Consider the following 48459-nt stretch of genomic DNA (forward strand, 5'->3'; position numbering starts at 1 on the left):
AGGCGACTTTGGGCGAGCCTCGCGAGACGTCGGCGAGACCGAGCCCGGAGGCGGGGCCGAGGACAGGACGTCCGAGGCCGGCCTCTTGAGACAGGAGGTCGAATTGGCCGGGAACCCCTCGAAGGGCGAGGGGGAGCCATACGGATCGCTGGCGAGCCCATGTGGAGCCGGCGCCAGCGCTCCGGCATGGGAAATGTTTCGGAAGCATCCAATAAGGTATCAGGGGAGACGAGGCTATGATATTTTTAAGCATTTGTGGTCTTGCGGTCATTTTGATGCTAGGCTATTACCTCTACCGGCAGAGGACCGATCCGGGCCCAAAAATCTTCCCCTATAATGATGTCCTGGCGGCGAGGAAAACCAGCCAGCCAGGGCCTAATCACCAACCCTAATCGAGGAGGAGGCGGGGTCTCCCCGCCGTCCTGTTGCACCAGCGTACGAACGATTCCGTATACGGCGGTTGGCCAAGTGGGTCCGATGTCCTTGAGGACTTTCTTAGAGCCTACGAGAAAGCCTGAGATCTGTTCCCAATTCTCCGGCAGCTGGGCGATGAGCCGCTTCCTTGACCATTTCTAGGAAGTACTGATGCAGGCGAGGGTCAGCGGTCAACTCGGGATGAAAGCTTGAGGCTAAAAGGTGGTCCTGGCGGACCAATACCGCTTGTCCCCGGATGCTGGCCAGCACCTCCACGTTGGGCCCCACCTTTTCTACCCAAGGGGCACGGATGAATACCGCCGGAAAAGGATCCTCGCCCAGGGCGGGAATGGCCAGATCGGCTTCAAAGCTCTCTACTTGCCGGCCAAAGGCGTTGCGCCGAACCCAGATATCCATGAGTCCCAGCCGGGGCTGGTCGCTGCCGATGATGTGGGCAGCCAGCACCACCAGGCCGGCACAGGTGCCATAGATGGGAACTCCTTGTCTACCCAGGCGGCGCAAGGGCTCCAAAAGGTCAAAGTCGGTCATTAGCTTGCCCATGGTGGTGCTTTCCCCGCCGGGAATTACCAGGCCCTGCACCCCAAGAAGCTCTTCGGGCTTGCGCACCTCCCAGGTCTCACAACCTAGAGCATCTAATACCTGCCGGTGTTCCCGGAAGGCTCCCTGCAGGGCCAAGACTCCGATCCGGAGCCCTTGGCTTAGCCCTTGACGCGCCGGGGCTGCCATCACCAACCGCGCTCCTGCAACCTGGTACCCAGGGTAGCTATCTCCAAGCCGGGCATGGCCTCGCCCAGATCCTTGGATACCTCCGCCAAAACCTTAGGATCGCGGAAATGGGTGGTGGCGGCCACGATGGCCTTGGCTCGCGCCGAGGGATTCTTGGATTTGAAGATGCCGGAGCCTACAAAAATGCCGTCGGCGCCTAGCTGCATCATTAGGGCAGCGTCGGCCGGCGTAGCAATGCCCCCAGCAGCAAAGTTCACCACCGGCAGTTTTCCTTCCTGCGCTACCTGGCGAACCAGCTCCAAGGGAGCCCCCATTTCCTTGGCCACATGCGGCAGTTCATCCTCAGGGGTATTGGTCAGCTGCCGGATTTGCTCCTGCATCCGGCGCATGTGCCGGACCGCCTCCACCACGTTGCCGGTACCGGCCTCGCCCTTGGTCCGGATCATGGCCGCCCCTTCGGCGATGCGCCGCAGCGCCTCTCCTAAGTCGCGGGCTCCACAAACAAAGGGAACCTTAAAGGCATGTTTATTGATATGATGTTCCTCATCGGCAGGAGTCAAGACTTCGCTCTCATCCACGTAATCTACGCCTAAGGCTTCTAAAATTTGGGCCTCGACAAAATGGCCAATGCGAGCCTTGGCCATAACCGGGATGCTCACTGCCTCCATGATCTTTAAGATCACGGCGGGGTCCGCCATCCGGGCTACCCCGCCGGCAGCGCGAATGTCGGCGGGAACCCGCTCCAGCGCCATCACCGCGCAAGCTCCAGCCTCCTCGGCAATCCGGGCCTGCTCTGGGGTAGTCACGTCCATGATGACTCCGCCCTTGAGCATCTCCGCTAGGCCTTTTTTGACCGTCCAGGTTCCTTTCTCTTCCACCCCACGTCCCTCCATTTCTGCTGCCAAGAGCCACTTAGCAGTCAAGTAAGCTCTGTTTTTCCCTATTGTAATCCTACTTGGAACCAGCTACAACCCTTAGTCTGGCTTCAGTACCCTAGTGCAGGGCTAGCCGGAGTGGGCCAAGCGACCTCGCTTCCATGCCGCTGGGTGGCCCTCTAGGATTCCGATATGGCCTCGAGTTCCGACTCCGATTCCGGCCCCTCATGAGGACCAGGCTCGGCCGATCCAGGTTCGTCTGGCCCCAGCCCCTGGGTTTCCACCTCTTCTTTGGCTAGAATCTCGGCAATGGCCACCACCGAATCCCCGGCTCCCAGGCGCATGAGGGTAGCTCCTTGGGTGGCCCGGCCGGTCCGGGGTATGTCGTCCACCTTGACCCGGATTATGATGCCCTCCCGGGAGATTATCATTAGCCCCTCCCCGGGACGCACTACTTTAAAGGCCGCCACCTGGCCGCGCTTGAGGCTTCTGGCAATGGTGGCTACTCCCCGGCCCCGGCGGGACTGGCTCCGGTACTCTTCCAAGGGAGTGCGCTTACCAAAGCCCTGCTCAGTTACCACCAGCACCTCCCCGTGGGGTTTGACTACATCCATGCCGATGACCCGATCCTCATCGGCCAGGGTGATGCCCTGTACTCCCTTGGCGGTGCGGCCCATGCTCCGCACTTCCTCCTCGGAAAAGCGGATGGCCATGCCTTTCTGGGTGCAAAGAATGATTTCTTGGGAGCCATCGGTGAGGTGAACCCCCACCAGCTGATCCCCTTCCTCCAGCCCTAGGGCAATAATACCGTCGCGGCGGGAAGTATCAAACTCCACCAGCGGGGTCTTCTTGACCAGGCCGCGGGCGGTAGCCATAAACAGGTACCGGCGGGCAGTAAACTCCCGCACCGGAATAACCGCGGTGACGTATTCCCCGGGCTGGAGGTAGATCAAGTTAATCAGAGCAGTTCCTTTGGCTTGCCGGTTGGCCTCGGGGATCTCGTGAACCCGCAGCCGGTAAGCTCGCCCTTGGTTGGTAAAGAACATTAGGTAGTGATAGGTGGTGGTGACAAAGAGGTGTTCCACGAAGTCCTCCTCCCGGGTGGTAAGGGCAGTTATTCCCTTACCTCCCCGCCGCTGGCTACGGTAGGTGGCGGCCGGAAGCCGCTTGATGTAGCCGCGGCGGGTGATGGTCACCACTACCTCCTCCTCGGGAATGAGGTCTTCCACCTCCAGCGCTTCCACTTCCTGGAGGGTGATGCGAGTACGCCGGGGATCAGCATATTTTTCCTTGATCGCCAGGAGCTCCTCCTTGACCACGTTCATAATTAAGGTATCGCTGGCTAAAAGCTCCTCTAAGCGGGCAATGGTAGCCAAGAGGTCCTGATATTCCTGTTCCAGCTTTTCCCTCTCCATCCCCGCCAGCCGCTGTAAGCGCATATCCAAAATAGCCTGGGCTTGCCGCTCGCTCAGGCCGAACTTCTCCATGAGGGCTTGGCGGGCATCGTCCACCGTCCGGGAACGGCGGATGGTGGCGATCACCTCGTCAATATGATGGAGGGCAATTAGAAGCCCGTCGACGATGTGGGCTCGCTCGCGAGCCTTTTCTAGATCGAAGCGGGTCCGGCGGATGACCACTTGGCGCCGGTGCTCGAGGTAATGCTCCAGCATAGCCTTCAAGGTGAGCACCCGCGGCTGCCCGTCCACCAGGGCTAGGAGAATGATGCCAAAGCTATCCTCCATCTGGGTATGTTTGTAGAGCTTGTTTAGGATTATCCGGGGCTTGGCGTCCCGCTTAAGCTCGATCACCACCCGCATGCCGGTGCGATCGGACTCATCCCGCAAGTCGCTTATCCCTTCCAGGTGCTTTTCGTGCACCAGTTGGGCAATCCGCTCTACCAGCTTGGCCTTGTTAACCTGGTAAGGCAGCTCAGTGATGACGATGGCGGTCTTGCCGCCCGGGAGGTTTTCTAGGTCGGTCTTGGCCCGCACCTTGATGGTCCCCCGACCGCTTTGGTAAGCAGCCCGGATGCCCTCCTGCCCCATGATGATGCCGCCGGTGGGAAAGTCGGGGCCCTTAACGTGCTGCATCAGCTCCCTTACTTCCGCCTCCGGCTGGTCGATTAAGAACACCAAGGCATCGATTACTTCGCCCAGGTTATGAGGGGGAATATTGGTAGCCATACCGACGGCGATGCCGGCGGAACCGTTGACCAGAAGGTTGGGGAACTTAGCCGGCAGCACCACCGGCTCTTCTAAGCTGCCGTCGTAGTTGGGAATAAAATCCACGGTCTTCTTATCGATATCCGCCAGCATTTCCATGGCTAAGGGCGACATCCGGGCTTCGGTGTAGCGCATGGCTGCAGCCGCATCTCCATCCACCGAGCCAAAGTTGCCATGGCCGTCGATCAGGGGGTAGCGGGTGGCGAAATCCTGGGCCAAGCGTACCATGGCATCGTATACGGCTACATCGCCATGGGGGTGGTAACGAGCCAGGACATCGCCCACCACCCGAGCCGATTTTTTGTGGGGCTTGTCTGGCCCCATCCCCGCCTCGTACATGGCGTAGAGGATGCGGCGATGGACGGGTTTTAGGCCATCGCGGACATCGGGCAAGGCCCGGCCTACAATTACGCTCATAGCATAATCAATGTAAGCTTTTTGCATCTCTTCCTCTAAGAAAATGGGGATAACTTTACCCCGCTCGGGTTGGTCCATTAATTAGCCCCCTCAAAACCTATCTACTTTTTTAAATGTCCAGGTTGCGGACTTCCCGGGCATGGGACTGGATAAATTCCCGCCTAGGCGCCACCTGATCGCCCATGAGGATGTTAAAGATGCGGTCAGCTTCCTCGGCATCGCGCATGCTCACCTGGAGGATGGTCCGGGTTTCCGGGTTCATGGTGGTATCCCAAAGCTGCTCTGGGTTCATTTCCCCTAAGCCCTTGTATCGCTGGATGGCCACGCCTTTAGTTCCTATTTCCTGGAGGAGGCGCTCCAGCTCCTCATCGCTATAAAGGTAGCGCTCCTCCTGGCCCCGCTTCACCCGGTATAGAGGCGGCTGGGCAATATACACGTATCCGGCCTCGATCAAGGGGCGCATGTAGCGATAAAAAAAGGTTAAAAGCAAGGTACGGATGTGAGCGCCATCCACATCGGCGTCAGACATTACTACTAGCCGGTGATAGCGGGCCTTAGTGATGTCGAAATCGGATCCGATCCCCGTCCCTACCGCGGTGATCATGGCCCGGATCTCTTCGTTGCTTAAGATTCTTTCCAACCTAGCCTTTTCCACGTTCAAGATCTTGCCTCGGAGCGGCAGGATAGCTTGAAAACGCCGGTCCCGGCCTTGTTTGGCCGATCCCCCAGCCGAATCTCCCTCCACCAGGTAGAGCTCGCAAAGGGCCGGGTCCCGGAGGCTGCAGTCAGCCAACTTGCCGGGCAAAGAAGTTACTTCCAGAGCGCTCTTTCTGCGGGTGAGCTCCCGAGCTCGGCGAGCCGCCTCCCTGGCCCGCTGGGCCGACAAGCACTTCTCGACGATCTTTTTGGCCACCGGAGGGTTTTCCTCTAGGAAGGCCTCGAGGCCGTCCCCCACCACCTGCTCCACCATGCTGCGAACTTCACTGTTGCCCAGTTTAGTTTTAGTCTGGCCTTCAAATTGGGGTTCGGCCACCTTCACGCTCAAGATAGCGGTGAGCCCTTCGCGGATGTCTTCCCCGGCCAAGTTGCTTTCGCCGTTCTTTAAAAGCCCTTGGCGGCGGGCATAATCATTGATGGCCCGGGTGAGGGCGCTTTTAAACCCAGCCTCATGGGTGCCGCCCTCCTCGGTGTTGATGTTATTGGCGTAGGAGCGAAGGATTTCATTGTAGCCATCATGATATTGAAGGGCAGCTTCGATCTCCGTTCCCGGCCGCGAGCCCGAAAGGTAGATAGGCTTGGCATGGAGGGTGTTGCGGTTCTTATTCAAGTACTTGACGAAATCGATGATGCCCCCATCGTGCAGGAAGGTGCTTTCCTCCCCTGTCCGCTCGTCCTTGAAGATGATCTTCACCTTTGGGTTTAAGAAGGAAAGCTCCCGCAGGCGTTCCGCCAAGATGTCGTGATCGAAGACCAACTCCTCAAAAATCTGAGGATCGGGCTTAAAGGTAATCTCGGTGCCCGTACCTTTAGCTTGGCCAATTACCTTTAGGGGTGAGGCCACCTGTCCCCGCTGGTAGCGCTGGTAATAGATTTTGCCGTTACGCTTTACTTTGGCCTCCAGCCATACCGAGAGGGCGTTTACCACCGAAAGTCCAACTCCATGCAATCCGCCGGCCACTTTATATCCCTTGCGGTCAAATTTGCCTCCGGCATGGAGCATGGTCATGGCTACTTCCAGGCCCGGCCGGCCCGTCTTCTCATGAATATCCACCGGTATGCCCCGACCGTTATCAGCCACGCTGACGCTATTGTCTTCGTGGATGATTACCTTGATACGGTCGCAGTAACCGGCCAGGGCTTCATCGATGCTGTTGTCGACGATTTCATAGACCAGGTGGTGTAGCCCTCGGCTGCCGGTACTACCCACATACATGCCTGGACGCCGCCGAACCGCTTCCAAACCCTCCAGCACCTGAATCTGGCTGGCATCATAGGTGTAATCTTCCCCGGGCCCACTCCCGGCCACTTCACCTGCCGCCACCGCCGGCGGGGTACGGTTGGCATTAGCATCCATAAGGTCGTCTTTGTTGGTCACAAGCCCACCCCTTTAACTATCGCTCCAACCTAGTATTATAACACAATCTAGGGAATAACTTGGCCCAGCCCTCTTTAACCTGCTCCCGTAGCCGCCTTACCTTACCGGAAGAGCTGGGGCTAGCCGTCGCTGGCCTTAGGGAGCCCCCGCTGGCAGGCCCGTTTGTACAGGGTGATAGAAGCAATGGAGGAGAAGTAGATGCCGGAATCGGTGATTACCGCCGACTTGGCCGGGCTACCGTCAACCACTTGAAAGGTCTTGCAGTGCTGACGCATGAATCTATTCCAAGACGCATCCAAAGCACACACCAAATCAGGCGAACAAGCAGTGCAGATAAAAAGTGTGGGATACAGGAAACCTCGCCTACTTTGGCAGGCTGCTGACTGGGAAGGGTTAGGGAAAAAGGGCGCGGGTAAGGATGCCACCTTTTGGAGGGGGCTTGGATGCGGGCGGGTTTAGGCGGTTAGGTTTCATAGGATTAACCGTAATCTAGGAGGCCGAGCGCAGCAGGCCAAAAGCTGGTCACGATCAATCCACCGGTTCATCCAGCTTTCCCGAAGGAAGTTTAGGGTTCCCCGAATACCCAGTTCCTGTACTTTCTTTACCAGGGCCTCCGTGTGCAGAGTTAAGATATTTAAAAGGTGCCCTAGGTGCATCAATACATGCCAGTTTTTCATGGCCGTCCAGTTCAGAGAGAAAGCATGTTCATACTGATAACCCTGATGTTTTTCTACCAGGATATTTTCTTCAATGTCCCAGCGGTGGCGGGCTGCACGATTGCAGCGGGCTATGATATTCTTTTTGGTGAAGGGCCGCGAGGATACCCAGGCCCAGTGGGCTTTTTTCTTTTCGCCTTTCTCTTCCCACGTCTCTGTGCATGCCGCCACGTGAATTTTTAGCCGCCGCCAGGACCCGGAAGCCTCCTGGAACTCATAGTCGATATCGTTGGCCCACCAAAAGTTCTGCTCCCGGTCCCCCCAATGGTACTTGAGTTTCTGGTCCCTTTCCAGTTTATTAATGGCCTGCGCCTCTTCCCGGATGCTTTTCAGGCGGTCCTGGGGCAGGATAAACATAAAGTCCAGATGTAATTGGCGGCACAGGGCCATCATGGGTCCATTGGCGTACAGGCCATCAGCCACTACCATTATCCGTAACTTGGGAAAGGCTTCCCGCAGGTATAGCAGCAGCCGTTTGCCGGCTTTTAGTTCGCAATCCTGCTTGGCGAAGGCCTCTTTTTCGCCCTTGGGGTTCTCGCAGAACTCGGTGAACAGGGGGATGGTTATCCCCTGGGGGCCGACCAGGACTGCTTCTACCGTATAAGCCATATATGATACTTCTTCCCCATGTTGCCGGCGGAGGGCTTCTTCAGCAAAGGGTAAACTGCGCACCAACTTCTGCGTCCCATCGATGGCTATTACATAATGCTTTTCTACCAGTAAGGCCTGTAGCTGCCGGTTGCGCAGCAACCGTTTGATTGTTTGCACCAGCACCCCTTCCAGTTGCTCCGGATTAATCTTTGCCAGCAAGCGGTTGACAGTGTCCATATGGGGGATAGTGTCAATCTCCGGGAAGACCTCCCGCAGTAGCTCCCAAAAGGTGGGTCGGGTCAGTTCCCGGTTGGCTTCCCTCCTGGAGCTATAGGCGAAGACGAAGAGAAACAGCCCGCAGGTAAGGAGAACAGTCAGTTTATGCTTGATACTCTGGGGGCGGCGGGGGTCAGGTATGTGCGAGAATTGCTCAAGCAGTACTGGTAAATAGGCCCGCCATACTGGTAGCTGCGCTGCCAGAGCCGCTTGCCGGTCGGCTGCCTCTTCCTGGCTGGTGGCATAGGCGCTTTTGCAATTGGGCAGGGTAGCCGGGTGGAGGGACGCGGGATGCCGTAAGGCCATATTTATTTCCCTCCCTCGTCTAAAGTTTCTTCAACAGGCTCCGGGAAGGGTTCTATGAGCCGCCGGCGCCAGTCCCGTACCAGGGGGTATACCCAGATTGTTTTAACTGAGGCAGCATATTGGTTAAAGGTGTCCTGGCGGCCGCGACCTGCGGTCTCGCCAATCCTGATCCAGTTGGCCGCCCGGTAGCAGGTGCCCTGGTACCCGGGTTCGACAAAGGTTTCTAAGAGAACCGGTTCATAGCCGTAGCGTTCCCGCCAGTCCCTCCGGATGCGGCGGGCTACCAGGGAAAGGGCGTGGCTGGCCAGATGGGGGATGTGGACCTCCGGCAGGATCAGAAAGCGGTTGTTGTTGACGATACGGGGGCGGTAGCGCCGGCGTTCCTCAGCTGTCCAGCCAATCCACTTATCCCGCGCCGCCAGAGCCTTGGCAGCAGCACCGAACAACATCGCTCCTACTATCTCCCGGCCTCTGGCTCCCTTTACCCTAATCCAATACCGCTGTTGCGCCCCGATGGCCCGCAGATACCCTAAAGGATGGTAAGCCGCCAGGGTGGCGTTCCAGTCCGCCCTCTCAAAAGGGGTGACCGGATCTATGGTAACCGGCGCCACTTCTTGAAGTTTGGCTTCGAGCCGTGTTTGGATCGCAGTTCCTAGCCGCTCCCTGCCTACATTACGCACCCGGTTCTTTTGGAGCGGCGGTAAGGTAATGACCCCTTTTTGTTCTAATTCCAGCAGCAGCTTTCTACAGGCTTCCATCTTTAATCGTCCGTTCGGGGCCTTCCAGGGCAAATTCTCGCATATGGTCGCCGCGATCTCTTCACGGCTTAAATGGGAAAATTCCTTTACCGTAATACGTATTAAGTTAATATCCGCCTGGCTAAACTCTCGATCCCCAACCCAAAAAGGCACGTCCATCTGAGATTTCACCTCGCTATTTTTCCAAGGCTATTATCTCAGATTGGCTTGAGCCTGTCCAGTCCTATTTGCGATAAAATTTTTTCTGGGCCTGTTATTAATTCAGACACCGCAAGGCCTTTTTTGTTGATGCGTCAGCACTGAAGGTCTTGTCTTCATCCCGGCGAGCCCGGAGAAATTCCCGGGTGGCCGGGGTATTGTCCACCGTGTCTAGATTGATGATACAAATGATCTCGCTCTCAGGGATAATTATGTCCCCACCTAGGTGAAGAAACATAGGATCAACCTCCTTACTTGCTGGTGCAGCTCGAGCACATGAGGGACGGCTACGATATCAGCTCCACTTGCCCTGCTTCCACCCGATACCAGCTAGCCTGCTGGGGATGCCAATCCTTTAGTTCTTCGGAGCTAGTAATAAAGATTTGATTCTTGCTCCCTAAAGTATCCATGAGTAACCTTCTCCGTTCTCTATCTAACTCGCTAAAAACGTCATCTAAAAGCAGAACTGCCGGTTCCTGTGATTCCTCCTCGAGAAAATCAACTTCAGCCAACTTTAAAGCTACCACGGCCGTCCGCTGTTGCCCGCGGGAGGCAAAGCTTCGCGCCGCTTTCCCGTCAATTAAGATAGCAATCTCATCTATATGGGGCCCTACCAAAGTAAACCCGGCCTTTAATTCCCGGGTACGGTTGGCTGCCAGCGCCCGTTCTAAACTGGCCGCCACCATTTCTCCTTCTTTGCCCCAACTTCCCCGGTAGACTAACCTTAATTCCTCGTTGCCACCTACCCGCTGATGCCAGCGGCAGGCAGCTTGAGAAAGCCAGTTTAAGGCTTTAACCCGCCGGACAATAATATCTTGACCAAGCTTGATCAGCTCTTGGTCCCAGACCTCTAGATGGCGAGGGTCTCCTTTCCCCGATCGTAGTTGCTTTAATAGCTGGTTGCGCTGGCTCAGCACCCGCCGATAGCGAACCAAGTTATAATAATGCTCGGGATGGGCTTGACATATCTGCCCATCCAAGTACTGGCGGCGAAGCGCAGGCGGTCCGTCGATCAAGTTCACCTGCTCAGGACCAAAATAGACTACGTTTAGCTGGCCTAGCACTTCTCCTAAGCGTTCTTGCTTTACCTTATCCAGAAATAGCTTTTTTTGACCGTGGCCGCTACCGGAGGCGGCCAGCTGGTAAGTGAAGCGAATATTCTTAATTACTCCCCCGGCCTGGCCGATAGGCTCCTTAAGCACTTCCCCTTCTAAGACAAAGAAGCTTTGGTGGTCCTGGAGTAGTTGGGGATCGCGGTGCCTACGGGGAGAAGCGCTGGTCCCTAAGTAATAGATGGCTTCCAAGAGGTTAGTCTTGCCTTGGGCATTTCTACCTACAATCACATTAAGGTGAGGGTTAAAAGCCAGGGTAAGCTGGGCGTAGTTACGAAAGTGGACCGCCTTTAGGTTCCTAAGCCACAAATTTTCATCTGCCTCCTGTCCCTCCTCGCCCCCCTGACCCAGCACTCAACCTGCAGGCGACTAGGACTTAGTAAGGGTGTCTTACTGCCTGATCGGGCGTAAAACCACTCCACTATGATAACCGCACTGGCAGCACCAAGTATAGGCATGAGATCTCCTCAGTTTGCGCCGGCCGAATTACCGCTGGACCCAGGGATCCAGTAAAATCAATAGTTACTTCTTCTGCACCGATGGCCTGCAACCCCTCCAGCAGATAACGGGCGTTGAAGGCGATTTCCAGCTCTTCACCCTCGATCTTGGCTGGAAGCTCCTCGTGCATTTCCCCTTTCTCTGGAGAGGAGCTATCCAAGGATACTAGTTGTCCGGAAAGGCGCAACTTAACCACGGTGATGCGGCTCTTATCCACCTGCCGGCCTACCACCAGCGCCCGCTCAATGCTTGCGGCCAGCTCTTTGGTCGCAATCTGCATCCGGGTTTGATGGCGGGAAGGAATTACCTGTTGGTAGGCAGGGAACTGTCCTTCCAGCAAGCGGCAGTCCACCACCAGGTTTCCCGCCACCAACCGACACCAGTTTTCGGCTACTTGGAGCCTAAAGCGTTCCCCGCTCAAAAGCCGGGTTATCTCCAGCAGGTTTTTCCCAGGAACCAGGATTCGGAAAGGCTGGCCCAATTCCTCCCCTAATGTTCCCCAGGCGTAGGCCAGGCGGTGAGTGTCGGTCGAAACCACATGCAAGGTACCGTCACCGGTAGACTCCACCAGTATGCCGCTGAATACCCCCCGGGTATCCTCCCGGGCTAGAGCCGCACCCCCTTTGCGCACGGAAGCTACAAAGGGAGCAGTGGGAAGCTCCAAGGTGTCACCTTGTAGCTTGAGGGCTTCGGGAAATTCCTCCACCGGATAACCATTGATCCGCCATCGGGAATCCCCCTGGCTTAAAACCGCCGCGTGAGGAGTCTCTCCGTGGCTCCCTAGAAACAGGGGTCCTGAAGGCAGAAAGCGTACCAGGTCAGCTAAATCCCGGGCGGGAAGGGCAAGGCTGCCCTCCTCCTCCACCTCGGCTGGGATGCTAGCCTGGATGCGAAGCTCCAAGTCGGTGGCAGTAAGGGAAAGGGTTCCCCCTTGGGCCTCAAGTAAAACGGCTCCCAGGATAGGTAGAGTGTCGCGGGGAGAAGAAGCCCTTTGGACCATCTGGATGGCAGTATGGAGGTTTTCTTGGCTGCAGGCTATTTGCATATGTGGCCCTCTTTTCTTCATCATCTTTTTATATGCTTGTAGAAGTCGTAGTCATAGGGGCGGTGAGTATGTGGATAAGGGGGTTTAAGCCGCAAAGGCAAAAGGCTAAGCTTTAGGATAATCAGCGGATAAGACCCCGAAGCTATAAGCCCTAACCCACCTATCCCGATTCTATCCCCAACTAACTCTGTGACCACTGTTGAGAAGTGCGGTTAGTTAATTGGTTTTTTAAGGTCGCGATTATTTGCTGTAAATCCTCATCCTCAGTCAAAAGAGAACTAATCTTATCGCAGGCATGCATAACTGTGGTATGGTCACGGCCACCAAATTCCTCGCCAATCCGAGGGAGGGAGTTGTCGGTTAGCTCCCGAGATAAGTACATGGCGATTTGCCGAGGAAAGGCTAGGTTGTGGGAACGTTTTTTGGCCTTAAAATCCTCCACCCTTAAGTTAAAGTAGTCGGCCACTACCTTTTGAATCTCCTTGATGGTGAGGACATGGGAGGGAGCCTTGTCCACCAAATCCTTTAGAGCCTCTTGGGTCAGCTGGGAATCGATGGGCCGCTGATTCATGGCCGCATAGGCGGCTACCCGAATCAAAGCTCCCTCTAGCTCGCGGATGTTGGCCTGAATGCGGCCTGCGATAAAGGCCATAACCTCATCGGGGAGGTTAATACCCTCCTCTTCGGCTTTCTTGCGGAGGATAGCTACTCTGGTTTCATAGTCAGGGGGTTGGATGTCAGTAATTAAACCCCATTCAAAGCGGGAGCGGAGGCGATCTTCTAATGTCGGTATATCCTTAGGCGGACGGTCGCTGGAGAGGACAATCTGTTTTTGGGCGTCATAAAGGGCGTTGAAAGTGTGGAAGAACTCCTCTTGAGTCCGCTCCTTGCCGGCTAAAAACTGGATGTCATCCACTAGTAAGACATCCATGGTCCGATACTTGTCCCGAAAGGATTCAGTGGTGTCGTCGCGAATGGAATTAATCAACTCATTGGTAAAGTTTTCCGAAGAAACGTAAGCCACCCGGTGGTAAGGGTTATGCTCCAGCACGTAATGACCGATGGCGTGCATGAGGTGGGTCTTGCCCAAGCCCACCCCCCCGTAAATAAAAAGCGGGTTGTAGGCTTTGGCTGGAGTCTCGGCTACTGCCAAGGAGGCGGCATGGGCGAAGCGGTTGCTATTGCCCACCACGAATCTTTGGAAAGTATATTTAGGGTTGAGGTGGACATGGTTAGTGCCGATCCGAGCCCCGTTGCCCGGCCGAGGGTTGGGATTAAAGGAGGAGGGTTGGGAGTGAAGATTGCTTCTGGGGATCTTGGGAGTATGGCGTTCCATAAAAGGTAAAACGAAACGGACATCAACTGGCTGATTGAGAACCAAGCGCAGAGTGTTCTTGATCAAAGTATAATAGCGATCCTCCAGCCATTTCTTAGCAAAAGAAGTAGGGACAGCAATGTCTATGGTTTGGTTGTGGTAAGCGATGGCTTGGGTAGATTTTAGCCAGGTTTCATAGCTTTCTTGGCTCAGCTCCTCCTTAAGGATACCGAGAGCACGATCCCAAACCTCTTGGAGCGAGGCGCGCATAGATTACCCTCCTTGGTTATGCACATATAGCTTACACAGGCTGTTGGCGGCCTGTGGATAAACTGCTAGCTTAGGTTTTACCCTTTCAATTCTAGGCTTTCATCAGTTAGCAACCAACATAATCACACTTTATCCACAGCCGGCTGGGATAGGAGGGTGGGAGTACGCTACATCGACCCAGCCCATAGAGGAAGCGGTCTTGTCTATAAGGGGATGCCTTTTCATATTAACAAAGAAGGGGAACAAGGTGCAACTTTGATTTGAGCTGAGAATCAGCCCAGCTCTCGCTCGCACTGCAGTATAAGCGGGAGGCGGCGGTTTTGCTTGACACTTAAGGAGGGTATAAGCTATAATCAACCTGCTTTTTAAGGAGGAAGGTGGGTCTTATGAAGCGGACGTACCAACCCAAAGTTCGAAGGCATAAGCGGGTGCATGGGTTTAGGGCCCGGATGCGCACCAAGAGTGGTCGCGAGGTTATTCGCCGGCGGCGAGCTAAGGGGAGAAAGAGGTTAACCGCTTAAAATTGGTGCCGTAGTTGGGGTTGGGCCGGCGGTGCAGGGATGGACTACCCTTAGAGCCAAGGAAGAGTTTCAACGGATTTATCGGTGTGGTAGCCGGGTAGCGGGGCAGTACATGATCATGTATTCCCGGGTAGGAGAAGGGGAGAGCTTGTATCGGTTGCGGGTAGGGATCGTCTGCGGCCGGCGGGTGGGGAAGGCGGTAGTCCGGAATCGGGTACGGCGGCTGATCAAGGAGGCCATCCGTAGGCAGATAAATAAGCTGGAGCGACCGGCCGAGATGGTGCTGGTGGCCCGGCCCGAGGCCAAAGAGGCTGACTTCTGGGCACTGGAAAGAGAATTGAAAGAGATGTGGCTGAGGGCGGGCTTGATTTCGGAATGAAAAAGAAATTTTCCCTAAGAAACGGAGACGGTGTCAGGATGCGCCGCCTGGCCATTTTGCTTATAAAGGCTTATCAGCGGCTGATTTCCCCTTGGTTGGGTGCCAGCTGCCGCTTTTATCCCAGCTGTTCGCAATATACATTGGAAGCCATCGAGAAATATGGACTAGGGCGAGGGGTCTGGTTGGGCATAAAGAGGTTAGTTAGGTGCCAACCTTTTTCGCCCGGTGGGTATGATCCGGTACCTTGAGGGCAAAATTACCCGGGAGGTGAAATCTGCCTGTCTTACCGGGCAGATGGTAAGTGGGAGGTTTAGTTAATTTCTTATCCCAGTCAATTCAGTTTTTCTACTCTATTAGCGCCGGCTTAGGCATCCCTAGTTATGGTTTGGCGATCATCTTTTTTACCATAGTTGTGAAAGCAGTATTATTCCCTTTAACTTACCGGCAGTTAGCTTCCATGCGGAAGCTCCAGGAGCTTGCTCCCAAGCAGCAGGAAATTCAAAAGAAGTACAAAAAAGACCCACAGCGGGCTCAGCAAGAGATTATGAAGCTGTATCAGAAGGAAGGGGTCAATCCCTTCATGGGCTGCCTGCCCTTGTTAATCCAAATGCCGATTCTGTATGCGTTGTTCATGGCCCTGAGATCGTTTTTTGACCCAGTGCATCACCCTGCCTATGTGGATATGAGTCGGGCTAGTTTCCTATGGATCGGCAATTTAGGGACCCCGGATCCCATTATTTTACCCATTCTTGCGGGCCTAGGTACTTTTTTGCAACAGTGGGTGAGCATGAATCGCGGCGCCGGCGCTGGCGATCAGACCCAGCGGACTATGCTCTATATCATGCCCATTTTTATGGCCTGGATCAGCCGCAGCTTTCCGGCCGGACTAGCTCTTTACTGGGTGATGTTCACGGTGGTCAGTATTGCTGAAAACTGGATTGTTCGGCGGGTGCCCATGGCGGCTAAGGAGGTTGCAGGAAGTAAATGAGAATGGTTGAGGCGACGGGCAAGAGCGTGGAAGAAGCGGTGGAGAAAGCGTTGATGGAACTGGGCCGGGCGCGGGAACAGGTAGAAGTAGAGGTGCTGGAGGAGCCGAGCAAGGGGCTTTTGGGTATCCTGGGTAGTAAAATGGCCCGGGTGCGGGTGCGGGATAAAGGCGACATTGGCGAAATGGCGGAGGAGTTCGTACAAGGGATACTGGAGCGGATGGGGATTAAGGCGCGCCAAGAGCGCTATGAGCGAGATGGTTATCACTATATTCGCATTTATGGCAGCGACGTGGGCCTCTTAATCGGCCGACGGGGAGAGACGTTAAATGCGCTTCAGTACTTAGTGAACCTGGCGGTGGGACATAAGGCCGGCAAGAAGGCCAAGGTGATTCTGGATGTAGAGGGTTACCGGGAGCGGCGGCAGGAGACCCTGATCCGCTTGGCACGGCGAATGTCGGAGCGAGTGCGGCGGACGGGGATGGCGGTGGCGCTGGAGCCCATGAACCCGCAAGAGCGGCGAGTAATTCATACTGCTTTACATGGCGATAGCCGGGTGTATACTATAAGTGAAGGGGAGGAACCATATCGGAAAGTGGTAATCCGTCCCAAACGCTGAGGGCTAATGGTGGCGCATGGGCCAAAAGAGAACAAAGAGCAAGCTTTACGAGACAAGTTGGCGCTGAAAGCAACCCAGGAATGAGCGATCGTTTCTGGGTTTTTTGATGGGGATTAGCTGATGCGAAGGGCGGGGTAGCTCCACCAAGAGCTACGGTGGGAAGGAGCGGCGGGCCAGGCAGCGAGAGGCAACAATATTTTTAGAAGGGTGCTCTAAGAAGGGTGGGTAAGAGGGACATGAGCAAGGGAGCAGCAGGGTATGGGCTTGCGGATACCATTGCTGCCATCAGCACTCCTCCGGGTGAGGGGGGCATCGGCATCGTTCGGCTGAGCGGGCCGGAGGCCTTGGCTATAGCCTCGCGCATCTTCGTCCCCCGGCGGCCGCGGGATCTTCGTCAAAGCCCTGGTTTTCGTATGTACCTGGGCATGATTGTGGACGGGGCAGGGGGGCGACCAGTGGATGAGGTTCTGGTATCGGTGATGCGAGCCCCCCGGAGCTATACCGGCGAGGATGTGGTGGAGATCAATTGCCACGGGGGAATGGTACCGGTTCGGCGAACCTTGGAGCTGGTATTGAGGGAGGGGGCTAGGTTAGCCGGGCCGGGGGAATTTACTCGGCGGGCTTTTCTCCACGGACGGATTGATTTGGCCCAGGCTGAAGCGGTGCTGGACGTGATCCGGGCTCGGACCCGGGCTGGGTTGGAGCTGGCGGTGCGCCAGATAGAGGGGAAGCTGTCCCGCCGCATCCAGGAGGCGGAACAAGAGCTCATCGGCATTATGGCCAGCTTAGAAGCTAGCATCGATTTTCCTCTAGAGGTGGATGAGCCCGAAGGCGGGGAGTTGTTGAGGAGGCTTGCGGACCTGCGGGCCCAGCTGGAGGAGTTGATCCGGGGGAGCTCCCAGGGGCGCATCCTCCGGGAAGGGATAAAAGTGGCCATCGTGGGGCGACCCAACGTGGGCAAATCTAGCTTGCTCAATGGTCTTTTGGGGGAAGAGCGGGCCATCGTTACCGAGGTGCCTGGCACTACCCGAGATCTTATCAGCGAGGCGGCCAACATCCGGGGAATACCGGTGGAGCTGGTAGATACCGCCGGGATTCGAGAGACGGCTGACCTGGTGGAGCAGCTGGGAGTAGAGAGGAGCCGCCAAGCCCTGGCCCAAGCTGACGTGGTGTTGCTGGTGGTGGATGGTAGCCAAGGGGCCGATGGGGCCGATGCCCAGTTGGCGGCGGCAGTAGGCGATCGCCCCGGGATCTTGGTATACAATAAGATGGACTTGGTTGGAGGCGACAAGCCGGAAGCCGGGGATTGGCTTCCCTCTGGCTGGAGGCAAGTTTATACCTCGGCCAAAGAAGGCTGGGGTCTAGAGGAATTGCGAGCTATGATTGCGGAAATGGTGCTGGGAGGGGAGGTTAGTCCCGGGACGGAAGTTCTGGTTACCCGGGCCCGGCACCAGGCAGCCCTGGAAAAGGCGGTGCGGGCCTTAGAGCAAGGGGAAGAGACGGTACAGGCTAAGCTCCCCTTAGATTTATTGGCAGTGGATCTCAGGGCGGCAAGGGAAGCCCTGGGGGAGATAACCGGCAGCACCGTGGATGAAGAAGTGTTGGACCGGATCTTTCAGGATTTTTGCGTGGGCAAGTAGGATGGCGGCCGGGTCAGCCGGGCGGGTCGGTCAGCGCTCAACCCAGAGAATTGCCATCCAAGAGAAGTGAGGGCTGCCATCCTCTTGAGACAGGAGGTCGAATTGGCCGCCCAGCACTCAACCAACCGCGAGGCTGCAGCCCCAGAAACAGCTTGCTGCGTATAGCGTGGATCCCAAGCTTGGGTCAGTCAGTTGGGTGCTGGGCGCCGAAGGGTGAGGGGGAGCCATACGGATCGCTGGCGAGGTCATTTGGAGCCGGCGCCAGCACCCCGGCATGGGAAACGTTTCGGAAACATCCTAGGCGGAAAGGGGGTTTACGGTGGGATTTCTAGCAGGGAGCTATGATGTAATAGTGGTAGGAGCTGGGCACGCCGGCTGTGAGGCGGCTTTGGCTAGCGCCAGGCTGGGGTGCCGGACACTTTTAATTACTTTGAATCTGGATAGCATTGCCCTGATGCCCTGTAACCCGGCCGTAGGTGGGCCGGCTAAAGGACATCTGGTACGGGAGATCGATGCCCTAGGGGGCGAAATGGGACGGGCAGCCGATGCGGCCCGGATCTCCACCCGGTTGCTTAATACCAGCAAGGGTCCGGCGGTACGGGCGTTGCGGATGGTAGTGGATAAGAGCGCTTACTCCAACTATATGCGTCGGGCCTTGGAAGCTGAGGCTAATTTAGAGCTGAAACAGGCGGAAGTGGTCAAGCTCCTGGTTAAGGATGGGCGAGCCGCAGGCGTGGTGTGCCGAACCGGAGCCACCTATGAGGCCAGGGCGGTAGTTATTACCACCGGGACCTACCTCCGGGGGCGGGTTATTATTGGCGAAGTGAGTTTTGCCAGCGGACCCATGGGCCAGTTTCCGGCTCAAGGCCTAAGCGAGGATTTAGCGGCTCTAGGTTTAAAGGTGGGGCGGTTTAAGACCGGCACCCCAGCTCGAGTAAGCCGCCGGTCGATAGACTTTAGTCGAGTGGAGATTCAGGAGGCGGATGGGGGGGAGCTGCAGTTTTCCTACTATCAACCGGCGCCTCCCAGGCCCCAGGTGGCTTGTTGGGTTACTAGAACCAACGAGGCTACCCACAGGATCATTCGCGAGAACCTGCACCGGGCCCCGCTGTTCAGTGGAGCCATTGAGGGCGTAGGGCCGCGTTACTGCCCCTCCATTGAGGACAAGGTGGTGCGGTTCGCTGACAAGCCCAGTCACGTGGTCTTCCTGGAGCCGGAGGGCCGAGAGGGCGAGGAGATATATGTGCAGGGGATGTCCACTAGCCTGCCGGAGGAGGTGCAGCTGGCCATGCTGCGTACTCTGCCGGGGCTGGAGCGGGCGGAGATAGTTCGGCCGGGATATGCCATCGAGTACGATTACGTCTCGCCTGAGGAGCTTAGGCCTACTCTGGAAGTCAAGAAGGTACCGGGACTGTTCTTAGCTGGCCAGATTAACGGTACTTCTGGGTATGAAGAGGCGGCAGGCCAGGGGCTGGTGGCCGGAGTCAACGCGGCCCGGCAGGTTAGGGGAGAAGGTCCGTTTACCTTAAGTCGGTCGGAGGCTTATATTGGGGTACTAATTGACGATTTGGTTTTTAAAGGCACCAACGAGCCTTATCGGATGCTGACTTCCCGGGCCGAGTACCGGCTATTGCTCCGGCACGATAATGCTGATTTGCGGCTGAGCGAGATTGGGCACCGGCTGGGCTTGCTTAAGGAGGAAGATTATGCTAAGTTCTGCCAAAAAAGAGAGGGTATGCGGGCAGCCCGGGAGGCGCTGAGGAGGATCACAGTTCATCCCGGCCCGGCGGTGGAGTCTTGGCTGCAAGCAATCAATGGAGGAAAGCTAAGAGGGGCAACTACGGCCGAGGAACTGTTGCGGCGGCCCCAGGTTAGCTATGAGGATTTGGCTGCCCGGGGCTGGGCGGTGCCGGTAGGGCGGGAGATCGCTCAGGAAGTAGAAGTAGAAATCAAATTCAGCGGTTATATCGCTCGCCAGAAGGAGCAGGTAGAGCGTTGGGAAAAGATGGAGGAACGGGCTTTGCCGGAGGGTCTGAACTATATGGAAATAGATGGGATTTCCAGCGAAGGACGTCAGAAGCTGGAAGCTTTTAAGCCACGGTCTTTAGGGCAGGCGGCGCGGATATCGGGAGTGTCGCCGGCGGATGTGCAAATGTTGCTGTTCTACCTGGAGCAGAAGCGTCAAGCCCAAGGGGTTAGGCAGTCCAGTTGATAGGTGGGGGAAGGCCCCATATGGGGGGCGATGGTTTGGAGGTGCTTTACGGTTGGGGCTGGGGTAGGGGAGATGGATTGACGAGAAGGCTAGTTTTAGGGGGTGCGATGTCATAGGTGGAAGCGGAGATTGGGAGAAGGCGTGGAAAGAAATAGGCACAGCCTTTATGGACAGGGTTGCCGGGATGGGCTTAGCGATTAGCGAGGCCCAGGCAACCCTTTTGTTTAAGTACTTGGGGATGGTGGAGGCGAAAAATCGGGAGTTTAATCTCACCGCTATTGCCGATTGGGGGGAGGCGGTGGAGCGACACCTGCTGGAGAGCCTAGTGGGATGGCAGGTGTGGGCTAGGCTGGAAAAGGAGTGTGGTGTTGGGTATAAATGGGAAAAGATCCAACTAGTGGATGTTGGTACTGGGGCTGGATTTCCGGGTATGGTGATGGCCATGGCGCCGCCTGGGGGGATGCAGGTAAAGGCGGCCTTGGTGGAAGCCACCAGAAAGAAGGTGGAGTTTCTAGAGGCGGCGATCCGGGAGCTTGGGGTGCCGGGAGTTAGGGCGTTTTGGTGTCGAGCTGAGGAGATGGGAAGAAAGAGAGAGCACCGGGAACAGTACCATCTGGCTCTGAGCCGGGCAGTGGCATCGGTGGCGGTGCTGGCGGAGTACTGTTTGCCCTTAGTGCAGGTGGGAGGGTGGGCCTTGTGGTGGAAGGGGCCGCGAGTGGAAGAGGAAGAGCTACCCAGGGGAATGCCAGCCATTGAGGCCATGGGGGGAAGGGTAAGGGCAGTGGTGAGGCTTATGGTTCCGAAGGTAAAGAAAGAGGGAGAGCCGGGTAGGGTAGGGGCGAGCGAGGGGGGCGGTAGGGATTTAAGCGGGTCTGAGCCGGGGGAAGAAGAGGCTCGCCAGCTCAGCTGGGTGGTAGTGGAGAAGGTGGCGCCTACCCCGGCCCGGTTCCCGCGGCGGCCGGGCATTCCCGCCAAGCGACCTTGGGACGGTCAGGAAGGCCGGCGGTGTATTCATTGCTAGAGCAAACCTTTGCTTGCATTACCGGGTTAAGCGCTGGAATAGAGAAAGGTGGTAGCCAGTTTAGCGGTGGAGAGGCACATTAACCAGGCACGGATACGGACGGTCGAGCTGCAAAAGCGATATGGCCAGTTGGTGGCTGTAGATGGTCTGAACTTAGAGGTCAGGGCAGGGGAGATATATGGCTTCCTAGGGCCTAACGGAGCTGGGAAAACCACTACCATCAAGATGCTGGCCGGTCTCTTGGAGCCCGATGCAGGGGAGGCATACATTTGCGGGCATAGTTTAAGGCAGGAGCCGCTAGCGGCTAAGGCCTGTTTAGCTTATGTCCCGGATCAGCCGGCCCTGTATCCCAAGCTTTCGGCGCGGGAGTTTTTGGTTTTTGTGGGCGATCTGTACGGGGTGGCCCGAACCGCGGCTGAGGAGCGGGCGGAAGAGTTGCTGCGCCTCTTTGGGCTCACCGAGCGGGCCGATGAATTGCTAGAGGGTTTTTCCCACGGGATGAAGCAGAAGGTGGTGCTGGCAGCGGCCCTGATACACAGGCCGCAGGTGCTTTTGCTGGATGAGCCTACGGTGGGATTAGATCCGCGCAGCGCTAGGCTGCTCAAGGATCTGCTGGCGGAGCTAGCGCGGCAGGGGGTAACGGTGTTTCTGTCTACCCACATTCTTGAGATTGCTGAGCGGATGTGCCACCGCGTGGGGATCCTGCAGCAGGGGCGGCTAATTGCTGAGGGTAGTCCGGAGGAGCTGCGGGAGCGAGCTGGCCGGGGAGGCGAAAGCCTGGAGGATATCTTCCTCGCGCTAACCGGAGCCGAGGACGAAAGGGAGTTGATCCGGGAGCTGGGCCGGGAGGTTGAAGGAGCATGAGGTCAGAGGGCGAGGGAACAAAGCGAGGATTTTGGTCGGCGGTGCGGATCCTCCTTTGGGCACAAATCCGCTCCCTGGTAAACAGCTGGCGGCAGGCGGGAATAAAGAGCGTGATAGGCTTGCTGGGACTAGTAGCCATCGCCGGGTTGATGGGCTGGGGAGTGCGGAGTTTGGTGGTGGAGGCGCTGGCGTCTGTTCCCCTGGCCTTGGCGGGGGAAGTGGTGGGAGGGGTAGCCGAAACCGTATTCTCGTTGGTATTCTTAGGCGCCCTGGCTTCGCAGGTATTTACGGGTTTGATTGCTGCTTTTCAGAACCTGTACCTAGCGCCTGACCTGGTAATTCTGTTCTCGGCTCCGGTGCCAAGTCGGGCCATCTTGGCGATGAAGTCAATGGTAGTGGCGGCGGGCAACCTGCCCATGCTAGGCTTTTTTGGGGTGCTACCGGCTATAGTGTACGGATGGGCCGTCGGGGCCGGCGGCGGATACTATGCGGTGGCGGCGGTGGCGCTGCTTGGCCTTTGGGTACTGGGTACTTCCTTGGCGGAATTGATTAACCTAGCGGTGATGCAGGTGGTTCCCCGGCACCGGGCCCGGGAAGCAGTTGGGGTGATGGGTGCCCTAGGCGGGCTGGTCGTGTATGCCTTGTTTCAATTGCCTGGCTTGACAGGCGGCGGGCAGGATATGGGCCAGGCGTTGCTGCAAGGAGGTGGCGTGTTGGAGGCGGTGAAGCAGGTTCCTAGCGGCTGGGGCGCGGTGGCGCTGGTGCGAGCGGCGGCTGGAAACCTTGGCGAAGCGATAGGTTGGGCAGTAGCCCTGGTCGGCCTTGGTGGCGGGTTGTATTTGGCAACGCAGGTATTGGTGGAACGGGGGTTTCGCCGGGGCTGGATGGCGGTGAGTGAATCTGGTGGCAGCCGGGTGCGGAGGCGGAGCAGGCGCCTGGGCGCTGGGGCTGGTGCCGGCGGGAGCAGGGAGGCAGGGGTAGAGCGAGCTGCAGTAGGCGCAGGATTTAGTCGGAGATGGGTGCAGATAGCTAGCGTGGCTAGAAAAGACTTGCTAACCTTGCGGCGGGATACTCGGGAGTGGTTGGGGTTGGTTAGTCCTCTGGCGATCGTGACCATTGTTACGTTGCGGACGGTGATGCAAGCGGCTAGAGAGGGAAGCTGGGGCGGTCCTGCTAGCAGCTCCTTGGTCAGCGTGGTGGTGATGCTGGCGGTGATGATGACGGGAGAACTAGCTTCCCATGCTTTTGGGCGAGAAGGAGAAGCCGCTTGGATTTTGAATGTCGCGCCGGTTTCGGGGTGGCCGGTGGTGGGCGGAAAATTAATCGCAGCTGCAATCCCCGCGGCGGTGGCCATGGAAGCTATGGTGGCCATCATTGGCGGGCTAACCAAACTGAGGTTGGCGGTGATGCTGGAGATAGGGGCGGGGGCGCTGTTGGTGGTTCTGGCTTGCAGTGCTATCGGGCTCTACCTGTCCAGCGGCAACGCTCGGTATTATGCCGATTATGGCCGTGGGGGCACAGGCGGCATGGGGATGCTTCTGCTTTGGGTGTATAGCTTCCTGTTCCTGTTGGTATTCGGATATGGGTTGGCGGTGGCCGTGGCTCCTTCCCAGGTCCTACCGGCTGGGTTGGTGGTGCCAGGGCCGGAAGTAGGAGGGCTGCTGGGCTGGCTTGGCCGGATGATGTATCTAGCTATTCACCCCTTCTTTTGGGAGGGATGGCAGCGGCTGGCCTTTGGCCTGGGCTTCTCAGTGGTAGTCTGGGCGGCGGTGTTCTTGGGTTTCTTGCTGGCGACGGTAAGGCGGGTTCGCCGGGGGTTTACTGTGCATGTGGTTTACGGCGGCAGGAGACGGGGGATGAAGGAGGCGGGCTGACGGGGAGTAGGTATGAGGCCAGGCGAGGAAGGTGGTTTGAGGGCTGGCGATGGGGCGGTTGGGGGAGCTGTTAGAGGGGTGGGGAGTTCAACCGGTTCGGGCACCAAGGCCCGCGCTTGAGGATTATGTCTTAGATGAGCGGAAAGTTGTGGGAAGACAGGAAGGAACCCTAAGGGGAATGTGGAAATAGGAGATGGTGATTCTGGCTAGGTGGTGGCAGAGGTGGGTCGAGTAATAGCCGTAGCTAACCAAAAGGGCGGGGTGGGGAAGACTACCACAGCGGTGAATTTAGGGGCGGCCCTGGCCCTGCGGGGGAGACGGGTGCTACTGGTGGATATCGATCCCCAGGCCAATGCCACCAGCGGGGTGGGGGTTAGAAAAGAGGATGTACGGGAAGGCACTTATGATAGTCTCATTGGGCGGTTGCCGCTGCGGGCGGTGATCAGGCCTACGGAGATTGGGGGGTTAGATTTAGCCCCATCCAGCATTCAGCTGGCGGGCGCGGAAGTGGAGCTGGTGGGAGAGGAAAGGCGAGAGTACCGGTTAAGAGCGGCGCTGGAAGGGGTGCGGGGCAGGTATGACTACTTGTTAATTGATTGCCCGCCTTCTTTGGGATTGCTTACGCTGAATGGCTTGGTGGCGGCCGATTCGGTGTTGATCCCCATCCAGTGCGAGTACTATGCCTTGGAGGGTTTGGGCCAGCTGATGCGGACGGTGGAGTTGGTTCAAAAAGGATTGAACCCCGGGTTGCAGTTGGAAGGGGTACTGCTGACGATGTTTGATGCTCGTACTAACTTGGCCATCCAAGTGGTGGAGCAGGTGAAGGAACATTTCCGCGATAAGGTCTTCAAGACCATTGTTCCCAGGAACGTGCGGCTAAGCGAGGCGCCTAGCTTCGGTCAGCCGGTTGTTACTTATGACGCCAGGTGCCGAGGGGCGGAGGTATACCGGGAGCTAGCAGAGGAGGTGTTGGCCAATGGCTAAGCGCAAGCTTGGCGGTCTGGGCCGAGGATTAGAAGCCTTGCTATCAGTGGGCGATGATGAGGGGCGAGAGGAGCCGGGTACGCGGGTGGTGTACTTACGGGTGGAGGATATCCGCCCCGGTAGACACCAGCCCCGGCGAGGCTTTGATGAAGAAAAGCTGGAAGAATTGGCAGCTAGCATTCGCGAGCACGGACTGGTTCAGCCGGTGGTAGTCCGGCCGACGGCGGAGGGCGGATACGAGCTGGTGGCCGGGGAGCGGCGGTGGCGGGCCAGCGCCCGGGCGGGGCTGCGAGTAATCCCGGCGGTTATCCGGGAGCTTTCGGATCGGGAGACTATGGAAGTAGGGTTGATTGAGAACCTGCAGCGGGAGGACTTGGAGCCGCTGGAGGAGGCGGCCGCCTATAAGACGCTGATCGAGGAGTTCAATTTGACCCAGGAGGAATTGGCGCAGCGAGTAGGAAAGAGCCGGTCGGTGATTACCAATAGCCTGCGGCTTCTGACCCTACCGGCGGAAGTCAAAAGGTTGCTGGAGGCGGGGGAGCTCAGCGCCGGGCACGCGCGGGCTTTGCTGGGGCTTGAGGATGAGGACACGATGGTGGCCTTGGCCCAGGAAGTGGCAAGGAGAGGTTTGTCGGTAAGGCAGACCGAGGAGCTGGTGCGGGCTAGTAAGGAAAAGGGATTGGCGCGCTCAAGGCTCGGGGAGGCCGATAGGAAGGAAAAGGAAGCGGCCGACCCAGTGCGGATGTGGTTGAGGAATGTCGAAGAACAGTTGCGCGAGGTCCTGGGTACTAAGGTTATGATCAGAGGAAGGGGTGACCGGGGCCGAATCATTATTGAGTATTTTGCCAGCGAAGACCTTGAGCGGATAGCTGAGGCCATCGCCGGAAAATGTTTCACGTGAAACATTTTTCCTTTCTTCCCATCCAGGGCCATGGTTATGCCGCAGCAGTTTCGGGAAGTCCCCGCCCTGAGCCTTCCTTGCTCGCGAAGCGAGGGCAAAGGGCAGGGATGAAAGGCGGTAAAATTTGTGGCCTAATCTAGTAAAGCGTCCACCTGCAGACAAGCGGTCGGAACACTAACCATGTCCGGTAGCCCTGTGTTCCGTAAAGTCGAAGGGGAGTGCCGACAGACGCAGTACCGTGGGAACCAAGGGAATTCAGGCCTCTCTGAAGCACCGCAGGTTGCTGATGAAGCAGGAAGCTCCTCCTTGAACGTTAGTGAAGGAAGGGGTAGTTCACGAACCAGTACTTCCGTGCCACGTGTCACGCACTTGTGCTACCTGCAGCCTAACCTTGGAGCTGATCGCTTGCTAGCAGCTATAAACTTTACGGGAATTAACGGAGTGGTAATCGCAACCAGCTGGCTTCTGGTTCGCCACCGGATTCATGGCCGCCTAGATCAGCTTCTAGCCATCTTCACCTTGTCGGTGGCTCAGATAGTGCTGACTATGCTCATGGCCGGGACGGTCTTTGGCCTTACCCCCAAGGTGCTCTGGACCCTCAACCTGGGACTGTTGATCCTAGCCGCGGCCACTCGGGCTCGCCCCAAGCCATCGGCCAAACCAGGGCCGCCATCCCCAGGACCCGAAGGGACAGCCATTCTCGCCTGCTCGCATCCAGACCCTGTCTCCAAGCTTGATAGTAGCTACCTGCCCCCAAGTCGGCGGCAACCTCTAAAAGCGCCCATAGGTGAACCCAGTGGGCCAGCTGAGCCAACTATCCGGGCGGGGGCTGGGCCCGCTAAGGCCAGATCCATCCACAGTGAGGCGGCTGATAGAGCCAGGCTTTGGGGCTTAAGCTCAAGAACCACCCCTGCACCGCCAGAGGCTTCTTCATCTGGTGAGTCCTCTGGCCGCGGCAACACTTGGGTGGGTACCGGCGCAGCTCTCTTTCAGGGCTTTACCCTTCCCGCCTGGCTACGGGGCAACCTTTGGGTCCAGATTTTTCTGGCCTTGACCCTAGGCGAATTAGCTTGGCTAATCCTCCTGGGGTACCTCTTCCCGGAGATGGCCTGGGACAGCCTCTACTATCATCTTCCGGCGGTAGTAACCTGGCTCAGGGAACAGCGGCTGGTCCTTACCCCCTACAATATCTGGACCAACGTCTATCCCATGAACACTGAGCTACTCATGGCCTGGATCCTGCTGTTTACCGGTAGCGAAGCCATAATCGACTTGGTCCAGCTCCCTTTTGCTGTGGCCGGCAGTCTCGCTACCTATGGCTTAGGTCGACAAATAGGCCTGGCACCGGCCAACAGCGCCGTGGCTGGGTGCATGTTTTTTCTCACCCCCATCGTCCTGGTGCAGAGCAAAACCTGCTACGTGGACGTGGCCTTTGCGGGCCTATTTCTGGTAGCCTTCTATTTTGCCTTCAGCTACTTCCTGTCTCCCCGGCGAGGCCACTCCCTCTTGGCTGGCATCTCCAGCGGCATCGTCCTAGGCATGAAAGCGTCGGCCTCTGCCTACGTGGCCATAGTTCTCTTCCTTGTTCTGGCTGGCAGCCTTAAGGCGGCTCGCCAGGCACAAAAAGAGGCCTGGGCTTACTGGCTTCGCGATCTCACCTTCTTTGCCTTAGCGTTCCTGGTTGCAGGCAGCTTCTGGTATTTCCGTAACTGGGTTAGCTATGGTAACCCTCTATATCCGTTTACCATTAAGCTTCTCGGCATCACCATCTGGCCTGGCCAGGGCAGCATCGATGAGCTGATTATGCAAGCCAATACTCCACCGCAACTGCAAGGCCTGCCTAGCTGGAAGCAACTTTTGCTGTCCTGGTTGGAATCGCCTGCCCCCTACAACTTTGACCAGCGCATCGGCGGCCTGGGCCCCCAGTGGCTGTGGCTGGAATTTCCGGCTACGCTTTTGGTTCTGGGGCTGGCTGCCCTTCGGCGGGATCTGCGCCTGCTCTGGCTTCTCCTGCCCTTAGCCTTCTTGTTCGTGGTGCAGCCTAGCAACTGGTGGAGCCGCTACACCCTCTTCGTGGTAGCCGCCGGGGCGGTGAGCGTGGCCTACCTGGAGCAATCTCTGCCGCGGTCACACGCCCCACTGCTGCGCATCTATACGTTGGCCTTAGTTCTGGTCTCCCTGAGCCTTAGCTTTACCCAGAGCTATTATCCTCTCTCGGAAGTCAGGCGCTTTCTAACCTTGCCCCAACCGCAGCGGACCTTCTTTCAGCTGGGGTACCATCTCAAACCCTGGGGAAGGGAAGCGGCCTGGGTGGAAAGCATACCCCCTGGTAGCAAGATCGCCATGACCGAGGCCCGTTTTCCCTACCTGCTATTCGGACCGAAGCTAGATAACCAGGTGCTGGTGCTAATGGCTGGCTCCGACGAAGAGATGCTAAAGCGTCTACGGGATTCCGGTGCCCAGTTCTTCTTTACTTCCGAGGCCTCAGAATACAATCTCTGGGCGCAAAAATGGCCCCAGGTGCTGATCCCCCTTTACGCCGCCAGTGACTATGTCGCCTACCGGGTGGACCAAGGGCGCCTGGCCGCCCTCCCGCTTCGCTAGTCTTTGACTTACTGGCGGCTTACCGGCGCCGGTCCAGTTCAACCAGGGGCCTCCCTAACGGGCAGTTACCATAGCCCTTCCTGGCTGACCGGCTGAAGGCGGAGCAGTTCTTTGGTTGCCCGGCGGTGAATTCGACCAAGGTTCCGCCCAGAGCTATCGTTCCCATTACCACCCGAACGGTTACTTTTCACCCAAACGTTTCACCTCTGACCTCCCTTCCTGCAACCAAGCGAATATCGCCAACAGTTGAAAACGGCAGTTAAACATCATTTGCTTTTGAACGTCAAAATTCCGGCATTCTTGCCGGGGGAATAGATCACTCTTTGCCACAATAAATGACCCGGCCAGGTATGACCCGGACTATGGGCCATGGAAATCCGCCATACTTGCTCAGGGGCGCAGAAGTTTAATACAGTTGGGCTGCCCGGGGATTACCGGCACTCGCCGGGGATGGAGGCTGGCGAGCGGCGGGATATAGATGCCGACTGGGGGCAGAAAGTTTACCGGGGAAAGAAAGAAGATGGAAGCCCTTGGGAGAAAGTATTCCCTTGGTTCGGCTACAAGCTTCACCTGGTAGTAGATGCTACCTATGAGATACCGGTAGGCTTTAGTGTAACCAAGGCCTCTGCCGGTGAAGTAAAAGAAGCCCATAGGCTTTTAGAGGAAATGGCAAAGAAAAGCCCCGAGGCCATGAAGAAGTGCCGATATTTCCTAGGGGATCGTGGTTATGACGACGGCAAGCTAATTACCAAGCTATGGGCGGACTACGGCATAAAACCACTCATAGACATTCGCAACCTGTGGCGTGACCGGGAAGAAAACAGATTAGTAAGTGGCCAAAAGAACGTAGTTTACAACTACAAAGGTCAGGTATATTGTCACTGCCAAAAAACAGACAAACGGCCGGCAATGGCCTACGGTGGGTTTGAAAAAGATCGAGGGACCTTAAAATACCGTTGTCCCGCCAGGCACTATGGAACCAAGTGTGCGGGGATAGAAGAATGTCGGGTCAAAAGCGGAGTAAGGATCCCGCTCAAGGAAGACCGGCGCATCTTTACTCCCCTTGTCCGCTCAAGCTACCGGTGGAAAAGCCTCTACAAAAAGCGGACGGCGGTAGAGCGAGTAAACAGCCGTCTGGACCGGGCTTTTGGCTTTGAGCAGCACTACATACGGGGCTTAGAGAAGATGCAGACAAGATGCACCCTGGCTTTAATAGTGATGCTGGTCATGGCCCTGGGGCGGGTAAAAGAAAAGGACAGGAAAAACCTCCGTAGCCTGGTTAAAGCAGCCTAGAAAAAAGTTCGCCAACAACTCAAGCTGACAAGGTTGACACAGGAGTAGCATGCCATTTTTCGTCACTTGATAGAGAAACCTGGGTAATTTTCCGGTGCATGGTACCCTACAACGGGCGCTGAACTTGCTGATGGGCCGGATTCCTTGGGATAATGCCTACCCGCTCTAAGATGTATGGGGCCAACGCAAATTCCTCACCATGGTTAAACATAGCATACAATCTTGAGCTAGGGTATAATAGTTGCTAGGGGAGAAGCGGCTGCGGAAGAGTAGCTAGCAGGCATAAATGCTGACCATGCCACCATTAGGATAGACTTCCCATGCTTGTAAGCCAATGGCCCGCGCCTTGAATATTCTCGCCAGAAGGCAGGCCTAAGCTAGTTACAAATACCTTGAGGAGCTAAGTTGCCAACGATTTGTGAATTTCTCGTTGCGGCTTTGATGCAGAATTGGCGGAGGGCAGAAGCTGGTGAGGTACTACAGCAGGTAAAACCTCCAGAGGGGTGGTGACTAGCAGTGCTACGGGAAATTAGAAACGCATATCCAGTTAAAGACTACCACCTTATCCTTGAATTTGACACCGGCGAATACAAAGTGGTTGACCTGCGTCAGTTCTTAAAAGGGCCAGTCTTTGAACCTTTAAAAGATCCAAGCTATTTTAGGCAGGTAAAGGTAGACCATGAGGCTGGGACGGTTATCTGGCCCAGTGGTGCAGATCTAGACCCGGACGTGCTGTATAGCCGGAGCATCACTCTGACGTCTTCCACAGGTGACTTACTGTAACCTCCGCTGCAGGTGCGCTGGGAAAGGCCCAGATAAGCCCCGTGATCCAGGCGGGATACAGCCCCTTCTCGGGGGGCTGGGATCTACAGCTCCGCTCCTCCATGTCCTTCGACGAGCGCATCTAGTACCCCGTTGTTTCGGAGAGCAAGCGGCGTACTTTTTGTCCCCGCCTGTAGGTAGGAACCAAGGTAAGTGAAAATCGTTCACGTAAGCTGAATGCTAGCCTCCTCTACCCGCCTATGCTAGACCCGTCTCAGTTTGTACCTCAGCCAGCCACCGGGTGGTAACCAACGTAATCCGCATGGGAAGGATCTTAAAAACACAAGCAGAAGATGCTATAGAACGGTATCGAAACCCATGAGACCTCAGGGCTTCTGCACTTGCAGGGGTGATAGTTTCTGCTTTGGGTCTTGGCAAGAGCGATTAAATCTCAACGTTACATTGTGCACCCATTCATTAAAATGTCTTCTATGGGTGGCTGCGTTAATCTGTCTCTCTCGCCCGCAGTTTTCGCTTCTAACATTTGCTTAGCGTAAAATAACCGTGGGATCTCCCATTTCCTCCCATGGAAGGCCAAGGGCCTAAAAAAGTTGAGACCTCATATAGCAGCCTTCTCTAAGTACCGGAGATGAAAATCGTGCCTGAACCAGTAAAGGAGTAACCCTGCGGAAACGGTACCGGCCTGAAGGGAGGGTGGTAGAGCGGAGCAACAGGAAGAACATAGCTTGGCACCATAAGAGCACCCTTTTGTCTCGGTTTCAAGTGTATCTGCGCTTGACCTTTGCTAATCAATAAACTTTCCCCACTTCGGGTTGACACTAACGGAAGCGGAGCAATGGTTGAGATCAGGGCGTTCTTTGTGGTATGATTTGACAGAAGCCCTGTTACTCCCAGGGAGGAGTCAAAATTCTGTCAAGGCCGATATTGCGAATAAAGATAAAGATGACCGTTCAAGAACAATTGTCAACAGATACTATTTCAAAGGAATGGCTCAAAGGGCTGGCCTGTCTCTATACTGGAGGTGAAGGTGTTGCTAGCCCCTGAAGTGAATGCGGACGAACTGAATTTGCCGGTGGAGGTGGCGCGAAAACTGAAAGGTAAGCGAGTAACCATCGTGGAGGTGCGCGAGGGATTTCTTCTCAAACCTGTGGAAGATCCAATTCGTGAGGCACGGGGGATTTTGAAGGGAAAGGGCTTTAACGTAGAAAAATACCTGCAGTCCAAGCAATTGGAAAAGGATCTGGAAACATGAGCGAGTATTATGTGCTTGATGCCTGTGCCCTCATCGCCTTTCTGAACGACGAAGCTGGCGCAGATGTTGTGGAAGAACTGCTGCGAAAATCTAATCATCAGGAGCCCAATTTGTTCCTGCACCGGCATATCTTCATTTTCATACGGCTCATTAGGGTGTCTGGACATCTGTCGTTGGCCAGTTGACAAATTAAAGATAAGAGCCATTGAACTGGGCTGCATTGCGGTTCCTTTCATTCGTACCCTTCACAAAAAACGGTTCCCATTAAAGCAAGCCTTGCTCGCCGTTTTCCATTAGACATTTGCTGCGAGTCCATCCGGAAAGAGCCATACTGTCCCAGGCCAACGCCTCGCTTGATTCACTGTCCGAACGGGAGAGACTTTTAGATGCCGGGGAATACGTTGAGCGGTTATGGCAGGATAACCTGGAGGAAGATGGCATGTACATTAAGAAAACCAGGGTTTGGCAACAGGCCCGTTACTATACACACATGGAAAGGATCTTAAAAACACAAGTAGAAAGTTTTCGCTTCTAACACTTGGCGAATGCTTGCCTAACAGGCTGGCAGGATGGTAATCTGAAACTTGGCGGGCGGGTAGCTTCTACGGGAGCGTTAGAAAGGAGTTTTCTGATGCGCTGTCCTTTGTGCGATGTAAGCATGAAAGAAGTAGAGCGGCGAGGGGTGTTAATTGATGTCTGTCCGGAATGCCGCGGGGTTTGGTTAGACCGGGGAGAACTCGACAAGCTTCTGGCCACGGCGGAGCGCTATGAAGGTGAGCGCCATTGGGAAGAAGAGGCGAGGGCCGGCCGTGGCTGGAAACCGGAGCTCGACCGCGAACGGGAATACCGCGATGACAAGGAATGCCGAGATCGGGAGTGGGGCAAGCGTAAGAAGCGCCGCGGACTTCTGGGGGAGATATTTGACTTCGACTTCTTTGATTGAATGTGCCTACTGCCTCAATGCTTACTCAGGTAGCCGAGCGGGGAATCCCCTGCCCGCCAATAAGTTATCCGGCCGACCACTGTTTCTGCTTCTGGCGAAAGGAGGCTTGGTGGGCCCAGCGTTCTTCGGTGATCAGCTGGCCGAAGCTGCGCAATGGCCCTACCCGGAACCCATGTTTGGCTGCCAGCCGCTCTAGCAAATGAATATCATCCCAAGTTAGGGTCGGCCCGATGCTAGTATCTTGGAAACGCTGCTCCAGGGCTAGCATCATGGTCTCGGCCATGCAGGCGTAGGCTAAGCCCCGCTTGAGCTCAAAATCCCACCCAAGATATGGAGCTCCCGGAATGGCAATTACGCCACCATCGATGACTAAAACGTCAGGTCTCATGGCGCTGAGCTCGGGACTAACATTGGCCGGGCGGGACATATCGCAAATAATCGCCCCTGCCTTCAAATGGTCGGGCAAGAGCAGTTCCCTAGGGCTGTTGGTAGCGGTAATTACCAGGTCGGCTTCGGGCAAGGCCTTATCGAAAGCGATGCTAATCTCTAAAGGTGACCTGGCTACGGCCGAGGGTTGGCCGCCACCCTTGCCGTCGGGATGGATATCCTCCCTTTGCCTCCGCGGTTGGTCCTTGGTGAGGGCTGTTCCTGCCCGGCCGCCTGATCCCGCCATGCCTGCCGGGCTAAGTATGCCTTGACGGCCCAGGCAATCAATTACGGTCCCCGAAGCCGCGCTGGGACGGCGGGGGCCATTCTTGGCTTCCCTTTCGATTTCCTCGGCTATTTTTGCGAGTCGCTTCAAGCTGTGTTCGGGCCGATCCGGGTTGCCCACCAGGATCAGCCGCCCTACCTTCTCGGCCAATAGGAGGGCTACGCCTCGGCCGATGGAGCCGGTTGCTCCCACCACCGCCACGCTTGCCTCCGCCGGCGGCAGGCCGATCTTTTCTAATGCCGTCAAGGCTACTTCAGCCGCAGCCACCACCGTATAGCTGTTGCCGCTGGTTATGGCTACTCCGCGGCCACGGACAAACAGGCCTCCACCAGAAACTACCGAGGTGTATGCGCCCAGGCCGACGATGCTGGCACCGCGCGCTCGCCCTAAATCCACTGCCTGCCGAATCAGCTGTATACTGCTTGAGCGAGGGGCCGCCAACAATTCTTCGGCGGTCCGGGGCACCACTATGAACTCGCCGAGAGCTTTGGCGCCAGCGGCGGATACGATCTCGGTGCTCCCTATGACGAAGGGATCTACCAGGTCGTTCCAGCTGAAGGCTAGCTCCCTCAGTTCATCTTCATTAAATGCCTTGAGGCTGGGATCAAAGTCAACGTAATTTTGCCAGGCTACCGGATGTACCAGGAAGGCGAAGCGGCCTGGTAGAGCGGAGGCCTGCACGGCTAGCGCAGGGGCAAGGCCAGTCACCTTTGCCTGTGGTTGGGGCCAATTGGGCCTGTCATAAGCCCGGCTGGCGCCCAGTTCCGGCTTACTGCCCCGGGTTACCTGTGGTTGACAGGTCTGCGGGTCGGAGGCCTGAGCGGTTCGGTTGGATTGGGAATTCCCGCCCCAGGACTTTGGCTCGGACCCTACTGATGCCGGCGAGGTGGAGCCAACCAGGTGATGGAGAAAGCGAGCCGTATCATAAGTAGCCAAGGCGGAAAGCATCTCCTCGATGGCCGCAAGACCCAGCTGGCATTCCTGCTCGCTGATTACCAGCGGCGGCTCGATCCGCAGCACCCGATTGCCGTTCAAGGTAGGGGCTACCCGTAATCCGGTGACGTTTAAGAGGTAGCTGGCAGCAGCTGGAGCAAGAAGCTCCTGTTCTGCCATTACCCCTAGGAGCCCGTTGGGGAAGGCTTGGCGATGGCAGGTAAATTCTATCCCCAACATCAGCCCCCGGCCGCGAACTCCTACCAGGATTTGGGGGTATTGTTGCTGCAGCCTTTTCAGCCCGGCCAAGAGTTGGGCGCCCCGCTGGGCTACCTGCCGCACCAGGCGCTGCTCATCGGCGGTGAGCCACTCGATCACCGCCAAACCTACCCGGCAGGCCAGGGAATTGGCGGCAAAGGTGGAGGAGTGTTTGGTAGCAAACTCCTCATTATAGACATTTTCCCCGGCAATGCAGGCGCCGATGGGGACAATTCCTCCTCCTAGGGCTTTAGCCAAGAGCAGCACGTCCGGGCAGATTCCTTCCTCCTCGTAAGCAAACAGCCGTCCGGTCCGCCCTAGGCCAGTCTGAATCTCGTCTAGCACCAGGAATACTCCATAGCGGTCGCACAGCTCTCGCACCCCTTTCAGGTATCCGGCTGGCGGTACCACGATGCCGCCCTCCCCCTGGATGGGCTCAACGATAAAGGCGGCAAACTGCTCTTGTCTCCGGGAAGCGTGCTTCTGGAAAGCTTCCTCCAAGGCGTCCAGGTTGCCGTAGGGCACGAATTCGAATCCCTCTACCGGAGCTCCGAAGGCCCGTTGGTAACTGCTGCGACCGGTGGCGCTCAATGCCCCTAAGGTCTTGCCGTGAAAGCTGTTGGTGGTGGCCAGGATCCCCATCCTCCCGGTGGCCGAGCGGCAGAGCTTGATGGCGGCCTCCACCGTCTCCGCTCCGCTGTTGGTAAAGGTGACATATCTTAGGCCCGGGCAGGTGATTTCCACTAACCGGCGGGCTAGCTCCCCTGCGGCGTTAAGGAAAGAAGGTTGGATAAAGCTAGGTTCCAGGTTATGGTGGACTCTCTCAATGGCCTGCCAGATGGGAGATGGGTTGTAACCAAAAGGTAGGGCTCCATAGGCGGCAATGAAGTCCAAGTACCGCCGGCCCTGATCGTCATATAAATAGCAGCCCTCCCCTCGGACAAACTTTTTGTCCAGCTTAATCTGTTCCAGCAGTTGTCCCAGATAGGGATTCACGTATTCTTTAAACGGGTGGGCCACGAAGATCATCCTCCACTTTGCCCTCAAAGCTTGACTACTATCGGCAGCTTTACGCCCTGCGCCACGCGGCCACCGTCACCACCATCTTCAGGTGAAGGGAATTGTTGCTTTAGGACTATCCGGGGCCGCTTGTGCACAGTATTGTGCTCATACATCCACTGGCTATTATATGTGCCTACCTGAAAAAAAACAAGCACCTTTTGGGGGCGTACCGAAGCGCGTCGAGAGGATAAACAGCGTGTCGCCGGGGGCCACGGTATAGAGAATTCCGGTACAGGTAGGCGGAGGTGGCGGAGTCTGATTGCTCACTATGATCGCCCCGGTTGTTCGTGAAGGTAGTACATTGTATGCCAAAGAAAGGGTGGGAGGGCGTTCCTGATCTGGTTGAGCACCCTAGTTGACCTCTTCATCGCGTCGGAAGAAGGGTATGGAAGAAGTCAAAATGATCGTAGTTACAGTTTACCAGCCGGTTTTTGACTTCTTCATAGAAGTCCGTCCCCGGAAGGGGTGTGAGTAGGGAAAAAGTGGCGAAAGACAAACCAAGCTCCCGGCAATACTTTCTAAACTGGAGTCCGGTCTGACCATGAAAGAGGCGTAGATGTCGATGCCCAGCGATTGAATCGCACCGATGGTTTGCGATGGCTTGGCTGGCGCCAATGGCTCCAGGGGCGGGAAGCAGTGCCTGGGCCGGCCCCAGGGGTGGCCATGGGGCTCAGGGTAGGCCGCCCAAGGCCTGCGCCTGCTGGGGCCGGTTGGATGGGTATTGGGAGCCTGATGGGCCGCCTCCTTAACCTACTGGCCAATATATCTTTTGGATCTCTGCCACCTTGTCCAGGGCTTCCTGGATGGGGGCATCTTTAGCGGCAGGAGGCGGCGCTACCGGCTCTACCACTTGGTCCCCAAACTCACCCAGCTCATTGACGATGGCTCCGGTGGCGTAGGGAAGAAGCTCTAAGCTGTAACCTCCCTCCAAAACTACCACTGGCCCCCGGGCCCCTATCATCTGGGCTAGCACTTTTACCTGTCGGGTCATTTCCTGGAAACCAGCACAAGTCACCCGCATTCCTGCCAAGGGGTCGCCGAAGTGACAATCCTGTCCGGCGGAAATCAGGATAAGCTGCGGGTAGTATTGGAGTAAGACCGGCCGGAGGAAGCGCTCGAAGATTTCCAGATAAACCCCGTCCCCTGCTCCCGGCGGCAGCGGCACATTGAAATTATACCCCTTGCCGTCGCCTAGGCCTACCTCATTCGCCTCACCGGTGCCCGGAAAGAGGGGTGCCTGATGAATGGAGAAATAGAGCACTCGGGCATCATCTTCAAAGGCATGCTGGGTGCCGTTGCCGTGGTGGACGTCCCAGTCCAAAATCAATACCTTGTTGAGGCCGTAGCTGTTTAAGGCCTCTTTGGCGGCGATGGCTACGTTATTGAAGACGCAAAAACCCATGGCATCATTTTTCTCGGCATGGTGGCCGGGAGGACGTACCAAGGCCAGCGAATAATCCACTTCCCCGGCCATGACCGCCTCCAAAGCCCGCAAGGCTGCCCCGGCGGCAAGATAGGCCACCCGAACCGATTCTGGGCTAAGCACGGTAATGTTCTGGTCCCAAATGCCGCCTCCTTGGGCGCAGAACTGGGTGACCCGGTCTACGTACGCTTTTTCATGAATGCTCAAGACCTTTTCCTCGGGGGCCGGTTGAAACTCAAGCTTCCGCATGCGCTCAATATATCCCCGCTGCTTTAAGAACTCCATGATGCTAATGAGCCTTTCTTTGCGCTCCGGCCAAGAGCCGGTCTCGTGCAGGAGAAAATCAGGGTGATAGACCAAGCCTACCTTTGGCAAAGCTAGCTCCCCTTTCTTTAAGGCCCAAATTATTCTACCTCAGAACCCAAGCGCTTGTCCCTACTAAGCCGGGCCAGAATCTGGAATTTATGTCCAGTATATCCTAATGTCACAATTTAGCAATAAACAACTACTTGCTGAGCTTGGGGCACCAAGGCGCCGGAGAGTACGCTGATGCCCAGTAGCTTCACAAATACGCGGTGGGCCACTCGGTTGCTTATCGGAGCATGGACGGCTTCCGGCGGTAGCTTAGGGCTTGCTACAAGGAGGTGGCAAGGGAGGCAAACTTTTCTTCGGCTAGGCGCTGAGCCATCTCCAACACCTTTCTTAGCGGTTGCCCGTTTTTTTCGGCGATGGCGCGGCAATCCTCGTACTCGGGCGCCATTACCGATGGGGCAAAGGGGCCGCCTTCGGCCTGCTTCTGGGTGAAGACCGCTGGAGCGCATTTCACCCGTACCGGCCCCCAAGGGGTATCCACCTTAATAAAGGCCCGCGGCAGTTTCAAGCGGGATTCTAGGCGGTGGCGCACCCCTAAGGTAGTGGTCTCGACAAAGATAAGTTCTATTACCGCCAAGCTTTTCTCCAGAGGGCAGATGACCGAAAGCTTGAATCCGGGCCGGTTCTTTTTCATCTGGATGGGAACGAAGGAGACATCTAGGGCTCCAGCCTGCATCAGCCGATCCACCAGGTAGCCGCCAATTTCCGGAGTTAAATCATCGAGATTAGCTTCAATTACCTGGACTACATCAGCCTCGTAAGACCAGGGCGGCTGAGGCGATGAGCTTGGGCCAGCCGCCTGGTTGACCTCCATCAAAAAGGCCCGCAGCAAATTAGGCCGACGCCTTTTGGCGGTGCCGGCTCCGTAGCCTACCTTCAGGGCCTGACCGGCCGGAAGGGGGCCAAAGCGGGAGGCCAGGGTGGTGATGAGGGCGGCTCCGGTGGGGGTAACCAATTCCCCTTCCTCCTCCACCCCGTATACCGGTATTCCCGCCAGCAGGGCGGCGGTAGCTGGCGCCGGAAGGGGTAAAGGGCCATGATGGGAGTTAACCCAGCCGCGAGCCAGGGGCAGGGGCGAGGAGTAAATTGCCTCGGCGCCCAAGAGATGCAGGCCTAGCACCGAGCCCACCACATCGATGATAGCATCTATGGCCCCTACCTCGTGAAAGTGCACTTCCTCAGGGGTGGAGCCGTGGACTTGGGCCTCGGCCCTGGCCAAGCGCTCGAAGACGGCTATGGCTTTTTCTTCTACTGGGGCGGGCAAACCTCCCTCAGCAATGAGCTGTTTGATATGAGAGAGGTGGCGGCTGGGCGGTTCGGTCTCTACCTCCACCTCGACCCTGATGGCGCTGATGCCTCCTTCTTGTAGCCGGCGGTGGTGCAACCGGTACCCAGAGAGTTTTAGGCTCGAAAGCGCCTGCTTCCAAGTCTCCAAATCCAGCCCCAAGTCGGCCAGGGCTCCCAGCACCATATCCCCGCTTATCCCGGAAAAGCAGTCAAAGTAGATGACTTTCAAGGCGTTAACCTCCGCTTAAGCCTTGGCGCCTACCAACCGCTGGGCGGTAGTTATGATGGCATCGGCCAGCATGGCGGCGCCAAACCCGTTATCAATATTAACCACCCCTACGCCGCTGGCGCAAGAGTTGAGCATAGTCAAAAGTGACGCCAACCCTTGGAAATGAGCTCCGTACCCGACGCTGGTGGGCACGGCGATGACCGGGGCGCTAGCCATGCCGCCTACCACACTGGCCAGGGCTCCTTCCATGCCAGCTACCACGATTATCACGTGGGCCTGGCTAATCTCGCTGCCCATGTCCAGCAAACGGTGCAGTCCGGCAACCCCTACGTCGTAGCCTCGCCTAACCTGGTGACCGATGAATTCAGCTGATATGGCTGCCTCCTCAGCCACCGGGAGGTCGGCGGTGCCGGCGCTCAGGACCAAGATGCGGCCGCCGCTAGCGGGCTTTTCTCTTCCAGGAACAGTAATAATGCGGGCCAACTCGTGGTACTGGGGCTCAGGAACCCACTCGGGGGAAGCCGAGGCATTCCCGATCTCAGGTCCGCTGGCCTCTGCCCCGCGAGCGGTGCTATCCATGGCTATTGGTTCCGGCTTAGGTGGCGGCAGCGAACCGGCTTTATCGGCCTGCCCCAGCGAGGCAAAAGCAGCCTTAACTGCCTCAAAAGCTGACCGGGAGGCCCGAGTAGCCAGGACTGGGCTGCCGGCACGATAAAGGCTAAGGGCTATCTGGGCCACCTGTTCGGGGGTCTTGTTTTGAGCAAAGATGACCTCGGGCCGGCCGTTACGCAGGGCGCGATGGTGGTCTACCCGGGCAAAACCCAGGTTTTCATAGGGGAGAATCTTAATTAGCTCCAGCGCCTCATCAGGGGTATATTTGCCAGCTCTGACGGCTTCTAGAACCTCTTTTAACCGCTCGCGATCCATATGATTTGGCCTCCTCGAAAAGCGACTATACTCTATTAGACAGGAAGGTTCCAAAGTCCTTCTCCTTGCCCATGCCGGGTTGGAGCCAATAGTTGACAACACCGAGGTGCCGAGCCGGGTGCGCGGGAAGGCATGGCTAAACCGGCCGCTGGATGAGGCTTAGCTCACCAGCACTATGCTTTGCCGGCCTGGGAGCTGCTTAGATGCCAGGAATGCTTCCGGCCATACTGGCGCGAGTTGCCATTTAATTCAGAAATCGGGACCGGGAGAGGAAAATGCCGAAGGGTGGAGAAATAAACCAGTCTGTGGGTCAATTACTGGCTGAAGAGCCGGCAGCTAGGTTGCGGCGAATGTAGAAGCGGTTAAAGCGGGTGCGGTAATTAAACCATGAGGTGGAACAAGCCATGAACTTAAATCAGCTGTTGCCGTTGGATCCGACCCTGGCGGCGGTGGGGCTGGCGGGTCTAAGTTTGCTTTTTAGCCTAATTGCCATGATATGGGCTCGGCGCCGCCTGCGGCAACAGCCAGCTTCGGAGGACGCTTCCCTCATTCGGCAAGTAGAGCGCAACCGCCAAGCCATTGACCGTGCCCTTCAGGATATTCACCGTTGCCAAGAGGGCATCGACAGCTGCCGCCGGGAGATTGCTGAGGACCGCTCCCAGCTGGCAGCCTTGGCCAAAAAGCTGGAAAAGAGCCTCAAGCGGGTAGGGCTGGTACGCTTCAACGCCTTTCCCGAAGCTGGGGGAGCTTTAAGCTTTGCTTTGGCGCTCCTTGATGACCACGGGAGCGGGGTGGTGATTTTGACCCTGCACAATCGCGACGATTGTCGCACCTTCATTCGCCAGGTCCGCCACGGTAATTCGGAGCAGCGCTTAACCGCCGAGGAAAAGCAAGCCATCGAGGAAGCCCTCGCAGGAAACCATTGAAAACGTGGTTGCGCTGCGGCTAAGAGTAGCCGTCTTTAGGGGAGCGCTGGTACGACCAGCCGCTCACGGTTTGAGGCTGGGCCAAGCGGCGGACCAGCAATCTGGCCGAAGATATATGTTTTTTGGACGAGAACTGGGGATGTGGATGGGGGACATGATCCTTTCAGGGAAAAGAGTGAGTAAGCGGCTTAGGATAGCAATGGGGTTGGCCTGGGGCGTAATAGTCGCCCTAGCCAGGCGTGGGTTGTTTCGGTTGCGGCCGGGCCGGGGGGAAGCTCGCAGCCGGCGGCGAGACTATCCCTCTGGGCTGGCGGAGAATGATAAACAAATAACCCTGATGCTGGTTCCCCACGGGCGGGGGCGCGTACATAGCTTGGTATTGCCCCGTTGGGCATTACGTTTAGCCCTGGGGGCAGGGGTAGCGGTATTGGCTTTGGCAGTTGGCCTGGGCATTTTCCTGGGAAAGGCCCGGAGTGAGATTGCCCGCCTGGAGAGCTTACGCCAGGTGAACCGTCAGCAGGCCCAGGCTATTGCCGAGATGGAGAGCCGGGCCCAGCAGGCGGAACAGCAGCTAGAGAAGGTAAAGGAACTGGATCAGCGGGTTCGCAGCCTGTTGAACCTTTCACCTGACGGGACCTCGGCGCCCAATGCTGACAGCCGCACCGACTTATCCTCCCGCTCCCAGCCGCCGGGCATGGGAGGGACGCTACGGAGGAGTTGGCTCCAGAGCCAGGACCAAGCGGGAGCAGGGCAGGAGGAGCGGCTGGGGCTCCTTGATCAAACCTGGCGGGATCTCCAGCTGGATGCCCAGGCCCAAGCCTCAAACCTAGCCTTGCTTGAGAAACAGGTTAAGGCCAAGCTCAAGTACCTGGCCTGTTTGCCTACGGCTTGGCCCGTTCATGGGCGCATCACTTCCCCCTACGGCTTGAGGGAGTCCCCTTTTAGTTCTCGCCGGCAGGAGTTCCACGATGGGCTGGATATAGCTGCGCCCTGGGGCACAGTGATCACGGCAGCGGGCGATGGGGTGGTTGTGTATGCTGGTTGGAAACCGGGGTACGGGCGGATGGTAACCATTGATCACGGCTACGGGTACAAGAGCTCGTATGGCCATGCTAGCAGCCTGTTGGTGCAAGTGGGAGAAAAGGTGAGCCGAGGGTCTCCCATCGCCCGGGTGGGAAGCTCGGGCCGCAGCACCGGTCCCCACGTGCATTTTATGGTGGAAATCAATGGCCAGACGGTTGATCCTTTGCAGATCCTTGATTAGGGTCGGGGCAAGGCTGAGCGGCAAAGTCACCTAGGGGCAAGGCAGCAGTGGTTTCAAACCCCAATGGGCAGGTGAAGGGATTGTTTGGAAAAAGCAAAGAGGCGGTAGCGGTTCCAGGGCGGGCGGTGCCGGGCCGAGTGGAGACCCTGATCGGTAGCGAATGTAACTTCGAGGGACGGCTGGAATCCCAAGGAGCTATCCGCATAGAAGGCCGTTTTGAAGGAGAAATTAAGACCGAGTCCGATGTAATCGTGGGCGAAAAAGGTCGTACCCAGGCAAACATCGAGGCTGCTAATCTCTTTTTGGCCGGTCAGCTGCAGGGCAACGTGGTGGTGAGTGGCCGGCTGGAGATTGCCTCCACCGGGCGCCTGGAAGGAGATGTGTGGGCCCAGGTGATCAGCATCGAGCCTGGCGGCTTTTTTCAAGGCTACTGCCACATGTCGCAAGGCTCGGCGGGAGCCACCAAGGCCCTGCCTTCCAGCCAGAGTACCAGTGAGGCTAGGCTGATTGGACTAAACCCGGCCGAAAGCGCGGACAACGACTAGGTCCCAGGCTGGGGAATAGCGGCTGGGGTATCAGCGGGCCTCAGCTAGAAGCAAGCTATCTGTAAAAGGGGTTGTCAAAATGTTCAAATGCCCCCGCAGGCCGGGGTACCCAGGGGACGAAAACCACGGCCCGGACTGGACATTGCCCTTTGTGGATCGCAATCAGGCCGGCTGCCTACTGGGCCAGGCAGTGGCTGCTAGTTTGGGGAAGCTGCCGGTCAAAGAAGGTGGGTCGCCGCCAGAAGGCGCCTCGGGCGCCATCGCCGCCAGCCAACCGCCGCTAGTGCTGGGCATTCCCCGGGGTGGGGTGGTGGTGGCAGCTCGGGTAGCCGAAGCTATCGGGGGCGAACTGGATGTAGTGATTTCCCGGAAGGTAGGCGCTCCTCGCAACCCGGAGCTCGCCATTGGCGCTGTGACCCCGGACGGCATCGCCTTGTGGAACCGCAGGCTACTTGAGGATCTGCGTTTAGATGAGGAGAGCCTTGCGCCCCTGGTAGAAGCAGAAGTCAAGGAAATCAGCCGCCGCCTCAGCCAATATCGATCCCGTCCTCGCCCGCCCCAGCTTAGCGGGCGGGTACTGATTCTGGTAGATGATGGGTTGGCTACCGGTTTCACGGCCTTGGCGGCCCTTCGCTACCTGGCCCGGCAACAGCCCACCCGTTTGCTGTTGGCTATTCCGGTGGCTCCGGGGGAAACGGTAGATTTTCTCCGGGGAGAAGTGGACGAGCTTATTTGCCTTGCCACCCCGGAACCCTTCTATGCGGTCGGCCAATTCTACCGCCATTTTCCTCAGGTTACCGATGCCGAGGTCATCCAACTGCTCCAAAGATAACTTGTCCCCCCAGAGCATTATCCTCATCCTTGGTGGTGTCGTTATTAGTGACATGGGGGCTCGGCCAAGATGGAGCCGGATGGGCGGGGCATAACCCTATAGCTGGCTGCCCATACTAAGACGGGATCAAATGATAACTTTTCGAATTGAGAGGGTGGGTAGCATTGTCCAGAGCAACCGGTAAGCCGGTAGTAGCTGTAGATGAAGATTTGGCGCCAGTACGGCAGGAACTTGAGGCCCAAGGTTTTGACGTGGTAGGCATTGGCGAAGCTCCCTGGGAGCAGGTAAGCGCAGTAGTGGTCAGCGGTAGTGCCAACAACCTTGCCCAGATGGAGGATATCCACACCAAGGCTCCGGTCATCGACGCCCGGGGAAAGACGGCCCAAGAGATTGCCCGAGACTTACAGGAACTAAGGTAGCCCTTGCCCCTCGACCCCAGCATAAGTCTTGGCTTTTTCTTAGCCGAGCCTAGCGCAGGGTATCGGTGGGAGCTAGAGCTGGCATCGGCGGCAGGGCTCCAAGCCGCTGGTAAGCCCAACAGATGGCTTCGGCAATGCGGTTAGCCATTTTCACCACCGTGCTCAGCCTGGTGTTCTGAAGCACCAAGTACTCCATATAGCCTCCTACGTTAACGGTTCCGGTTAAATGCAGTTCCCCCACTGACGGTAGGTTTTTCTGAACTCCGGCTCCAGGCTTGAGCGGCCCTGGGGCCAAAGTTATATAACCAACACTATCGCTTGGGCCTAAGGAAGCATCGATGGCCACTACCAGGGCTTCCGGATAATGCTCTTCAATATAGGCTAGCCAGTGGTGAAGATTGGCAGCGTGCACCGGCTCATCTAGGGTGCCCAGTACCTGGATGGCGCCGTGGGAGAGATCTTTTAGGCGGCTACCCACCAAAGGACCAAGGCTATCGCCGGTGGACCGGTCGGTGCCAATGGCTACGATAACAAGCGGTCGCCTGCCATCGGGGTTAAGAGCTGAGAGCTGGCGGATCAAGGCCTCCCCCAAGCGCTCCACCACGTCCGGATCTTCATAATGGTATTTTATCTTCTGGTTAAGGGCGGCTTCAGGCAGCGCTGCCGCCGGACGATGCCACCAAGAGAATCCGCCCATGACTTCCACCTCGCTTAAATTCCTCTCTCAAACCGGTCCATTTACTTTCCCAGACCGGGTATCTAGATTATATGCATTTTCAGCTAGTTTAATACTCGGCAACGGTTGGGCATGAGGGCTTGGGCTTAGGCATAGGTTGGTAATGGGGCGAGGTGCAAGACTAGTCTTTCGCCGGCGCAGCGCCCCCGGCATGGGAGACATTTCGGGAGCATTTGCGGCGATAGGGGAGGGGTAGGTGATGGAAGAAGGGTTGGCCGGGGGCAAAAGCGCTCACCGTAGCGCTTGGGGCGTAGCCCTAACTTATAGCGGCACCATCGTGGGCGCCGGTTTTGCCTCTGGGCAGGAGCTGGCCCAGTTCTTTGGCCGCTATGGCTGGACCGGGTTGCTTGGCACGGTGCTGGCGGGGGCGCTTTTTGCAGTTCTGGGGTACTTGAGCTTTGAGATGGGGCGGAATCTGGGATCTGTGTCCTACCGGCAAGTTTTGCTCCGCTTGGCCGGTCCGGCGGGTAGGATCCTGGACGGGTTGACTTGGGTATTTCTTTTGGCTTCCCTGGCCGTCATGCTGGCGGGAGCCCGGGCGGTTTTCACCCAGCACTGGCATGTTCCTGATCACTGGGGCATTTTGGCGGTGGCGGTGGCGGCGATTCTGGCGGTGGCTTGGGGTAACCGAGGCCTGGTGCGCTTCAATACTTATCTGGTGCCGCCTTTAATAGCCATCATGATGGGCCTGGCCTTGGTAGCGCTGGTGAGCCGGACTGCCGACCTGACCGAGCCGATGTTGGAGTGCCCGGGGTTGGAGGTTTTGGCCGCCTGCAACCCCATAAGTCTAATCGGCAACAATTGGATATTAGCCACCTGCCTTTATGTAGCCTACAACATGATCATTGGCTTTGCGGTGTTAGCCAGCTTGGGCGGGCAAATGCCGGCGGCGGCTGGGCGGGGAACGGTGTGGGGAGGCATGATTATTGGCGGGTTGGCGATGGTGGCCACCGCAGCTATCCTATCGGCTGGAGAACCGGCCCTGAACAGCGAGATCCCCCTACTCACCGCCCTGGGGCACACCGAGAGGTACTGGCAGCACCTGTATGCCATGAGCCTGTTGGTCGCCCTTCTGACTACTGCTGCTGGCGATGCTTATGGCCTGATTGCGCGCATGCAAGAATATCTTGCTTGGCCGGTAGGTGCTTGCCTGGCTTTGATCCTGGTGCTTGTGGTGCCAATTTCCAACTTTTCCTTCAGCTGGCTGGTGGGAGTAGCCTACCCCCTGGGTGGGTACCTGGGGCTAGCGCTAATGGCCAGCGTTGTCTTCCAGAGCATCCGAGGCCTAGTGCTGCCGCGCCGGCGGTTATGACTAGCCCAACCTGGGTTGGCAATTTTGTCGAAGCGGGAGGAAAATGGCTATGGAGAGAGAATATTTGATCGAAACCGGCACTTTCGACGGCAGGGAGAAGTTGTCATGCCAACCTGGCTCAAGCGCTTGGCGCGCCGATGCCTTCTAACTTTTTTAACTTTAAGCGTAACCTTAGCGGCCTCAGCTTGTTCACCCTGGACCCGTTCTGTCCAAGCTCCACAGGCGGTGGAAAAACGAGCTGCCGATTTGCGAGCCAAACGAGGCCAGCCCGGGGCCGCACCCTCAGCGCCGCCCCGGCAGGCAGTAATATATTACGCTACCGGCGACGGTCGCTATTTACTTCCTTTGACCGTAGAGGTGGGGCCAGGACCCAGCATGCCTCGGGTAGCGGTGGAGAAGTTCCTAGCCGGTCCACCCCAAGGTCTGGCCAAAAGCCTGCTTCCGGTGGAGATGAAACTTAGAGATTTCTGGATTGATGGAGATACCGCCTATGTGGATTTAGCCGGCGACCCGATTGCTTGGGCAAAGAAGGCGGATCCCCAAAGCTTGAAGCAGGCGCTCCAAGGCTTGGTGCTTACCCTCACCGACTTTTCCGGGATCCACCAGGTCCAATTGTTGGTAAACGGCAATTCCCTTCCTTCCCTAGGAGGAATAGACCTGAAGGCGCCGCTAGGGCGGCCGCTGTGGATAAATCCCTTGCCGCCTACTTCCGGCAAGGCCCTTGGCGGCCCGGTAGTAAGGGATCAGGAGTCGGAGGCGGCTAAAGGCTTATGGCCGGGAGCTCGGTCGGACTGGTCAGTTGCCGAGCCGAGTTGGGTTACCGTCTACTATGCCGACTCGCAACTTGCTTACCTGGTGCCAGTGACAGTAGGTATAAGGGCTGGCGAGGAGCCGATGAAGGCGGCGGTCGAGGCCCTTTTAGCTGGCCCTCCCAAAGGGTCAGGCTTACTTTCACCGATCCAGCGGGATACCCGCCTGCTTTCTCTGAAGGTTAAGAACGGCTTGGCCACTGTGGATCTCACCCGCAAAGCTTTGGAATACGGCGGGGGCAGCGCCAACGAACTGTTTTTGGTAAATTCTCTTCTCCTTACCTTGACCGACTTTCCTGGAGTTGAGCAGGTGCAGCTGCTCTTTGGTGGCCAGAAGGTGGAGGTTTTGCCGGAAGGGACCAATGTTGGCCAACCCCTCTCCCGCCCGCCCCTGAATCCTGTCTCTTCCCTTCCTGCCAAATAGCTAAAAACAGAGAGTAGATAGCCCGGCCTGGCTAGTGATAAATTCTTGCTGGCTACATACAATATGGCTATAAAGGTGCCTGAGCAGGTTAGTCTAGCCCCGGTTGGGACGAGGAAGGGAAAGTGGCGGCAGTGAACGGCTTTGACTTTTTCTTTATTTTCTTCATCATCATGTCGCTTCTGCCGGTCGTTAGACAGCGGCAAATTGCTCTAGCCCGGATGCGGCTTATCCGCCAGCTGGAGAGGCGGCGGGGAACGCGGGTCATTACCTTAATTCACCGCCAGGAAATGATTAGCCTACTTGGCCTCCCCTTAAGCCGCTACATCAATATCGAGGACTCAGAGCAAGTGCTCCGCGCTATCCGCCTTACGCCCCCAGACCGGCCCATCGACGTCATCCTCCATACTCCCGGGGGGCTGGTGCTGGCCGCCGAACAGATTGCCCGGGCCCTATCCAAGCACCCGTCTAAGGTTACTGCCTTTATCCCTCATTACGCCATGTCCGGCGGCACCCTGATTGCCCTGGCAGCCGATGCCATGGTCATGGACGAGAATGCGGTTTGTGGACCGGTGGACCCGCAGCTAGGGGAGTACCCGGCCGTCTCCATCCTCAAGGCGGTGGCGGCCAAGCCGACCCATCGGCTAGAAGACCGGACCCTGATCCTGGCTGATGTGGCTGAGAAGGCCATGGCTCAAGTAAAGAGGACGGTTCACGATATCTTGCTGGATAAGATGGACCCGGAGAAGGCGGAGGAAATCGCCCAAGCCCTGACCGAAGGCCGCTGGACCCACGATTACCCCATTGGGCCGGCCCAGCTGGCCGCTTGGGGGTTGCCGGTAAGCACCGAGCTGCCCCCCGAGGTGTACTTGCTGATGGAGCTCTATCCTCAGCCGGGGCAGCGCCGGCCTTCGGTTCAGTATGTGCCGGTGCCCTACGACGGCGACCGGGATCGCCCCCGACCCCGTCGGTAAGGAGGGGGCAGGGGAGCGCCTCATGCAGCTAGTTGCCCAACCAGGTTGCTCCGCCAAGGATTACGGAGCCGACCCAGTACCCAAGTTTTGACCGGGGTATGGGATCAGGCGACTGGGAGAGAAGGGGGCTGTCCCCAAGCTTTGCTTGGGGACAGCCCCAATTCTAAGATTACCCCAGGATGGCCTTTAAGTCCTCTTCCGGAGTGCTGATCAGCTTAATGCCGTAGTTGTCCTGCAGCACCTTGACCACATTGGGGGTCAAGAAGGCTGGCAGGGTGGGGCCGAGG

At 57.1% G+C, this 48459-nt stretch carries 42 protein-coding genes; 25 read left to right on the forward strand and 17 right to left on the reverse strand.

Going from position 1 to position 48459, the window contains the following annotated elements; translation table 11 throughout:
- Positions 1-495 precede the first annotated feature (495 nt).
- The 11 genes from pdxT to dnaA all read right to left on the reverse strand — a co-directional run bounded on the left by pdxT (position 496) and on the right by dnaA (position 13855).
- Positions 496-1161: a pyridoxal 5'-phosphate synthase glutaminase subunit PdxT gene (gene pdxT, locus H5U02_02810; GenBank protein ID MBC7341372.1), complete on the reverse strand. Its 666-nt coding sequence runs from the start codon at positions 1159-1161 to the stop codon at positions 496-498.
- Positions 1161-2039 carry a pyridoxal 5'-phosphate synthase lyase subunit PdxS gene (gene pdxS / locus H5U02_02815; GenBank protein ID MBC7341373.1) on the reverse strand — a complete coding sequence of 293 codons (879 nt, stop codon included), beginning with the start codon at positions 2037-2039 and terminating at the stop codon, positions 1161-1163. Before pdxS ends, pdxT begins: the two co-directional genes overlap by 1 nt.
- 176 nt (positions 2040-2215) lie before the next feature.
- A complete protein-coding gene (gene gyrA, locus H5U02_02820) occupies positions 2216-4753 on the reverse strand; it encodes a DNA gyrase subunit A (GenBank protein ID MBC7341374.1) in 2538 nt (845 codons plus the stop codon).
- A gap of 31 nt (positions 4754-4784) precedes the next feature.
- On the reverse strand, positions 4785-6749 hold the full coding sequence (gyrB, locus tag H5U02_02825) for a DNA topoisomerase (ATP-hydrolyzing) subunit B (GenBank protein ID MBC7341375.1): 1965 nt from the start codon (positions 6747-6749) through the stop codon (positions 4785-4787).
- A 140-nt stretch (positions 6750-6889) separates the two neighbouring features.
- The gene (locus H5U02_02830; GenBank protein MBC7341376.1) at positions 6890-7045 is read right to left on the reverse strand and encodes a hypothetical protein; all 156 of its coding nucleotides are present in this window, start codon (positions 7043-7045) and stop codon (positions 6890-6892) included.
- A 195-nt stretch (positions 7046-7240) separates the two neighbouring features.
- Positions 7241-8659, reverse strand: a complete 1419-nt coding sequence (locus H5U02_02835; GenBank protein MBC7341377.1) for a transposase family protein — start codon at positions 8657-8659, stop codon at positions 7241-7243.
- A gap of 2 nt (positions 8660-8661) precedes the next feature.
- Complete coding sequence (locus H5U02_02840) at positions 8662-9576, reverse strand: DUF4338 domain-containing protein (protein MBC7341378.1); 915 nt, start codon at positions 9574-9576, stop codon at positions 8662-8664.
- Positions 9577-9673: 97 nt separating this feature from the next.
- Positions 9674-9853, reverse strand: a complete 180-nt coding sequence (locus H5U02_02845) for a hypothetical protein (GenBank protein MBC7341379.1) — start codon at positions 9851-9853, stop codon at positions 9674-9676.
- Between the two features lie 49 nt (positions 9854-9902).
- Entirely contained in the window at positions 9903-11036 is a 1134-nt protein-coding gene (recF, locus tag H5U02_02850) for a DNA replication/repair protein RecF (GenBank protein MBC7341380.1), read from the reverse strand.
- Positions 11037-11148: 112 nt separating this feature from the next.
- The gene (gene dnaN, locus H5U02_02855; protein ID MBC7341381.1) at positions 11149-12270 is read right to left on the reverse strand and encodes a DNA polymerase III subunit beta; all 1122 of its coding nucleotides are present in this window, start codon (positions 12268-12270) and stop codon (positions 11149-11151) included.
- A gap of 181 nt (positions 12271-12451) precedes the next feature.
- Entirely contained in the window at positions 12452-13855 is a 1404-nt protein-coding gene (dnaA, locus tag H5U02_02860) for a chromosomal replication initiator protein DnaA (protein MBC7341382.1), read from the reverse strand.
- A 386-nt stretch (positions 13856-14241) separates the two neighbouring features.
- On the opposite strand from dnaA, the gene rpmH reads away from it, so the two are divergent.
- The 17 genes from rpmH (at position 14242) to H5U02_02945 (ending at position 32731) form a co-directional block, all read left to right on the forward strand.
- Complete coding sequence (rpmH, locus tag H5U02_02865; protein ID MBC7341383.1) at positions 14242-14376, forward strand: 50S ribosomal protein L34; 135 nt, start codon at positions 14242-14244, stop codon at positions 14374-14376.
- A gap of 31 nt (positions 14377-14407) precedes the next feature.
- Entirely contained in the window at positions 14408-14755 is a 348-nt protein-coding gene (rnpA, locus tag H5U02_02870) for a ribonuclease P protein component (GenBank protein MBC7341384.1), read from the forward strand.
- A gap of 38 nt (positions 14756-14793) precedes the next feature.
- Complete coding sequence (gene yidD, locus H5U02_02875; GenBank protein ID MBC7341385.1) at positions 14794-15003, forward strand: membrane protein insertion efficiency factor YidD; 210 nt, start codon at positions 14794-14796, stop codon at positions 15001-15003.
- 53 nt (positions 15004-15056) lie between these two features.
- Positions 15057-15743, forward strand: a complete 687-nt coding sequence (locus H5U02_02880) for a membrane protein insertase YidC (protein MBC7341386.1) — start codon at positions 15057-15059, stop codon at positions 15741-15743.
- A complete protein-coding gene (locus H5U02_02885; GenBank protein MBC7341387.1) occupies positions 15740-16360 on the forward strand; it encodes a protein jag in 621 nt (206 codons plus the stop codon). The genes H5U02_02880 and H5U02_02885 overlap by 4 nt, the downstream gene beginning before the upstream one ends.
- A 236-nt stretch (positions 16361-16596) precedes the next feature.
- Positions 16597-18000, forward strand: a complete 1404-nt coding sequence (gene mnmE, locus H5U02_02890; GenBank protein ID MBC7341388.1) for a tRNA uridine-5-carboxymethylaminomethyl(34) synthesis GTPase MnmE — start codon at positions 16597-16599, stop codon at positions 17998-18000.
- Between the two features lie 319 nt (positions 18001-18319).
- Positions 18320-20212: a tRNA uridine-5-carboxymethylaminomethyl(34) synthesis enzyme MnmG gene (mnmG, locus tag H5U02_02895; protein ID MBC7341389.1), complete on the forward strand. Its 1893-nt coding sequence runs from the start codon at positions 18320-18322 to the stop codon at positions 20210-20212.
- Between the two features lie 166 nt (positions 20213-20378).
- Entirely contained in the window at positions 20379-21233 is an 855-nt protein-coding gene (rsmG, locus tag H5U02_02900) for a 16S rRNA (guanine(527)-N(7))-methyltransferase RsmG (GenBank protein MBC7341390.1), read from the forward strand.
- A 78-nt stretch (positions 21234-21311) separates the two neighbouring features.
- Positions 21312-22097, forward strand: a complete 786-nt coding sequence (locus H5U02_02905; protein MBC7341391.1) for an ABC transporter ATP-binding protein — start codon at positions 21312-21314, stop codon at positions 22095-22097.
- Positions 22094-23971, forward strand: a complete 1878-nt coding sequence (locus H5U02_02910) for a hypothetical protein (protein ID MBC7341392.1) — start codon at positions 22094-22096, stop codon at positions 23969-23971. The genes H5U02_02905 and H5U02_02910 overlap by 4 nt, the downstream gene beginning before the upstream one ends.
- A 222-nt stretch (positions 23972-24193) precedes the next feature.
- The gene (locus H5U02_02915; GenBank protein ID MBC7341393.1) at positions 24194-24955 is read left to right on the forward strand and encodes a ParA family protein; all 762 of its coding nucleotides are present in this window, start codon (positions 24194-24196) and stop codon (positions 24953-24955) included.
- Positions 24948-25856 carry a ParB/RepB/Spo0J family partition protein gene (locus H5U02_02920; protein MBC7341394.1) on the forward strand — a complete coding sequence of 303 codons (909 nt, stop codon included), beginning with the start codon at positions 24948-24950 and terminating at the stop codon, positions 25854-25856. Before H5U02_02915 ends, H5U02_02920 begins: the two co-directional genes overlap by 8 nt.
- A 405-nt stretch (positions 25857-26261) precedes the next feature.
- On the forward strand, positions 26262-28460 hold the full coding sequence (locus H5U02_02925) for a hypothetical protein (GenBank protein ID MBC7341395.1): 2199 nt from the start codon (positions 26262-26264) through the stop codon (positions 28458-28460).
- Positions 28461-28829: 369 nt separating this feature from the next.
- Complete coding sequence (locus H5U02_02930) at positions 28830-29753, forward strand: transposase (protein MBC7341396.1); 924 nt, start codon at positions 28830-28832, stop codon at positions 29751-29753.
- A gap of 516 nt (positions 29754-30269) precedes the next feature.
- A complete protein-coding gene (locus H5U02_02935; GenBank protein MBC7341397.1) occupies positions 30270-30536 on the forward strand; it encodes a DUF2442 domain-containing protein in 267 nt (88 codons plus the stop codon).
- Between the two features lie 1027 nt (positions 30537-31563).
- Positions 31564-31788, forward strand: a complete 225-nt coding sequence (locus tag H5U02_02940) for a hypothetical protein (GenBank protein ID MBC7341398.1) — start codon at positions 31564-31566, stop codon at positions 31786-31788.
- A 631-nt stretch (positions 31789-32419) separates the two neighbouring features.
- Positions 32420-32731: a zf-TFIIB domain-containing protein gene (locus H5U02_02945; GenBank protein ID MBC7341399.1), complete on the forward strand. Its 312-nt coding sequence runs from the start codon at positions 32420-32422 to the stop codon at positions 32729-32731.
- A gap of 64 nt (positions 32732-32795) precedes the next feature.
- Here H5U02_02945 and H5U02_02950 read toward each other — a convergent pair whose 3' ends face one another.
- The 4 genes from H5U02_02950 to larB all read right to left on the reverse strand — a co-directional run bounded on the left by H5U02_02950 (position 32796) and on the right by larB (position 39934).
- Positions 32796-35663 (reverse strand): aminotransferase class III-fold pyridoxal phosphate-dependent enzyme, encoded by a 2868-nt coding sequence (locus H5U02_02950; protein ID MBC7341400.1) that lies wholly within the window; start codon positions 35661-35663, stop codon positions 32796-32798.
- 778 nt (positions 35664-36441) lie between these two features.
- Positions 36442-37494, reverse strand: coding sequence for a histone deacetylase (locus H5U02_02955; GenBank protein MBC7341401.1), 1053 nt, complete (start codon positions 37492-37494; stop codon positions 36442-36444).
- 259 nt (positions 37495-37753) lie between these two features.
- Positions 37754-39007, reverse strand: a complete 1254-nt coding sequence (gene larC, locus H5U02_02960) for a nickel pincer cofactor biosynthesis protein LarC (protein MBC7341402.1) — start codon at positions 39005-39007, stop codon at positions 37754-37756.
- A gap of 15 nt (positions 39008-39022) precedes the next feature.
- The gene (larB, locus tag H5U02_02965) at positions 39023-39934 is read right to left on the reverse strand and encodes a nickel pincer cofactor biosynthesis protein LarB (GenBank protein MBC7341403.1); all 912 of its coding nucleotides are present in this window, start codon (positions 39932-39934) and stop codon (positions 39023-39025) included.
- A 404-nt stretch (positions 39935-40338) separates the two neighbouring features.
- On the opposite strand from larB, the gene H5U02_02970 reads away from it, so the two are divergent.
- The 5 genes from H5U02_02970 to H5U02_02990 all read left to right on the forward strand — a co-directional run bounded on the left by H5U02_02970 (position 40339) and on the right by H5U02_02990 (position 43920).
- Positions 40339-40860, forward strand: coding sequence for a DUF4446 family protein (locus tag H5U02_02970; protein ID MBC7341404.1), 522 nt, complete (start codon positions 40339-40341; stop codon positions 40858-40860).
- Positions 40861-40864: 4 nt separating this feature from the next.
- Entirely contained in the window at positions 40865-42124 is a 1260-nt protein-coding gene (locus H5U02_02975; protein ID MBC7341405.1) for a M23 family metallopeptidase, read from the forward strand.
- A gap of 80 nt (positions 42125-42204) precedes the next feature.
- Positions 42205-42669, forward strand: a complete 465-nt coding sequence (locus H5U02_02980; protein MBC7341406.1) for a polymer-forming cytoskeletal protein — start codon at positions 42205-42207, stop codon at positions 42667-42669.
- A 79-nt stretch (positions 42670-42748) separates the two neighbouring features.
- Positions 42749-43501 (forward strand): phosphoribosyltransferase, encoded by a 753-nt coding sequence (locus tag H5U02_02985; protein ID MBC7341407.1) that lies wholly within the window; start codon positions 42749-42751, stop codon positions 43499-43501.
- 164 nt (positions 43502-43665) lie between these two features.
- Positions 43666-43920, forward strand: coding sequence for a YkuS family protein (locus tag H5U02_02990; protein ID MBC7341408.1), 255 nt, complete (start codon positions 43666-43668; stop codon positions 43918-43920).
- A 49-nt stretch (positions 43921-43969) separates the two neighbouring features.
- Here H5U02_02990 and yyaC read toward each other — a convergent pair whose 3' ends face one another.
- Entirely contained in the window at positions 43970-44617 is a 648-nt protein-coding gene (gene yyaC, locus H5U02_02995) for a spore protease YyaC (GenBank protein MBC7341409.1), read from the reverse strand.
- A 238-nt stretch (positions 44618-44855) separates the two neighbouring features.
- Here yyaC and H5U02_03000 point away from each other — a divergent pair, with 238 nt between their 5' ends.
- From H5U02_03000 to H5U02_03010, 3 genes are all read left to right on the forward strand, one after another.
- Entirely contained in the window at positions 44856-45968 is a 1113-nt protein-coding gene (locus H5U02_03000; protein ID MBC7341410.1) for a hypothetical protein, read from the forward strand.
- Positions 45969-46073: 105 nt separating this feature from the next.
- Entirely contained in the window at positions 46074-47201 is a 1128-nt protein-coding gene (locus tag H5U02_03005; GenBank protein ID MBC7341411.1) for a GerMN domain-containing protein, read from the forward strand.
- A gap of 131 nt (positions 47202-47332) precedes the next feature.
- Positions 47333-48172, forward strand: a complete 840-nt coding sequence (locus tag H5U02_03010) for a hypothetical protein (protein ID MBC7341412.1) — start codon at positions 47333-47335, stop codon at positions 48170-48172.
- A 169-nt stretch (positions 48173-48341) separates the two neighbouring features.
- Here H5U02_03010 and H5U02_03015 read toward each other — a convergent pair.
- The coding region (locus H5U02_03015) for a hypothetical protein (protein MBC7341413.1) at positions 48342-48459 on the reverse strand (118 nt) is incomplete at its 5' end.

Source organism: Clostridia bacterium (assembly GCA_014360065.1).
GTDB lineage: Bacteria > Bacillota > DSM-521 > Neomoorellales > JACIYF01 > JACIYF01.

Bases quoted from the DNA above. Each gene is read 5' to 3' on its own strand.
- H5U02_02930 (MBC7341396.1), top strand. From the start codon at position 28,830: ATGGAAATCCGCCATACTTGCTCAGGGGCGCAGAAGTTTAATACAGTT.
- dnaN (MBC7341381.1), bottom strand. From the start codon at position 12,270: ATGCAAATAGCCTGCAGCCAAGAAAACCTCCATACTGCCATCCAGATG.
- H5U02_02910 (MBC7341392.1), top strand. From the start codon at position 22,094: ATGAGGTCAGAGGGCGAGGGAACAAAGCGAGGATTTTGGTCGGCGGTG.
- H5U02_02945 (MBC7341399.1), top strand. From the start codon at position 32,420: ATGCGCTGTCCTTTGTGCGATGTAAGCATGAAAGAAGTAGAGCGGCGA.
- mnmE (MBC7341388.1), top strand. From the start codon at position 16,597: ATGAGCAAGGGAGCAGCAGGGTATGGGCTTGCGGATACCATTGCTGCC.
- H5U02_02920 (MBC7341394.1), top strand. From the start codon at position 24,948: ATGGCTAAGCGCAAGCTTGGCGGTCTGGGCCGAGGATTAGAAGCCTTG.
- rpmH (MBC7341383.1), top strand. From the start codon at position 14,242: ATGAAGCGGACGTACCAACCCAAAGTTCGAAGGCATAAGCGGGTGCAT.
- H5U02_02840 (MBC7341378.1), bottom strand. From the start codon at position 9,576: ATGGACGTGCCTTTTTGGGTTGGGGATCGAGAGTTTAGCCAGGCGGAT.
- yyaC (MBC7341409.1), bottom strand. From the start codon at position 44,617: ATGGGCGGATTCTCTTGGTGGCATCGTCCGGCGGCAGCGCTGCCTGAA.
- H5U02_02950 (MBC7341400.1), bottom strand. From the start codon at position 35,663: ATGATCTTCGTGGCCCACCCGTTTAAAGAATACGTGAATCCCTATCTG.
- dnaA (MBC7341382.1), bottom strand. From the start codon at position 13,855: ATGCGCGCCTCGCTCCAAGAGGTTTGGGATCGTGCTCTCGGTATCCTT.
- H5U02_02970 (MBC7341404.1), top strand. From the start codon at position 40,339: ATGAACTTAAATCAGCTGTTGCCGTTGGATCCGACCCTGGCGGCGGTG.
- H5U02_03000 (MBC7341410.1), top strand. From the start codon at position 44,856: ATGGAAGAAGGGTTGGCCGGGGGCAAAAGCGCTCACCGTAGCGCTTGG.
- H5U02_02835 (MBC7341377.1), bottom strand. From the start codon at position 8,659: ATGGCCTTACGGCATCCCGCGTCCCTCCACCCGGCTACCCTGCCCAAT.
- H5U02_03005 (MBC7341411.1), top strand. From the start codon at position 46,074: ATGCCAACCTGGCTCAAGCGCTTGGCGCGCCGATGCCTTCTAACTTTT.
- gyrB (MBC7341375.1), bottom strand. From the start codon at position 6,749: ATGGATGCTAATGCCAACCGTACCCCGCCGGCGGTGGCGGCAGGTGAA.
- H5U02_02830 (MBC7341376.1), bottom strand. From the start codon at position 7,045: ATGCGTCAGCACTGCAAGACCTTTCAAGTGGTTGACGGTAGCCCGGCC.
- gyrA (MBC7341374.1), bottom strand. From the start codon at position 4,753: ATGGACCAACCCGAGCGGGGTAAAGTTATCCCCATTTTCTTAGAGGAA.
- pdxT (MBC7341372.1), bottom strand. From the start codon at position 1,161: ATGGCAGCCCCGGCGCGTCAAGGGCTAAGCCAAGGGCTCCGGATCGGA.
- H5U02_02845 (MBC7341379.1), bottom strand. From the start codon at position 9,853: ATGTTTCTTCACCTAGGTGGGGACATAATTATCCCTGAGAGCGAGATC.
- H5U02_02885 (MBC7341387.1), top strand. From the start codon at position 15,740: ATGAGAATGGTTGAGGCGACGGGCAAGAGCGTGGAAGAAGCGGTGGAG.
- rsmG (MBC7341390.1), top strand. From the start codon at position 20,379: ATGGACAGGGTTGCCGGGATGGGCTTAGCGATTAGCGAGGCCCAGGCA.
- yidD (MBC7341385.1), top strand. From the start codon at position 14,794: ATGCGCCGCCTGGCCATTTTGCTTATAAAGGCTTATCAGCGGCTGATT.
- H5U02_02985 (MBC7341407.1), top strand. From the start codon at position 42,749: ATGTTCAAATGCCCCCGCAGGCCGGGGTACCCAGGGGACGAAAACCAC.
- larB (MBC7341403.1), bottom strand. From the start codon at position 39,934: ATGGATCGCGAGCGGTTAAAAGAGGTTCTAGAAGCCGTCAGAGCTGGC.